General features: G+C 50.0%; 38 protein-coding genes (2 of these 38 cut by a window edge). 7 read left to right on the plus strand and 31 right to left on the minus strand.

The genetic code is table 11. From position 1 onward, the window contains the following. A protein-coding gene (gene hrpA, locus JIN82_RS11025) for an ATP-dependent RNA helicase HrpA (protein ID WP_200311703.1) crosses the window boundary here: on the plus strand, positions 1-1,895 show its 3' portion. It extends 1,882 nt beyond the left edge of the window; 1,895 of the gene's 3,777 nt are visible here — the last part of the coding sequence; its start codon lies beyond the left edge, outside the window; it ends in the stop codon at positions 1,893-1,895. An 82-nt stretch (positions 1,896-1,977) separates the two neighbouring features. On the opposite strand, the gene JIN82_RS11030 is transcribed toward hrpA, so the two are convergent. Then, positions 1,978-6,540, minus strand: a complete 4,563-nt coding sequence (locus JIN82_RS11030; protein WP_200311704.1) for an Ig-like domain-containing protein — start codon at positions 6,538-6,540, stop codon at positions 1,978-1,980. 323 nt (positions 6,541-6,863) lie between these two features. Between JIN82_RS11030 and JIN82_RS11035 the strand changes: the two genes are divergently transcribed. Both JIN82_RS11035 and rimK read left to right on the plus strand, forming a co-directional pair. Next, positions 6,864-7,274, plus strand: coding sequence for a SufE family protein (locus JIN82_RS11035; RefSeq protein ID WP_200311705.1), 411 nt, complete (start codon positions 6,864-6,866; stop codon positions 7,272-7,274). Between the two features lie 141 nt (positions 7,275-7,415). Next, positions 7,416-8,807 carry a 30S ribosomal protein S6--L-glutamate ligase gene (gene rimK / locus JIN82_RS11040; RefSeq protein WP_200311706.1) on the plus strand — a complete coding sequence of 464 codons (1,392 nt, stop codon included), beginning with the start codon at positions 7,416-7,418 and terminating at the stop codon, positions 8,805-8,807. Positions 8,808-8,863: 56 nt separating this feature from the next. On the opposite strand, the gene JIN82_RS11045 is transcribed toward rimK, so the two are convergent. Beyond that, positions 8,864-10,510, minus strand: a complete 1,647-nt coding sequence (locus JIN82_RS11045; RefSeq protein WP_200311707.1) for a glycoside hydrolase family protein — start codon at positions 10,508-10,510, stop codon at positions 8,864-8,866. 45 nt (positions 10,511-10,555) lie between these two features. Then, positions 10,556-13,099 carry a glycoside hydrolase family 31 protein gene (locus JIN82_RS11050; protein WP_200311708.1) on the minus strand — a complete coding sequence of 848 codons (2,544 nt, stop codon included), beginning with the start codon at positions 13,097-13,099 and terminating at the stop codon, positions 10,556-10,558. A gap of 394 nt (positions 13,100-13,493) precedes the next feature. On the opposite strand from JIN82_RS11050, the gene can reads away from it, so the two are divergent. Beyond that, a complete protein-coding gene (can, locus tag JIN82_RS11055) occupies positions 13,494-14,132 on the plus strand; it encodes a carbonate dehydratase (RefSeq protein ID WP_200311709.1) in 639 nt (212 codons plus the stop codon). A 533-nt stretch (positions 14,133-14,665) separates the two neighbouring features. On the opposite strand, the gene JIN82_RS11060 is transcribed toward can, so the two are convergent. Continuing rightward, complete coding sequence (locus tag JIN82_RS11060) at positions 14,666-15,298, minus strand: YceI family protein (RefSeq protein ID WP_200311710.1); 633 nt, start codon at positions 15,296-15,298, stop codon at positions 14,666-14,668. A 19-nt stretch (positions 15,299-15,317) separates the two neighbouring features. Next, the gene (locus tag JIN82_RS11065; protein WP_200311711.1) at positions 15,318-16,040 is read right to left on the minus strand and encodes a pirin family protein; all 723 of its coding nucleotides are present in this window, start codon (positions 16,038-16,040) and stop codon (positions 15,318-15,320) included. A 110-nt stretch (positions 16,041-16,150) separates the two neighbouring features. On the opposite strand from JIN82_RS11065, the gene JIN82_RS11070 reads away from it, so the two are divergent. After that, a complete protein-coding gene (locus tag JIN82_RS11070; protein ID WP_200311712.1) occupies positions 16,151-17,026 on the plus strand; it encodes a LysR family transcriptional regulator in 876 nt (291 codons plus the stop codon). 140 nt (positions 17,027-17,166) lie between these two features. Then, the gene (locus tag JIN82_RS11075) at positions 17,167-19,521 is read left to right on the plus strand and encodes an Ig-like domain-containing protein (protein ID WP_200311713.1); all 2,355 of its coding nucleotides are present in this window, start codon (positions 17,167-17,169) and stop codon (positions 19,519-19,521) included. Positions 19,522-19,599: 78 nt separating this feature from the next. On the opposite strand, the gene JIN82_RS11080 is transcribed toward JIN82_RS11075, so the two are convergent. Both JIN82_RS11080 and JIN82_RS11085 read right to left on the minus strand, forming a co-directional pair. Further along, complete coding sequence (locus JIN82_RS11080) at positions 19,600-24,846, minus strand: LamG-like jellyroll fold domain-containing protein (RefSeq protein ID WP_200311714.1); 5,247 nt, start codon at positions 24,844-24,846, stop codon at positions 19,600-19,602. A 279-nt stretch (positions 24,847-25,125) separates the two neighbouring features. Next, positions 25,126-26,133, minus strand: coding sequence for a hypothetical protein (locus JIN82_RS11085; RefSeq protein ID WP_200311715.1), 1,008 nt, complete (start codon positions 26,131-26,133; stop codon positions 25,126-25,128). A 172-nt stretch (positions 26,134-26,305) separates the two neighbouring features. Here JIN82_RS11085 and JIN82_RS11090 point away from each other — a divergent pair, with 172 nt between their 5' ends. Beyond that, positions 26,306-28,867, plus strand: a complete 2,562-nt coding sequence (locus JIN82_RS11090) for an HzsA-related protein (protein WP_200311716.1) — start codon at positions 26,306-26,308, stop codon at positions 28,865-28,867. A gap of 231 nt (positions 28,868-29,098) precedes the next feature. Here the strand turns inward: JIN82_RS11090 and JIN82_RS11095 are convergent, their stop codons facing one another. The 24 genes from JIN82_RS11095 to JIN82_RS11205 all read right to left on the minus strand — a co-directional run. Further along, the gene (locus JIN82_RS11095) at positions 29,099-30,046 is read right to left on the minus strand and encodes a hypothetical protein (protein ID WP_200311717.1); all 948 of its coding nucleotides are present in this window, start codon (positions 30,044-30,046) and stop codon (positions 29,099-29,101) included. 318 nt (positions 30,047-30,364) lie between these two features. After that, positions 30,365-31,114, minus strand: coding sequence for a hypothetical protein (locus tag JIN82_RS11100; protein ID WP_200311718.1), 750 nt, complete (start codon positions 31,112-31,114; stop codon positions 30,365-30,367). A 334-nt stretch (positions 31,115-31,448) separates the two neighbouring features. Beyond that, positions 31,449-31,763, minus strand: a complete 315-nt coding sequence (locus JIN82_RS17715; RefSeq protein WP_425511517.1) for an integrase core domain-containing protein — start codon at positions 31,761-31,763, stop codon at positions 31,449-31,451. 2,248 nt (positions 31,764-34,011) lie between these two features. Next, positions 34,012-34,536: a hypothetical protein gene (locus JIN82_RS11110; protein WP_200311720.1), complete on the minus strand. Its 525-nt coding sequence runs from the start codon at positions 34,534-34,536 to the stop codon at positions 34,012-34,014. Positions 34,537-34,696: 160 nt separating this feature from the next. Further along, positions 34,697-35,107: a hypothetical protein gene (locus JIN82_RS11115; RefSeq protein ID WP_200311721.1), complete on the minus strand. Its 411-nt coding sequence runs from the start codon at positions 35,105-35,107 to the stop codon at positions 34,697-34,699. Between the two features lie 64 nt (positions 35,108-35,171). Next, on the minus strand, positions 35,172-35,723 hold the full coding sequence (locus JIN82_RS11120) for a hypothetical protein (protein WP_200311722.1): 552 nt from the start codon (positions 35,721-35,723) through the stop codon (positions 35,172-35,174). Between the two features lie 170 nt (positions 35,724-35,893). Continuing rightward, the gene (locus JIN82_RS11125; RefSeq protein WP_200311723.1) at positions 35,894-36,340 is read right to left on the minus strand and encodes a hypothetical protein; all 447 of its coding nucleotides are present in this window, start codon (positions 36,338-36,340) and stop codon (positions 35,894-35,896) included. A 295-nt stretch (positions 36,341-36,635) separates the two neighbouring features. Further along, a complete protein-coding gene (locus JIN82_RS11130; protein ID WP_200311724.1) occupies positions 36,636-38,366 on the minus strand; it encodes an ATP-binding protein in 1,731 nt (576 codons plus the stop codon). 8 nt (positions 38,367-38,374) lie between these two features. After that, complete coding sequence (locus JIN82_RS11135) at positions 38,375-39,394, minus strand: SIR2 family protein (protein ID WP_200311725.1); 1,020 nt, start codon at positions 39,392-39,394, stop codon at positions 38,375-38,377. Between the two features lie 338 nt (positions 39,395-39,732). Continuing rightward, the gene (locus JIN82_RS11140) at positions 39,733-40,236 is read right to left on the minus strand and encodes a P-loop NTPase family protein (protein ID WP_200311726.1); all 504 of its coding nucleotides are present in this window, start codon (positions 40,234-40,236) and stop codon (positions 39,733-39,735) included. A 113-nt stretch (positions 40,237-40,349) separates the two neighbouring features. Further along, the gene (locus JIN82_RS11145; protein ID WP_234041946.1) at positions 40,350-41,651 is read right to left on the minus strand and encodes a hypothetical protein; all 1,302 of its coding nucleotides are present in this window, start codon (positions 41,649-41,651) and stop codon (positions 40,350-40,352) included. A gap of 11 nt (positions 41,652-41,662) precedes the next feature. Then, the gene (locus JIN82_RS11150) at positions 41,663-42,322 is read right to left on the minus strand and encodes a tol-pal system YbgF family protein (protein ID WP_234041947.1); all 660 of its coding nucleotides are present in this window, start codon (positions 42,320-42,322) and stop codon (positions 41,663-41,665) included. 5 nt (positions 42,323-42,327) lie between these two features. After that, a complete protein-coding gene (locus JIN82_RS11155) occupies positions 42,328-43,302 on the minus strand; it encodes a vWA domain-containing protein (RefSeq protein ID WP_200311729.1) in 975 nt (324 codons plus the stop codon). Continuing rightward, the gene (locus JIN82_RS11160; protein WP_200311730.1) at positions 43,295-44,287 is read right to left on the minus strand and encodes a vWA domain-containing protein; all 993 of its coding nucleotides are present in this window, start codon (positions 44,285-44,287) and stop codon (positions 43,295-43,297) included. Before JIN82_RS11160 ends, JIN82_RS11155 begins: the two co-directional genes overlap by 8 nt. Then, positions 44,280-44,783, minus strand: a complete 504-nt coding sequence (locus JIN82_RS11165) for a DUF4381 domain-containing protein (protein ID WP_200311731.1) — start codon at positions 44,781-44,783, stop codon at positions 44,280-44,282. Before JIN82_RS11165 ends, JIN82_RS11160 begins: the two co-directional genes overlap by 8 nt. Then, entirely contained in the window at positions 44,780-45,754 is a 975-nt protein-coding gene (locus JIN82_RS11170; protein WP_200311732.1) for a DUF58 domain-containing protein, read from the minus strand. Before JIN82_RS11170 ends, JIN82_RS11165 begins: the two co-directional genes overlap by 4 nt. Further along, on the minus strand, positions 45,751-46,725 hold the full coding sequence (locus tag JIN82_RS11175) for an AAA family ATPase (RefSeq protein WP_200311733.1): 975 nt from the start codon (positions 46,723-46,725) through the stop codon (positions 45,751-45,753). The genes JIN82_RS11170 and JIN82_RS11175 overlap by 4 nt, the downstream gene beginning before the upstream one ends. A 56-nt stretch (positions 46,726-46,781) precedes the next feature. Continuing rightward, positions 46,782-48,302 carry a DUF1254 domain-containing protein gene (locus JIN82_RS11180; RefSeq protein ID WP_200311734.1) on the minus strand — a complete coding sequence of 507 codons (1,521 nt, stop codon included), beginning with the start codon at positions 48,300-48,302 and terminating at the stop codon, positions 46,782-46,784. Positions 48,303-48,372: 70 nt separating this feature from the next. Next, entirely contained in the window at positions 48,373-49,860 is a 1,488-nt protein-coding gene (locus tag JIN82_RS11185) for a DUF1254 domain-containing protein (RefSeq protein WP_234041948.1), read from the minus strand. Positions 49,861-49,969: 109 nt separating this feature from the next. Then, positions 49,970-50,128 carry a hypothetical protein gene (locus JIN82_RS17235; RefSeq protein WP_234041949.1) on the minus strand — a complete coding sequence of 53 codons (159 nt, stop codon included), beginning with the start codon at positions 50,126-50,128 and terminating at the stop codon, positions 49,970-49,972. 1,406 nt (positions 50,129-51,534) lie between these two features. Next, positions 51,535-51,888 carry a 50S ribosomal protein L19 gene (rplS, locus tag JIN82_RS11190; RefSeq protein WP_200311736.1) on the minus strand — a complete coding sequence of 118 codons (354 nt, stop codon included), beginning with the start codon at positions 51,886-51,888 and terminating at the stop codon, positions 51,535-51,537. Positions 51,889-52,002: 114 nt separating this feature from the next. Continuing rightward, complete coding sequence (locus JIN82_RS11195) at positions 52,003-53,841, minus strand: esterase/lipase family protein (RefSeq protein ID WP_200311737.1); 1,839 nt, start codon at positions 53,839-53,841, stop codon at positions 52,003-52,005. 20 nt (positions 53,842-53,861) lie between these two features. Then, entirely contained in the window at positions 53,862-56,612 is a 2,751-nt protein-coding gene (locus JIN82_RS11200; RefSeq protein ID WP_200311738.1) for a VWA domain-containing protein, read from the minus strand. A gap of 5 nt (positions 56,613-56,617) precedes the next feature. Next, a protein-coding gene (locus JIN82_RS11205) for a BatA domain-containing protein (RefSeq protein WP_200311739.1) crosses the window boundary here: on the minus strand, positions 56,618-57,671 show its 3' portion. Its footprint extends 707 nt past the window's final position; only the last 1,054 of its 1,761 coding nucleotides appear in the window; its start codon lies beyond the right edge, outside the window; the stop codon is at positions 56,618-56,620.

Consider the following 57,671-nt stretch of genomic DNA (forward strand, 5'->3'; position numbering starts at 1 on the left):
TGTTAGCTTTCGAGCTGGTAGATACCAGCCGTGTATGGGCGCGAAAAGTAGCTGTGATGAAGCCTGAGTGGCTGGAAGATATTGCACCCCATTTGTGCCGCAGCCAGTACCACAGCGCGATGTGGGACAAAAAGCACGGTGCAGTTTATGGTAAAGAGACCGTGCTGTGTGGCGGGCTGAAGATTATCATTAACAGACGCGTTCATTATGGTCGTGTGGATGAGCAAGCTGCTCGCGAAGTCTTTATTTTAGAAGGTTTGTTAGGTGGTGGCTTGCGTTCCAAACCACCATTTCTCAAACACCTCAATAGGCTGAAGACCGAAGTGGAAAGCCTCGAGCACAAGCTGCGCCGCGGTGGTGGTCTCTGGCATGACGAAGGGGTAGTGGAGTTTTTCCAGAAGTTGATTCCAGCTGGAATGTGCACGGCAAAGGCATTTCACCGCTGGCGCACGAAGCTGGAAAATGACAATCCAAAGGCGCTTTTTGTGCCTATCGGCGATGTCGTCTACGAAGAGTTAGGCGATGACCTGACTGCTGCATTTCCAGACATTTTAGTTCACGGTGAGCAAGAATATCAGCTCTATTACCGCTACGCGCCGGGGGAAGTGGATGACGGTCTAACGATAGGCGTGCATATCGACCAGCTAGCTGGAATTCCATCTTGGCTACCGCAGTGGTTAGTGCCGGGGATGTTGGAAGAGAAGATTTATTTCCTCATCCGCTCATTGCCTAAGCAAGTGCGCATCAGCTGCAACCCTGTGGCGGAGAAGGCGGAAGAATTTACTGAGCTTTGGTGGTCGCAGCAGCCCAAGCGTGGATTGTTAGTTGAACTGGCTGATTACCTCAGTCAGAAATCTGGCCAGTGGGTGGAGCCGAAGATGTTTGATGTGAATCGCTCACCTGACTACCTACATGCCAAGCTGTGGGTTTATGATGATGACGCTAATGAACTGGCTAGCGGCAATGACCTCGACAAACTATGCCTGCAGTTGGCTGATGTGTTAGGCGAGCGGGTTGAGAAAGCGGTATCACAAGCGTGGGAGAGCACAGGCATGAAAGGCTGGGAGTGCGGAGAGTTACCTGAGCAAGTGGTGGCAGACAATGGCACGGGCGCGATTGGTTTCCCTGCCTTGTATTTTGAAAAAGAATGGTCATTTGGCGTCAAGGTGCCGGTTTATAAAATGACCTCTGATAGGCTGCATCGAGTTGGCTGCGCGAAGTTGTTTGAAAAACAATACGGTAGCCAAGTTAGACATTTGCAGAAGCAATTTCCTTTAGGCTTTGAAGGCAAGATGACCTTGCCATTGCTCGGTGCCGATGGTGGCCGCAACTTTGATGATTTGGTCAACTTAACGGTGGTTTCCACCTTGGGCTACCCGCTGGCACGGGAGGCCAATGGATTTGCGCTGGCTGCTGAAAATGCTAGAGGCGAATTGCACCACATGGCTAAGCAATGGGCCGAGGTGATAGAAGAAGTGATTTCACTGCACCGTGAGGTCAACGACTGGGTGGAGAAAAACCAGTCTGATAGACATCTTGGTGAAGTGGCTGATGATTTACGCGACGAGATGGCATTTTTGCTGCGCGCTGGGTTTATCGAGCGCGCTGGCCCACGTCTAAAAGAATACCCACGTTACTTCAAAGCGATGGTTCAACGACTGCAGCGCATCGATCAGTTTCCGCTGATCAAGGATGTGGAGAAGATGGACCAACTGCATCCGCTTTGGGATAAGTGGTTAGATGCCGTTGATGCCAATACGGATAACGAAGACCTCGATGAGGTTGGTTGGTTACTCGCTGAATATCGAGTGAAGTTATTTGCTCCGAGTTTGCCGGTTGCTGGAAAAGTCTCTGAGAAGGTCATTAGTCAGCAGCTAGATTTGCTGAGTAAATAATCCAGCTAGCTAGATAAAAAATTCCCCATGTCAGCTGGGTCAGCTGGCACGGGGAAATTTGGTTAAATATATAATCGGCTAACTACGGCGTCATGCGTAGCAGTTGGAAGTCGTCGAAGAGGATTTCAGCGGCAGGAGAGCCAGCGTCCCTGCTGCGAACTCCAGCTGTTGTTAGCGTGATGTCTAAGATCTTCTCTGTATCTTCGCGTTTGCGGAAGGTGATGTAGATATATTCATCACGAGTTTGGTTACGTACAGTCTGCCCGTATGAGGTGCGTGACGGTTTGTCGTCAGATGTCTTCTCGCGGAAGCTCGCATTGATGTAGGCATCGGCATTTTCCATTTGTAAACCAGTGACTCTAACGCGTGCACGATAGCGTGTGCTGATCGGGTCCGCTGAGACATCAAATCTCTGAGAGACGGTTGCCTCTGGTCGTTTGGCCTTTTTATTGATGCTCATCTTGAGAGCGTGATCGCCATGATAGGCTTTACTATCTTTAACGACCTTGATGGTGACTTCAGAAGCTTTGTCGGTTTTCCAGCCGGTAAGTTTGCCGGACTCAAAGCTTGGATTCTCTGCTGGGACTAGCGCACCCATGCGCACGGCTGAAACGGCAGCAAAGCTGCTGGTGCCGTTAGGGAATAGGCAAACGTGCATGTAGTTAGCTCCAGCTGGTTTGCTAGTAGCTACTTCTAGCTCGGCGATAGAGACGCCCTGGTTGATCACTTTGGATTCTGCATTGCTGATTGTTCCTGTGCCGAGTTTGTCGTCCTTATCCCAGATGACAAAGAGTTTGCCGGCACTAGGTTTACCGCGTGTGCTGCTAGTGATGGCTCTCACTTTGTACTCAGTGCCTTCAAATTGATTAGAGACATCGACGGTTTGATAGACGGCTCCGCGGTTATTGCTGGTTACCGTAGCTACTCCACCAGCTAGGCTAGCTGAGTGAGCTACTTTAGCGGTGGCATTGCGGAATGGTTTCCAATGACTGAGTTTTTCTGAGAAATCTCCGTTAGCTAGATAGAGTGGTGAGCCTTCAGCTGGAATGGTGCGGAAGTGTTTGTAGTTATTGCCAGCTGGAATGGTGAATGGCGTGAGCTGAGCGCCGTAGCTATCCCAGGCTCTACCGTCAGTACTAGCGAGCACGCGTTGTGGGCGCATGTCTGAGAAATTCAGGGTGACTGAGCCATCTGTGTTTTTGTTGATTTCCAGCTCGCGGTAGAGGTTGTTAGCAATCGCTGAGTCGATGATGCCCGGTTGGATGAGTTCGGCCAGTCCGTGTGCGCCGAAGTGAACGTCAACCATGCCCCAGCGGCTGTGAGACCAGATGAGTTTCTCATTAGAGTGACGTCCTAACATGTGAGCACCTGGTTTGTCTGAGAACGAATACATGTGATCGCGTTTGTCTTCGCGGTAGGCCATGTATGCCCCAGCTACGGCTACGGCGTCAGAGTAGATACCGCGGGCGAGCAATGACGGGAAGTGAGTTAGCGTGTTAGTTGTTTTACGCAGTGAGCTGGCTTCGAATCCATCGCCGAAGTTACCAGCTGAGAATGCGCCGAGGTAGTGTGGTGCTTGATCATCTGACCAGGCGGAGAAGCCCATGCAGAAGTTGATGAAGTCTTGGCGCCATTTTGGTGATTGGCGGTAATTTCTGAAAATGATGTGACCGTAGGTAGGGACAAACATTGGGTGACCCCAGTGGATGGTAGGTTCGCCTTTGAGGTACTCAGAACCGTGCGGAACTTTATCTACATCGTGAAGGAAGTCTACATATGGCTGGGTGCTAGTATGGTCAATGGCGGCGGCCATTTCTGCATACATGTAGCTTTCCTGATAGTTTGGGCCACTGCGGCGAGGTCTATTCCAGTCTGAGAATTTAGGACCGTGTTGATCGTTAGACATGGTGACGATGCCGTACTCACGGATTCTCTCGGCGACATTTTTGATATCGCGGTTCACCTTATCGATGCCTGCGGCGATCACCTTATTGTCTGGGTAGCGGTGTTTGGCGTAGACGGCGGCGCGCATGAATTTGATCATTTCATAGATGTCACTGAAGTCGCGTCCACCATCGCCAGTTTTGATATTGTAGTCGTAGAGCAGGTGACCTTCGATGAGTTTTGGTTTGAGGCCATCTGGGTGCAGACCCGCGTAGCGAGTGATGATTTTTTCGATGATCTCTTCGGTATCGGTAGCGCCGTTGATTTCTTCATCGAGGATGAACATGAGTGATTGCCAGCCAGCTGAGCCAGTGTGACCTTTGATGCCAAAGTACATCGTGCCGCAGGCTGAGTTGACCCAGCCTTCAGGGGTGTCGCCTGGCCACAGGTTGTTTTTAGCAAGGACGATGTATTGGTTAAACTCATCGCGCAGCCATTCTTCGAAGTCCATTTTCTGATCGTAGCGATCTGAGGTCATGGAAAGTGGTGAGTCGCTAGATGCCGTTAGGATCTTGCCTCCAGAAGTAGCTGCAATATCAATCCACGGCTGGGTAACTACGGCGTAGTAGTTGGCCACTGGCTGGCGCGCGCGCAGGCTAGTAGCTGGAAGGTGAAGGAGGGCGGCGCGGTCGCCAGCGCGTTGCAGAATGAATAGACCTTCTTTGTTGTCGTTGCCGTAGCTGCGGGTGAAGCTGATAGACTGGATGTTTTTGATGCTATAGAATTTGTATAGCTTGAGGTCTTTCTGGCATGGGGCAGCGTAGAGAGTCTCTGCGGTAGATAGATAGAGAATGCCATCAATGTCATCGACCGCCATGCTGGTGACCATTTTTGATGGTTCCTGCGCAGGCAGGGTGACTTTGCTTAGCTGTTTGCCTGTCTTATCATTGCGGTCGGCTTTGTAATTGATGATTTCGCCTTGGGCAGTGGATAGATAGAGAATACCAGCTTGGTGAGCGAGGGCTGTTTTTTGGAATGACCCTGATGTATTGAGAGCGATATTAGAAAGGAAGCGCTCGGTTTTTTTTGTATTGATGTTGAATGAGACGACCGCGCCTTTGCCGTTGTCGCCTTGCACGCTGATGAAGAGCTGGCGGCCTGAGGCGGTGAAGGCGAGCGCTGATGGTCCTGAACTGCTAGAGGACAGTGAAACACCAGCTGCCTTGGCTAACTCGTCGCGGGTGAATGATTGAATCATCTGGCCGCGAATGTCGCGGATTTCCACTGCATAGTTGCCCTGTGGGCTGGCGGCTGCGTAGGCGCCAGCAATTCTAGCAGCGGCGACGATTTCAGCTGGTTTGTCTGAGCTGAATGGCCACGATGCTGGAATGGTATCTTGCGCTGGTTTGGCGGCAATTTGTTGCGCTGTAAGCGGCTCGCGATTCGTAATTTCTTCGATCTTGATGTTATCGATGTGAATTCTGTTTGAGGCGTTAGCTTCGTAGTGCCCGAATATCAGATAAGGCTGATTACGGAAATAAATGGCTGGTGTTTGGAATTTGCTGTGGCGCTCTTCTGCTTTCTCATTGAAGAAATAGCTGTGGAAGATGGCTTTGCCAAAGTCTGGGTTAGAATCTACCAGAGTTGCATCTGGCTTGCCGTCCCAGAGGATGACGTGGGTCTTGCTAGATGCCTTTTCTGCGCCGTGGTCGAGCGAGATCTGGTAGGATTTACCTGCTTTAAGATTGACGGGCACGGCGACCCAAGTTCTACCAGCAATGCAGAGGTTATTACCAGTTGTGGCTGAGCTGAAGACTTGCTTGCTGTCATTGTAGGTAATGCAGTTTACGCTGGAAGTTCTGCTGCTGCCACCCCAGAGCCACGGAGTGATAGGCAATTCACCAGACTCTTCTCCTTGGACTAGGCGAGTGGATTTTTTCTTCGCTAATGATTTGGTCCAGTTATCGCCGTCAAAATTTTCTTCGAAAGCAGTTTTTCCGGTGATAACTGGCTGCGGAGTATTGTCGCGAACAAACACATTCACTTTGAAGTTTTCGCTAGACTGTTGGAAGTTAACGGTGACTTCGAAGTTATCGATGCCAGAAAATCCGCTCTGAGGCTGGTAGTTAATGCTCAGTTGTTGTGGATTAATCGTTAGGCTGCCGTTTTTCGGGTCGAGTTTGCTTTCGATTCCTTGGATGCCGTTAGCCTGTGGAAAGTAGGCCTGAGTGGTAGCGGCGGCGATATGTAAGACACCATCGTGGCGAAGTGAGAAATTAGCGCTTCCTGGGCCAGAAATCACAGCTGGCTGGATGATTTCGTCGCTTGGCGCGGGTGGCGTTTCGTCAAAGTCGACTGCGTCGATGGTTTTGGTATCGGCAATGCCGGTGTAATCTTTTTTCTCATTACCTAAGGTGGCTTCAGTGATCTCGCCGTCGTCTTCAGCTTGCCAGTGAGCTGCGTTAGAGAGTCTAGCGGATAGCTCGCTATCGTCGGCTTCTGGGCGCAGGCTGCGTCCCTGAATGATGGTTACTTTTTTGCCGCTCGCGTCACCAGAGGTTTCATTTTCAGCGATCTGTGTGTCTGCAGCCTGAGCGTCATCTGCGACTTCTTCTTCTGGCTGGGAATTGGTAATCGGTGGGAAGCCAAAGATTCCTGCGATAGAATCGCGTTCTACGTAGCCAACGGCGCAGAATACCAGAAAGAGGGCGGTGTAGACTATTTTGTTGGCCGTGGATGTGCGAGGCTTCTGTTGATACATATTAAAAGTTTGGGCTGCGAACTAGAGGTTACTGTGAGGATATAGGCTGAGCTTTGTGCGTTCTCAATATTGGCTTATTTGTAAGATGGCATGGATTTGCTAGCTTTCATAGCCTCAGAACTATCGAAACTGTGGCTTATTTTATCATTTTATAAACGTAATCTGATGAATTGTAAGGTAAATCGAGGTAGCTGAATGAGTTGGCCAACCCGCCAGATGAGATGAAAAAAATAAATTATAACTAACGATTTCATAGCAATTGGCTGGCGATAAAGAAATTTCGTTGCAAACTGGCGTATGCTAGCTATCTGTGCTTTGAAGTCATGAGCATTGCTGAAAAAGAATCTGAATTATTGGATGAACTGGGTCTGTTCCAAGATTGGCAGGAACGTTATGAATACGTGATCGGCTTGGGCAAGAGGCTCTCGGCGATGGATGACTCATTGAAAACTGAGGATAGAAAAATCCAAGGTTGTCAGTCGCAAGTCTGGCTAGATGCTAGCTTTGAAGATGGCAAAATGCGCTATGTTGCGGATTCTGATTCATTGATCACTAAAGGGATGATCGCGCTATTTATCCGCGTGTTAGATAATGAGACTCCGGGTGATATTTTGCAGTCCGACATGAGCTTCATTGAAAAAACTGGGCTCAAGGAGCACCTTGCCCCGACGCGCGCCAACGCGCTCAACCTAATGGCTACGCAGATGAAACAGCGTGCCCTGTCGTTTGCCTAATTGGCAGAGGACCATTTTGACAATTTTGTTACACAACTTGGATTCTTTCTAAATGAAAGAGGTCTATACGCGCCCCTATGATTGGCCAGCTCGCGATTAACGGGCTGGACTGATGCGTGAGTAATCTGATTAGATAAAAATATGAAAAAGCACATTATTGGCTCTGAAGAGTGGTGTGGGTTTCCCACTCTCGGCATTCCCGCAATTAAGGCTAGAGTGGACTCGGGGGCTAAGACCTCTTCGATTCACGCATTTAACATCACCACTTTCCGCCGAGATCATGAGCTCTGGGTGAGCTTTGAGGTGCATCCTATTCAAGACGACCGCAAGACGGTGGTGCGCTGTGAGCGTCCCGTGGTGGATAAACGTCGGATCAAAAGCTCGTCTGGTAGTACCGAGTCACGCTACGTGGTTGCGGCTACTTTGCTGATTGCTGGGGAAAATTACGAGATTGAGCTCACTCTAGCAAACCGTGATTCCATGGGCTACCGCATGCTGCTAGGGCGCGAGGCCATGAACGGGCGCATGATCGTAGATCCATCTGAGAGTTTCCTGATGCGCGATGTATCACGTGACGAGTTGGATGAATATTATGGCAAACCTGAGCTGCCGCAGGGGGGATTGAAAATTGGTATTCTAGCCAGCAACCCTAATCTCTACAGCAATAAGCGTCTGCTAGAAGCTGGGCAAGAACGAGGCCACGACATGCAATTTCTCAACATCAAACACTGCTACATGCGCGTGGATGATAAGGCGCCAGAAGTTCATTACCGCGGCGGGCGTATCCTTAACGACCTCGATGCGGTGATTACGCGCATTCGTCCTAGCATGACTTTTTACGGATGTGCGCTGGCTCGCCAGTTCGAAAGCATGGGCATTCACACAGTGAATTCATCATCCGCGATCACGCAGTCGCGCGATAAATTATTTTCTCTCCAGCTGATGTTGAAAAGCGGCATTGGCATTCCAACAACAGGTTTTGCTAATTCGCCGATGGATACTGGCGACCTCATCGATATGGTGGGCGGCGCGCCATTGATTGTGAAATTGCTAGAGGGTACCCAAGGACGAGGCGTGGTGTTAGCTGAGACTAAAAAGGCAGCGGAATCGGTGATCAATGCCTTTAAATCGCTGAAGGCAAACTTGCTAGTTCAGGAGTTCATTAAAGAAGCATCAGGAAAAGACCTGCGCTGTTTTGTGATTGGCAACAAAGTGGTGGCGGCGATTGAAAGAACCGCAGCACCAGGAGAATTCCGCGCTAACATCCATCAGGGTGGATCTGCTAGTGTGGTGAAAATCACTCCTGAAGAACGCAAGTTAGCAATCAAAGCGGCTAAGGCGCTCGGGCTTAAAGTGGCTGGCGTGGACATCATCCGCTCGAAAAAAGGGCCATTGTTGTTGGAGGTGAACTCTTCACCGGGCCTTGAGGGGATTGAGACTGCGACCGGCAAAGACATTGCTAGTATGGTCATTACATCCATCGAGCAAAAACTCCGCTGGCAGCGGCCGATTGGCTTGCAGCAGGATGCTTAAGTTGTTCGTCGAAGTTTTTCATCCAGCTGGTGATGGTGCCAGCTGGATGATGATTTTTAATGGGTTTGGTATTTTGGATAGAAGCTGGCGCTCAGCGTACCTTTGACATTGTCATCTATCTGAATATTGATTTTTTTCTCCTCATACGGCTGCATTGGATCTAGCTGGATTTCTTTCACCAGTTGGTCGCCGAGGTGTAGGCGAAGTTTGCTAGGATTGCTCGTTGTTAGGCCAAAGTTTTTCACGGTAGTGACGGCTTTGCCATCAACGATGCTGATAGGTGCAGCGACAAGCACAGCTGGGTCATCAACAAAGCCCGGAAGCCGAGGGTAGGCGAAATAGACTGATCCGTCACTGCGCTTGCCGAGGATTTTGCCAGTAAAGCTATCCTCGGTGAAACCAAAGTTAGTTCCTTTGAAAGTGACTATGAGGTCCGCGCCATCGGCTGCAGAACTTAGCGCCTGCACGGCTTTGCCGTAATCTACCAGCTTAGGATCACCAAACTGCAGCGACTTGATATCGACGTCAGTTAGTGGGTTGAATCCATCTTCGGCAATGAGTTTGATTTTCACCTCGTTAGTTTCCGGGGTGAGTCTGTCCTGATTTAGAATCTCGCATAGTCCTTCGACAACGAGAGGTAAGGTGAGGTGTTTGCTGCTGTGATTATCACTGCCAAGGTCAGCATCCTTTTTCACATCAATCATAGCAACTGATAGGTGAGTAGCGCGCCCGTGGGCATCTTGCACAATCTTTGGGCGCTCAGCTTTATACCAGTCAACTAAGGTGCCATCAGTATATCTTTCTATCTGTTGGGTGTAGGCGATGCCGGGGTCGAGCTGCCAGTTTACGCCGTCGTGACTGCGCAGCTTGATCGCTGTACGAATTTGCCAGTAGTTGAACATCAGGTGGTACTGGTGGCCAGTTTTCCAGATGGCGGGATCTTCTGGCCCGCATCCACGGAACGGGATGGTGTCGGTCACACTAATTCCTTCTATAGCCTGCAGTGGATCTCCTGAAGAGGCGATGCCTAGGTCACCAGCTCTTGAGCAGAAGAGAATGCTGCCGTCTTGGCGAATAACGATAGATGGGTTAGCTTGGATGCGGCGAACCCTGTGCCAGTTAGGTGACGACGAAATTGTGCCGAGGTCTTCCCATTTGCCATTAACGTCAGTGCCTTCGGTGACGTGGATGAGTCCTTTATTGAGCCACAGAGCATAGCGACCATCTTTCAGGCGGTGAACCTCAGGGTTGTGGCCAAGTCCATCTCGCAGATAGGGGTAGGCTGTGCCTAACACTGTCCATGGCCCAACTGGATCATCGGCGACCGCGTGAGCAACTTCTGATCGTGGCCATTGCCAGTGGCCTTTTTTACTATTTTCAGGCCAACGCGCTACAAAACAATGATATTTTCCATCATCTGCTAGAAATACATTGCCGCCCCAGTAGGACCATTCAGCATCTTCAATGCCGAGGCTTGGGTCGCGTGGTTTGCTAGTATCCGCACCCCACACATCATTGCGTAAACCATTCTTACTTGTTAGTGGAAGGATTAGGTCTTGAAACTCGGCTCCGTTAACGAGGCCTTCTGAGTTGCCAATGTGGCTAGGTAGTTGGTTACTGCTAGATGCCTTTTCTTCACTGGCTGAGAGTGGCGCTAAAAGAGCCACTGCGGCAATGGATGTGACGATGAAATGCGGGTTCATTGATGTTAGTTCATGAGGCTGGGGGTTATTTGTTGATGTGAGGAATTATTCGCCTGACAGCGATTTGATGACTACGTCGATTGCCTCACCCGTATATTGTACGGTTTTTGCGACCTTTGGCGTCACCTGATCCATGGAGTCGTTCATCAGCGCAATATTGAGTTTGCGTGAGTTTACCATTCCAGGATAACTACCCTGGCGCTCGCCAATGGATAGAGTTTGCTTTGCCTCGTCCCAGCTGATTTTCCAGGTAGAAAACTGACCCTTTTCGTAATTGTAGTTATCCCCCTCGTCTTCATAGACGGTGAACTCGCCATCGCTGCCTGGATAAACGCGGATGGTCCAGTCGGCGTCGAGGTTTTCACCAGTGTGCTGGACGACTGGGCCCTCTGGGATGATAGAGCCAGCGCGCACATATAGAGGCATGGTTTCTAGCGGAGCATCTGCGGTGATTGTTTGTCCGCCTGTAAGCTTTTTGCCAGTCCAATAATCATACCAGTCAGTGTCGTTAGGGAGATAAACTTCACGTGTCTTTGCAACATCTTTGAGCTCTGTAGATTCAGCGCCGTAGTACATTGGCGTGACAACTGGGCAAACCATGAGTGCTGGGCCATACATGAATTGAGTTTTTATATCATGAACCTTCGGGTCTTTGCGGAAATCAAACGCTAACAAGCGGGTCATGGTGTAGTTATTATGACTAGTCTGGCCAGCGATAGAATAGGTGTAGGGCATCAGCTTATAACGCAATTCTAGGTATTTGGCCAAGGTGTCATAAAATGGAGTGCCGGGCTCACCGAATTGCCAAACTTCGCGCGGGGTGTCGGTACCATGGCTGCGGAACATAGTAAGGAATGAGCCGTACTGGAACCAGCGGGTATAGAGCTCACGGAAGCCTAAATCTGCAACGCCTTCTGGGTAGATGCCGTCTCTAAACCAAGTACGCTTACTAGGTTTAACAAAAAACGCGCCGATGTCGTTAGTCCAATATGGGCTACCCGTGACGGTAAAGTTTAGACCGCAAGGGATTTGTTGTTCTAGCACTTCCCAGCGAGCAGAGATGTCGCCTGTCCAGCTGATCGTACCGTAACGCTGTTGGCCTGCATATCCAGAGCGCGTGAGGTTAACAACGCGCTTTTCTTCGCTGGTTTTGCGTTGGTTTTCGTAGATCCCTTGTGAATGATAGAGTGAGTATGAGTTGAGTTTTTCTCGCCCTAATGTTGCCCGTTGAGATGCGATATTAATGTCACGTCTTTCTTTAGGTGATAGTTTTGTCTTGCCCGTCCAATCGGCTTCTATCGGCTCAGTGCAATCACACCACCAAGCATCGATGCCGTGTTTGAAAAGGTTGTCGTTAGTGTACTTCCAGTAGAGTGAGCGAGCGACTTCATTGTAGGCATCATAGGTTTTGCCATTGTTGAGCATGAATCCCTTCTCCGCCATATCTTTGGGTTCTGGATGATCTCCTTTAATGTGTGGCCAGATAGAAAGCATGATGTGAGCTCCAAGTTCATGCACGCGCTCACACATGGCGGTAGGATCTGGATAGCTTCTTTCTCTAAATTGTTTAATGCCCCAGCCAGTCGGCCAGTATTTCCAATCTTGTACAATGATATCTAGCGGAAGCTTACGCTTACGATATTCTTCGACGATGGAAATGATCTCGTCTTGACTCTTATAGCGCTCTTTAGATTGCACATAACCAAACGCGTAACGTGGCATCATTGGTGCAGAACCAGTTAGGTCGCGGTAGCCTGCGACGATGTCGTCGAGTTCAGGCCCGTAGATGAAGTAGTAGTCGAGGTCTTGAATGGCGTCTAGATCAATGAAACTGCCTTCCTCAGTATCGTTAAATTGTATTTCGCCGCAGGCGTCATAAAGAATGCCGTAGCCATTGGTAGAAACAATGACAGGAATGGCAATTTTCATATTCTGCTGGTAGACATACTGCAGGCTGCCTCGCAGGTTGAGCACGTTTTCTTCATGTGAGCCCAGGCCGTAAATGGCCTCATCATCGGCCCAGTTGAAGTTGTGTTTGACTGACCACGCTTTGGTAGTTTTGCCGGTTTCGACGATTTCACCTTCGACACGTCCGCCATCAATGGTTGCCACTTCTTTGGTGTCTGTTAGTTTGAGTTCCGTAATTTCAATGGCCTCGAATTTTCGAGGACTATTGGGCTCGCTGAGTAGGGGGCCGTCGGTAGTGCTTAAAAAGCTGAGAGCGCTGGTTTTTTTGTCTACTTTGATCTGCAGTTCGCCAGCTGAAATAATAACGGCACCGTCTTGCTCGTTGACCTGAGCGCTAGTTTCCACATCGCGCGGCAGGACGATATTGCTGGTGCTGGCGGTAAAGCTAGGGTTCTGGGTGACACGGACACGAATGAGTGAAGGACTAACAAACGAGATGTCCATCTTGCCTTGCTCAAGAGTCATCTGTGCGCCATTAGATCTAGCATCTACCGACTTCACGCTATTTGGCGCACTCTGCGCAAGGCTAGTCATGGGCAAGATCGCTAGAGTTGCAGCCGCGATTATTTTTTGTTTAGGGTGGAATTGATGTATGGGAATGATCTTTGTTAGTGCTTTCATGGTCAGATTTTCATGCCTATTGGTTAAATGTTCGGAATATGAGGAGCCATTCACCATGGCCTTATGCATAAAATACAGTCGTTTGGGAATTATTATTTCTCCTATATGAATAAATTTTTCAACTATGTTGATTTTAATCACCTAAATGCAATGGCTTAGCTGGAGCTCATCTATGAATAGATGGTGAAATGTGAGTTTTTTGTGAGAGTTATTATTTCCCACTTATCTTGCAAAATCCATGTTTTAGCTAGGATGCGTAGCGCGGAGTGAGATTGTGGCTAGCAGTAGAGAAATACGAAATCGTTAAAGATATAGCTAAAGCTGCGCTTAAATGACGTTTTTTAACGCGAATTTTTCTTTACCCTAGTGCGCGGGTGAGAATAGCGTTCGCGGGATGAGCAAACACAATTCCCTAGAACACCTGTTGGAAAAAAATCGTGATTGGGCAGCCGGCGTTGAATCTGAACGCCCTGGTTTTTTCCAACAGCTCTCTCAGCAGCAGACTCCTGAGATCCTCTGGATTGGTTGTGCAGACAGCCGTGTGCCAGCTAACCAAATCGTCGACCTCCTACCCGGCGAAGTCTTTGTTCACCGCAACATTGCCAATGTCGTGGTGCATTCAGATTTAAACTGTCTTTCTGTGGTTCAATACGCAGTAGAAGTTCTTAAAGTAAAACACATCATTGTCTGTGGTCACTATGGCTGTGGCGGTGTGCAAGCAGCACTTACCGGCCAGAATATCGGCCTGATTAATAACTGGCTGGCCCACATCAAAGACGTCTATCGCATGCACCAGAGCGACATTGATGCGCTGGAAACAGAGAAGGAAAAAGTAGACCTATTGTGTGAGCGCAATGTTATCGAGCAAGTTGCTAACGTCAGTCAAACAGCCATCGTGCAAGATGCTTGGAACCGAGGCCAAGAGCTAACGATTCACGGATGGGTGTACGGCCTAGACAATGGCCGCGTGAAAGAGCTCGGCTGCGCCAAATCATCTACTGATGATGTGCTGCCGTCTCACCGACTTGTCTAATTAGACTGGCAATATAAAATTTCTATCCAGCTGGGTGTCTTGCCTAGCTGGATTTTTTTTGCAGCGAACTGCCTAATGATTATTTCCTATGGTGATTGATTCGCTGGATGCTTTATTTTTTTGACTCAAATACTTTCAGGCCTGAATCAACTACCAGCTAGTTCTGGCTAGCTATTTGCATAGGCAGCTCATTACTAGACACACAAAAGCCCATCCGTGGGAGTGGATGGGCTGGGTTGTGTTTGTTGTTGTTGCGTGGGAACTCAGTTGGGCTGAGTTCTATTGGGGTATGCGTTGTCACGCATGATGTTGGTGCTTTGGGGGGTGGGGTGACATCAGGTATTGCCATCATTTCAGCGTTAGATTGCAGAAGCCATGTCGAATACCCTTGTTACTGGGAAACTTCATAGCAATCCATAGTGCTTAGGGAGCACTGGGGCTGACGGGGTAGAGATGGAAATGACTAGGTGTCGGTATTATATGCTGCTAAAGATGATGAGTCTCTGAAGCTAGCAGCATAGAAAATGGTTTATTTATGATTCTGGCTGAGCCTTGAGGTCAAAGCGGATAACAACTTCCTCACGGATGAGGTCATCGGTTTCTCCTGGGTACTTCACGTTGAAGTCGAATCGGTTAATAAAAAAGTCTGCTTTGATAGTGATTTCGTCAGCTGATTGCTGAACGGTAACTGGAATGTCTAGCGACTTCGTGACGCCGTGGAATTCGAAGTTGCCCGTGAGTACGTGAGTTTCACCTTTGGATCCAGATTTCTCAGTTAGCCCAGTAGCGGTAAATGTGCTGTTCGGGTATTTTTCTACGTCAAAGAAATCAGGTGCTTTAAGGTGAGCCGTTAGGTCGTCGTCGTCAGACCAAGTCGATTTCATATCAATGACAACTTGGTGGCCTGATGTCGCAAGCGTCTCACCCTCGACGTGGAAATAGCCTGAGATGTCTTTGAATCCACCTGAGTGTGAACCCGTGACTTTAGATCCAACAAAGGTGATGTTGGAGTCTTCAGTGAAGACCCACTTCTGGCCAGTTACATCGCCTTCGGCGACTTCTTTGGCTTCAGAAACCTTAGCTGCGGTTGAATTGTCAGCTGGGTTTTCGCATGAGCTTAGGGCAAATGCTGCTGCGGGGAGTAGGATGAAAGCTATTTTTTTCATAATATTGGTGGGAGGGTGCTTATTTTAGATCAAATAATAGGGCTTCGGAGTCAGTAGTACTGGAGATTTCTAATGGGCCAGCGAGTTCAGTGAAGGCGGCATCTCCTGCTAGAAGTGATGTGCCGTTGATAGTAAGCTCGCCGCGAATGACTTGCAACCAAGCGCCGCGTCCGTCATCTAGCTGGTGGCTGATGTTTTCTAGCTTGGCTAGGTTGAGTCTGTAGATAAATGCGTCCTGCTGGATAGTGGCGGATTGCTCGCGCCCGTCCGGTGAGATGATCAGTGATTTGTTAGCTTGTTTTTGTTGTTCGTTAGGTCGCCATTCCGTGTATTGCGGTGGCTGGTCTAGCTGTTTTGGTGATATCCAGATTTGCATTAGTGAGGCGAACTCACTAGCTGATCCGTTAACTTCAGAATGTTGGATTCCTGAGCCAGCTGACATCACTTGGATATCACCTGGATGAAGTTTACCTATATTGCCGAGGCTGTCTTTGTGTTCGAGCACACCTTCTAGCATGTAGGTAAAGATCTCCATATCGCGGTGTGGGTGTTCAGCAAATCCTCGTCCCGGTGAGATGAGGTCTTGGTTGATCACTCGCAAACTGCGAAAGGCCATTAACTCTGGATTGAAGTAGTCGCCGAAGGAAAAGCTGTAGCGAGCTTTGAGCCAACCGTAATCACGGTGGCCTCGATCGTTAGAGCGTAAGACTCGTAAGCTGGGAATGGGCTCGTCCTTCGTCATGAATGGAACTTGTCATAAATTGTTTGTTTTGTCTCATGTTTAGATGTTCTACATGCCATGCCTAAAAGGTATGCTTGACAAGTTGTAGTATGCACGATAGGCATTAAAGAATGAATATTCGTCAATTGCGCTACTTTGTTGCGGTAGCAGATGCAGGAAGTATTACGGCAGCGTCAAAGGTGCTGAACATTACTCAGCCAGCACTCAGCCGGCAGATCCGCGCATTTGAAGACGATTGTGGATGGAACCTGCTAGATCGCGGGGCGAAGTCTATCAGGCTAACGAGAGCGGGCGAGGTCGTGCTGCGTGAAGGACGTGAAATTATCAAAGAAGTCGATAGGCGGAAGTTGATCATGCAGCGTCAGATTGACGGCGGGGTGATTAAAGTTGGTTATGCCCCAGTGCTGGGTGGCCCATTGATTAAGATGGCGATCGGCTGCTTTTTGCAGCGACATGCTAGAGTGCAAGTGGAGCTATTGGATCTGACATCACAGGACATGCGCGAGAAGGCGATCGCGGGGGAAATTGATTTATTTGTCGGCTCGCAGTCTAGTGAGAAAGAGCTTAATTGGCGCACCTTGGTGATCAAGCGATGTTGTCTAGCGGTTCCAGCTGGCCATGAATTTGCAGATAGAGAGATCATTCGCGGTGAAGAGTTAGATGGTCAGCGCATGTTGATTTTGTCTCGCGTGGAATACAAAGATTACCAGAAGCTTATTACTAACTATTTTTTAGACCATGGAGCCAACGCCAAGATTGCTGGTGAGTTTGATGGCATGATGAGTTTACGTGTGGCATTGGAAGCAGGGCTCGGACTAGCGATTTTGCCTTACGAAACGGAAGCTGATGATTCGGTGCGTTTGATTCCGCTAAGTCCAGAACCCAAACCTATCAAGGTAGCGGCGGCATGGAGCAGCGCGAGGCAGCCAGGGCCAGTGGTTTCGGCTTTTGTTGAGGAGCTCTATCATGCTGGCCAGCGGGTTTAATCTGGTTGAAGCGAGCCAGCTGGGAGTTGAAATAGTTAGGTGATGAATTGTACGAGCTAGCTAGGCAGCGCTGCGCTGGAGCCTATCGGTTAAGTTACTTAAAACCTTGAGTTCGTATTGGGAATAGATATTTTTCATGGATGAAATTAATTACCCTATACGCATCTTTATGGGCGATGCTTTTAGGCCAGTTAGCGCACGGCGAGGTCCTGTTACATCACAGCTACGATGATGGTGCTTGGGATTCGCGTAATGGTAACCATGGTGCATTGGTGATTACCAAATTTCCCAAGACATCGGTCTATACGGCTGACGCAAAGTTTGGCGCAGGATCATTAAAATTCACAGCTGATAGTCGAGTTGACCTCGAATCTACCATCACGCTGGCGGATAACTCAGCGTGGGCAATTTCATTTTGGTTCAAATCTAGCAACGGCAAGTCAGCTGGCATCATTGGCAAATCAGGAGACTCCAACAGCCTTGGGGTGAATTACAATGATTCGGCCAAGCGCACACTATATTTACGTGGCAATGGTGGCTCCGCACATGCAATCACTGCAACGAGTACTGTTAATCCAACAGCTGCTGATGTTAGTGTCTGGCACCATTATGTTGTTAGCTGTAATGGTCAGAGTGCTGGCGGCGCTGGAGCCGTGCTGGTTTATGAGGATGGTCAATTGATGTCGGGTAGCTGGACGGGGGAGAATACTGGGTTGAAGTTAGCACAAATTGGCCAAAGCAATTTGTTTAGCGCGGCGGCTGGCCAGCTTGATGAGCTGTGGGTTTTTGATAATGAACTCACCTCAGTGCAGGTGCAGGCGATGTATGCTATCAATAACCCGGCTGAGCCTCCAGCTAGCTCTGATGATGTCTATCAGATGCCTGAGAATGCTAAGCTGCAAGTGAGTGAGCAGCAGGGTGTTTTGCATAATGATCACAGTGCTGGCGGGAGCCTGATTGCGAGCCTTCATGTGGCGGCTGAATTTGGTACGGTTGAGCTCTCAGCCAATGGCTCATTTACCTACACGCCTAATGCGGGTTTTGATGGCATAGACGAATTTGTTTACCGCTGTGAGGATGGGGCGAGTTGGGCAAGTAGTCTGGCTAAGGTTAGGGTTGATGTTAGTGGTGGCAATGATACGCCTGTCGCCAATGCGGATAGCTATGAAGTTTGCAAAGACTGGCTCTTAAATGTTCCTGCAGCTGGGGTGTTGGCAAATGATGTGGACCCTGAAGGTGATGATTTATCCGTGGAGTTGGTTTCTGATGTTAGTAATGGTCAGCTGGATTTTAATGTCGATGGGTCCTTTGTTTATACACCAAGTTCAGGATTTGAGGGCGTTGATAGCTTCAGTTATCGAGCGATAGATGGTCAGGCAACCAGCAGTACTGTGACGGTGAATCTAGACGTGAAGCCAAAACTCAAAGTATTTTTGTTAGCTGGCCAGAGTAATATGTGGGCAAAGCAAGCTGTGCCAGGTGACTTGGCGGCTGACAGCCCTTTTTACGGTGAGCAAGACGATGTGTTATTTTACACGGGAGGCAGCAATTGGAGTGTTTATGATGCCAGCAATTCATCAGTTGTTGGTAACCGTTACGGCCCAGATGTGACCTTTGGCCATGCCATGAGCTCGTATTTTGGTGAGCAGATAGGTTTGATCAAAAGCTCTGAGGGGGGAACAAACCTCTACGTCGAGTGGCGGGCATCGGATCCTGTGGGGGAGAATTTTGCGGCATTCAAAAGTCATGTGTTAGCAGCTCAAGCATCGCGTGATATCGAAATCATTGGCATGCTGTGGATGCAGGGAGAGACGGATACCAAAACCGCTGAAACCTCCGGCGACTATGCTGAAAATCTAGCAAGCCTGATTAGAACCTGCCGTGCTGAGTTTAATGCCGGCGGCATGCTCTTTGTCGCTGGGCGGGTGAATCCACCCGTGGCTAGCTGGCCGTATGTAGATGTGGTGAGATCTGCGCAGGAGAACATTGCCGAGCCTAACTACACATGGATTGGTTTAGATCAACTTCCCAAAGTGAGTGATAATGTACATTACACCGCAGAAGGTATACAGACGATGGGCTATCTATTTGCCGATGCTATTGCTAGCTTGTTTGGTGATGGTCCGGTTGATGTTGATGGTGACGGCATGGCTGAGTCTTGGGAGCATTTGCATTTCAATACTAACATCTTAGCTGAAGATAACCCAGGCGGAGGCATTTTCAATAACGTGCAAAAGTATGTGTTAGGATTTGATCCCCTAAGCAAGCAATCTGATTTTTATTATACGAGCTTTGAAAAATCGGACGCTTCAGCTGGCGTGACGATCAGCTGGCCAGCGGTGCCGGATTGTACTTTTAATGTACTGTGGAGTGCGGACCTGAACACGCCATTTATTGATATCAGTGGTGATTTGCACGCGCCGAGATCTAGCTATACAGATGAAGTTCATCACCGTGCGTCGATGGGGTTTTATAAGGTGAAGGTGACACCGTAAATGATGGTGGCTTGGGGCAAAAAAATAGCTCAGCGGCTAGAACGGCCGCTGAGCTGATTGAGATTCTAACTAGATTTTCTAGCGAGTCATGTTTAGATTGAGGCGGAAGAATTTATGCCTGTTCTCAGCGTCCTGAATGATGCTAATTTCCACGGCTTCACGGGTATCGTCAGCTGGATCAGTAAGGGCTTGCTCGAGTGTGTAGTCGGTATCTTGCTCAGCTGGATACCAGCTGACCATATCGGTGCTCACCTCTAGCGTTTCTAGGATATCTTCATTTTTGCTACGCACATAAGTGAAGGTTGGTCCGTCTGGTGTTAGCGTCATCTTTGGTAGATGGCTGAGTTCATCGTTTGCTGTGTTAGGATCTTTAGCAAAGAAGTACTCTTCTAAGTTGGTGATGCCATCATTGTCGTCATCACCAGTTGGGTCGCTTGATGTAAGCTGGTTGGCGTAGCTCCACTCGTAGTAGTCATAGCCGTCAGCGCTGTAGTGAACCACGAGGTTGCTGAAATCAGCTGAGGCAACTTGGTTATTATTGTGAGACGTTAGGGCGACACCTAAATACGCTTGCTCTGGCATGGCGAGCTCTTTGCTTTCGCCAATTTGCGTCCAAGTCCATCCATCGGTAGAGAAATACCCGGAGAACTCATTTGCGGTGCGAGTTAGTTTGAGCATGAGCGGCATGATGTCATTGCTGACACTTTGGCTAGCAGTCTTCGCGTCCGCTAGACGGCGTATTTGGAAGCCTGTATTGCCGTCTGGGCGGACCTGGAGGTAGGCATTTATAGCGCCCGCTTCTAATGATTCTCTAATCATCAGGCCAGCTTTGGTATTTTTGTTGGTATTGCTGACGTCGTTGAGCTGGATGGTGACTTCTACGTCGCCTGTGATATCAGCACGATGATAGAAGTGAAATGCGTCAGCTGCATTCCAAATGTCTGCACCACTCGCTTGCATGCGCAGTGTGCGATCTGCTAGGTTGTCAGCCGAGCTGCCTGCAAACTGCGCATCTCCAATGTCGATGCCTACCCAGTTAGGGCCAGCTAGCTCGGCGTGTTGAGGGGCTGGGCCATTTGACCCATCTAGCTGTAACAAGTAGTCGAAGAGTTCTTGTTGGTCCGCTGCGCTGAGCTGACGGACGCGCGCGTGGGCGGTGCCGTCGGGAGCGAGTTGGCTAGAAAAGACATCATCGAGAGTAGCTGCGGCGCCGTCGTGTAAGTACGGGGCGGTGGCCCAAATACCTCGCAAAGTAGGCGTATCGATGCCGTCTAGCAAGCTATTGAGTCGTTGCCCGCTTCCCTCTCTAATTGTGCCGATATGATGGCGGATGTTTTTTGCACTATCAGTATAATCGTCACCGCTGTGGCACTGGGCACAGTTGAGATCCATAAAGTGATTTTCGCCAGTTTGGGCGGTGCTAGTCATGCCGCCGTTATTTTTTCGGTGTGGGCTACGCGGCACCTGATCGAGTGAGGCGACATAAGCAGCGAGCGCATCGAGATCCTCCGATAGGCCAGCTTTGGCATTACCTAATGTGGTATTGTGTGAGCCGCTTTCAAAATCGGCATCGTCGATGAAACCTGTGCCGGCTTGTGGCCCGCGGATGTCGTGTTCGAAGTCTTGGATTTCGTCAAAGTTAGCACTCCAGTGGGCGCGACCGTGGCCTACGCCACGCTTGCCTAGCAGTGTGGTGGTATTGCGCAATCCTTCGCCACGCTCGGTGAAATCGAATGTGCGGCCGTCAGTGGCTCCATCATCATGGCATGACGCGCAGCTGATGTAGCCGTCTAGGGACATACGCAGGTCGCCGGCGTTGTAGAAAATTTGTTTACCTAGCAGGACCTCTGAATCTAATGATTCGTTAGCTACGGTGGGAATTGTAGCTAGATGTTCTTCTGGCGCTAGCAGGTTGAGGAATGCCTCGATATCAAAGATTTGTACGCTGCGGCTCATGAAGTTTTTGACGATGAGCTGTTTGCTCTCGGCATGGTAGGCGAGGCCGTCGGGAGCGAGCTCAGTGGCAATGGATTTTCTTTTCACCATGTTGCCGCCGTAGATATCGTAGATGTTGACGACGTTGTTGCCGCGGATGGCGACAAATGCATAATCTCCCAGTGGGCTGAAAACGATGGCTGATGGGAAGGAATGGTTGTCGTGGTCAAATCTGAGCGCTTCATTTTCCTGGCTAGATCCGTTGTCAATCACACAGTTAGCTGGGCGCACGGTATTTTGGAATGCCTCGGAGTCTGGCTGGATGTTTTCGCCTTCGAGGAAATCACCGCGGTCCACATTCACCTTACTAGCTGAAATCCAGGTGGATTCTTGGTCGGGTGTAATGGCAATGTTAGACAAGTAGTTGAATACCCCGCGACCGTCCACAGAGGTGTCGAGCGCTTCGTGTTTGCTCAGGCCTATCGTATTTTGGATCTTGAACTTGTTTAAGTTGACCTCCCAAACAGTGGCGGTTTCTCCTTCGGTAATGAATTTACTAACGTAGGCTCGTGTGGCGCTGCCGTTGATGGCGATGGCGCGGCAGTTAGGGCCCAAGTAGAGTGAGCTGTTACCAGACACACTGGCGACATCGTAGCGGCGGATTTTACCACTGCCTCCAGCGGTGACAAACATCTTGTTAATCTCAGGTGCGTAGACGATGTCGTGTGGCTGGGCACCATAGTTTAGATTAAAGTTTTTGATATTTACGCCATTGTCTATCACCTCGATGCGGTCATCGTCGCGGCAGACAACCCACACGCGCCCTAGGTTATCGACGGCTAGCGAGCTAGGTCGTTTGCTCACGGCGATCTCGGAAACTTTCTGATGGGTGATGAGATCGATGCTGGTGATGGTATCGTTATCTGGGTTGACCGTCCAGATGAGCTGGTTTTGGCTATCGACAGCTACAGTGCTGCTGGAAGTAGCTGATGGGCTTTCTGGTAGGGTGCCACTGGTGAGTTGGTAAATCTTGTTGGTTAGGTTGCCCACGGCGTCGCGCACGCTGACTTGCATGCTGGCGCGGCCAGCTTCTTCAAAGCTGTAGCTGAAAACGTTAGATTCACCCCAGCCGCTGTCGCCGCCGTCGATTTGCACGCGGTATTCTAAGGTCTCAAAATCGGCATCGCTGGCATCTACGGTGATGGTGAATAATTCTCCAACAGGCAAAGGAGTAGCCGTAGAGAGCTGAATATCGTCGATGACTGGTGGGCTATTATTCGGGTCGATAATGATGGTGGTACCGGTAGAGAAGCTAAAACGCAGCTCAGATTCGAGGCCATTGCCAACGACGTCTTTGATGCCGCCTTTGGTTAGGATGACTTCGTAAGTGGTATTTTCTGCCAGCAGATTGCGAGGTGTGATGTTGAGAATGCCCTTATCACACCAGGTCATGGTGGCGTCGAGCTGCTCACCGCCGAGCTCACGCATGATGACGGTATCTTTAGTGATAGATGAGGTATCAATGCTTTCGGGAATGAAGATGCCAACGCGGCTAGTGGTCGCTTGATTGATCGCGCCGTCAGCTGGGCTGTGGTAGCTGGACGCCGTTGGGCCAGTTGTATCAGCCTCTAGCTCGTGGACAAATAGGGCTGAGGCACCTTTGCCGCTGATAATGAGCAGGGCATTGCCGATGGGCATCAGGTACTGGTTTCCTTTTCTGAAATTGAACACCGTGCTGTAATCGTTCATGTCGATTTTGCTGTTGCTCACAAACATGTAATTGTCCTGGAAGTGCGCGTATTGGTCGTTGCCTGAAACGCTCAGCTCGGCTTCCAGCACGAGATTGGTCGGGTCTGTGAAATCGACAATCGAAGTCCTTCCTTCGCCGGCTGCATTTTTTCCGGGCAGGACGATTTTATTATGGTAAATGGCGGGTTCGTACGCGCTGCCGACGCCGTAGAGCAGGTCTAGCATGATCGGGTTGGCAGGGTCACTGATATCATAGGTGGCCACAGCATCGCCCCAGCCGTTACTGGAGGTGATGATCATCAAGTTGCCCATTACCATTGGCACACCGCGGAAGCCAAAGTCGTTTTCAAAGTCCAAGCTAGCTATCTGGGTATCGGTGCGCATGTCCCAGATTTCCATTGGCTTGTGGCTACGTGGGTAGCCGTATTGACCGTAATAGGCGTATGGTGGAACCATGTATGCCTGCACATCGGGTGAGCGGCGGACCGTGTAGTCCAGCCCTGCTTGTTCTTTGATCGCTGGCAACTGGTTGAAATCCCAAGTGGTCGGCGACTTGGTAAAAGTATTGTTTTGGTAATAATGGCCCAGCTGAGGGTCGATAGTCTCGTGCATCAGGTGCTCGGGACGTTCGCAGTTATAGAAATGGCTCACACGTTTTGGATCAGTGAGGTCAGAGAAATCATAAATGGCCAAGCCGCCACTAAAAGCAATGTTACGTGAGTCGACCGCAATCCAGCCGTCGAGGTAGCTGACGGTCACCGAACGACCTTCTTCACCATTTAAGCCCAGTGTATTGAGGTCAAATGTAGCCAAACGATCACCTACTTTGATTGTCTCACCATCGTAGCTTTGCTGGCCAATGCCTGGGCCGATATGACCGTGTGATTTGCCTTCAATTTCACCGGCAATAGTTTCGATTGATTTGCTTTCTAGCCCGCCGAGGTAGAGGTGGCGAATTTCACCAGCATTGAGCACGCGGCTCCACACGGCAAATTCATCGAGATAGGCAGTCAGGCCATCTAGGCCATTGCTGGCACCAATGACGTCGAATGGTAAGTCGATGGACTGAAATGGATGCGAGTTGGTAAAGGCTCCGTAGGCAAAGCCGTCTACGTAGACAGACATGGTTCCGTTGTTGGCAACCATGGCGAGGTGGACCCATTTGTCGTTGGGAAATTCTACATCCAGCACACCATCAGCCACCCCGTATTTGGTTGCGCCAACTTGAGTAGATTCGTATTGAACCAGCCTTACCGAGTTGGTCGCTGAGTCGAGTAATGTTTCAATGTCTCTGCCGGTGGCTTGTTTTTTCACCCAGAGGGAAATCGTCCAGGCGCGAGGAATATCGCCGAGGTTCAGGTTGATTTGCGAGCTGGCTTGTTCGAGATTAACCGCCTTGCTGACAATTCCATTGACGTAGCTTACGGTGCCAGTAGCGGTTCCGTTGATACCATTAGCTGAGGTATCAGTGAGGTTGTTGTTGAATTTCCAATACGCCTCAAGGTCTTTGCCGAGTTCGGTGGAATCAAATGCTTGCAGCTTGGCCGAGCTGGCCATGATGATGCCCGTGATCAGGGCGCAAGCGGTGTGTGCAGCTAGACGAGCGCGCCTAGCAAGCGTGTTTGTGTGGAAGCCTTGCATGTGAGAGAGGTGAAGTTGTGTTCTGGGCCAGAGGCTCTCAAATGGCATTGGGGGAGATGGGACAGGGGTTTACTCACTTAGGGTGAATCATCAGGGGGCTGTCCATCTGAGTGTTTGGCGGGTAAAACATAGGTATGATGGTTAAGTCGCGCAATCACAAAAAATGGCATCAGATGAGGCCTTGATAAGTTAACGCTTTTAGCTAGCCAGAAGTTGGTAACTAGAGGCAATTTTCCAGCTAGGTGGCGCGGGTTTCTGAGGCATTGAGCTGGAATTCGACTACTCGTCGTCTTCCTCGTCATCTTCTTCCACCACCATGACTTTAGGGATTTCTCGCCCTTGCAGGCTGGTCCCTAGCTCGAGCCATAGCGCGCGAGTCATCTGGTCAAATGGCGCCTGTCCCGCAGGCAATTGCTCACGTTTGGCTGGCACAATGAAGTTGGCATTGGTGCTCAGCTGGCGCTGGCTGCTGTCGTAAACAGCATCTTTGATGATCTGCTTGAGCAGCTCTGGCTGGTCGCGCGGCATCATCATGGCGACGGGTGGTGTTTCTGCATCAAAGCGATCGTCGCGTGACAGCCATAGCGCCATAGCTATCGGCGGAGGTGGCAATGGTTCCCCAGTCTCCGGGTGAGTAAGCACTGCTGGCGGCGGCGCTGGTGAGACGATGATGTCGCTTTTGAAAGATAAAGTCTGCCCTGAGCGCAGTGAAATTTCCTGGCCGAGATGCTCGATCTCGCGCTTCAGGTCCTTGCTATTTTCCATCGGAGTGCCCACGTGGATAGTCAGCCCGATTGGTTTGCTTCCTTGCGGGTTGATGTATTTCACCTCACCAGAAATGGCCTCGATGGCATCAATCGCCTTGGCGCGTTGTTTTTTGTCGGAGTCGCAGCTATCGAGAATGCGCTCGTATGCGAGCAAGGCTTGCTGCTGGTAACCGAGTTTTTCCAGTCGCTTGGCCAGCTGGCGCATCGCTACTGGACCAAAGTTTTTCTGATTGGCGTAAAAATTCAATGGCGGCGGCGTGCTCAGGTCGCCCAGCAGGATTTGATTCTGCTTTTTCTTCGACTTGTCATTCTGCAGCGTGATTGGTGCGAGCGCCGCAGGATTGTAGACCACCGCAGGCAGTTGCTTGCTTAGATGTTCGCCTTTCCATTCCTCGGCTGCTTGAGCTAGCTGGCGCGGTGTGGGTTTGGCGAGGAAGTCGTACTGCATGGTGCCAAGTGTCCAGCTCATGGCAGCCACAGCGGTACAGCTGATGGCGACAATATAGCGTGGAACTTTCATGGCGGTAATTTGCGGATAAGCCGGCCAAGATGCAAGTACTGAGGTGGGAAATGAGCTGGATAATCTGGCATCTATACATATCAGTGGGTTTTGTAACCAAGCCGATCATTTTTCAGGGCAAATTTCGAAAAATTCCCTTGTGAAATCTATTTTCATCATAACTATATGACTCATGTTATTATTTCTGAGCAAAAGGAAATGGCAGGCGATCACGGCAATGCTAGTTTCGGCGTGTCCTGTAGCGCTTTCGGCTAATGACCAAATTGGCCCTGATGCCGCTCATGTGGCAGCCGAATGGCAAACGCTATCGAGCCAAATTGCAGAGAGTAATAACTGGGGACTCGACCGTTTACGTAATGAAACCTACCGCCAGGAAGCATTGATCCTACCTAGCGATGTGGACCCTAATGCTGTGGTAAATCGCCAGCTCAGCGGCTTGATCGACCACCTCGAGAAATCTGGCGTCGATCTGGCAGCGGAAAAACTCGAACTGCAAGCGATCAACAAAAATGCCAGCCAGCTGGATAGTCAGGGGCAATTTGCCAAGCTGACAAACTTGCGCCGTCGCGTAGCGTTCAAAAACCCACTTCTGGATTTTGACAAACTGCTCTTCTTGAAACACGACAAAATGGTGCGAGGCGAACGCCACATGGTCGACCAATACCTCGGGTTTAACCAATCCAAGCGCGGGGGTGTTTTTGTTTTGCACAACCCATTCTCAGATGATGCCAAGACCGTCAGCCTATCTGCTAATGCCAGCGTGGAAAATGGTCGCCTCAAGGGAAAAGAGCTAGAAAATAACGGCTCATTCATCTCGCTAGAACTCGATTACGAGGGTGAGTACATCTACTTTGCTTTCACCGAGGCTGAGCACCAGCCACGTGACAAAGAGTACTCGTTCGATGAGGACCCACTGCGTCACCTGAAAAACATCAACGGTGAAAAAGCACATTTCAAGAGCTACTACAACTTCACCCCTAGCGGAAATTTTCAAATCATGCGCATGAAGGCAGATGGCACCGAGCTCACCGCTCTCACCGACGCCAGCCACAATGATTTTGACCCATGCATCCTGCCGAGTGGCCGCATCGTCTTCATCTCTGATCGCATCGAAGGAAACCAACGCTGTGGCGGACGCTACAACTCGACCTTCACGCTGCACAGCATGATGCCAGACGGCTCAGACATTATCCCGCTCAGCCACCACGATACCAACGAATGGCACCCAAGCGTAGATAATAATGGCATGATCATCTACACGCGCTGGGATTACGTCGACCGCGACTCGGACGTCGCTCATCACATCTGGCATTGTTTCCCTGATGGTCGCAACCCACGTGCCTATCACGGAAATTACCCGAAAGTACGTGAACATCGCCCGTGGATGGAGCTTTCTCATCGCGCGATTCCTGGCTCAGACAAATACCTCTCCGTCTCCGTTCCTCACCACGGTGAAAATTACGGCTCATTGATCATGCTCGACCTCAAAAAAGAAGACGACGGCGGCATGTCACAAGTCAAGCGCATCACCCCAGAAGTCCTATTCCCAGAAGCTGAAAAAGCACCCGGCGTTCCTCATGCCAAAGGCAAACATAAACCCAATGGCGAAATCTACGGACAGCCGTGGCCGCTCAGTGAAGACTTCTACATCTGCACCTACTCTCCTGATGGCGACAAACACGGCATCTACCTCGTCGATAGCTTCGGCAACAAAGAGCTGCTCTACCGCGATAGCGAAATCGGCTGCCTCGACCCAATGCCACTGCGCGCACGCAAAAAACCTCGTGAAATCCCCGTGCAAACCACCCAAGCACTCGCGGATAAAGGCGCTACCGGCCAGCCAGTAGATCGCCAACACATGGAGCCCGGCTGGGGCACCGTATCTATCATGAACGTCTACGCGTCCAAACACGAATGGCCAAAAGACACCGTGATCAAAGAACTGCGTGTGGTAAACCCGTACCCAAAACCAAACTACCACCAGCATAAACCAAAAATTGGCCACGCCAACCAGTCCATCGCCAGAGGCATCCTCGGCACCGCACCCGTGGAAAAAGACGGCAGCGCGTATTTCAAAGTGCCAGTAGGCATGCCCATTTACTTCCAAGCCGTAGACGAAAATGGCTTCATGGTGCAAAACATGCGCTCCATCACTTACCTGCACGAAGGCGAAAACCTCAGCTGCGTAGGCTGCCACGAGAGCAAGCAATCAACACCAATCAATAGCTCATCAGCACCGCTCGCCATGACGCGCCCGCCATCACCGCTCGTCAACGATCTCGAAGGCTCATACCCACTCACATTCCCAAGAATGGTTCAGCCAATCCTCGACCAACACTGCGTCAGCTGTCACGACAGCGAGGAGAGCGCCGGCAGCCTGCGCGGTGATAAATTTGATCCCAAACTCGGCTGGTCCGAAGCCTTCACCACCCTCAACCAATACGCCTGGGGCAAACACGGCGGCAACGGTGGCATTAACAAAAATAAACGCTCCTACTCGCTCCCTGGCCAAGAAGGGTTCCGCGTCTCCAAGCTCTACAAAATCCTCGTGGAAAATGACCACCACGGCGTCCAGCTCAGCGATGACGAAATGCGTCGCATCGCCGCATGGGTCGACTGTAACTCCAACTTCTACGGCGCCTACGTCGGGCTAGAAGAACAAGCACGCGGCGAAGTCGTACCTCCACTCCTTGGCCTGCCACCACAAATCCCATTCGACCAACTGCAACGCTAACCCAGCGGGCAGAGGAATGGGGAAGTTTAAGAGGTCAGAGTTTCCGATGTTTTCAACTGGATATTCAATTGAACTTCCCCAAAACACTAGCCAGCAGGTCACCTTACTTCTGCAACTGTTCACGATCGACCTTCTTCAGCCCCTTCACCTCCAGCCGATACGCCAATATTCGTCCTCGGCGCAACACAATCTTACGATTCCACTCGTTCAGTTAGCGCCCGCGGTATCACATCATTCTTGATCCGCACTGAGACCAACCCTTAATGTATAGAAGGCTAAGGCTTTGCCGGTACCCTTGTTGCGGATAATAATCTGCCCAAGGTCAGTCTTCCACGAAACGCTATCTTTATTCTCTATAGCCACCCTAACTTTACCGGCTTGGATATCTACGGTCCCGCTAGAGTATTTACCTGAATAGCTAGCTTCATGTAAATCAGCAGAAAGACCTTCCACTGAAAACTCGGTCACAGACACTTGTCCATCTACACAACGTCCAGTCAACAAATAGTCATCACAGGCAAAGGCGTCTTGGTTTGTGTACTCAAGCGGGTAAAGCCCATGTATGGTTTTGTCTCCGTCATTGATGACGATATCTAATGTCCCTATATATCTACCGTACACCACATCTGTATCGACCGTGACTACACCCTTTACAGCTCCGTCTTCTATTACGGTATCGACTTTAAACATTCCGTCTTCATTGGTCACCTTACAGGCCTCTATGGAATGGTCTGATGATGTTAATTCTATTTCAAAACTACCAATATTCCCTGAACTGACGCATTCAGTATAATTTAGCTTATAGAAATTAGATACATGTATCATGAAAGGCATAACTTTCTTGCTACTACCGTTTTTTCCGTACCTGCATGTTAATTCATAAACAAACCTCGCTGATTCATCAGCCGGACCAAAAACGATCGGCAAACGAAGAGAACTCTTCGCTGGTATCTCGATTGTAGCTGGCTGTACTAAAGTAGCTCCACAACAAGAAAGAGCCTCCAAGACACGAACTTCTTTGGACCCGGTATTTTCAAGTACCAAGGCGTTACTCTTACGAGGACCGATCTGAGCAAAATCAATACGCTCTTCCAGTGTCATGACAAGATCCGCCAGAGCTAAATGAGTCGAGAAAAGAAAAGATAACAACGCTATATTACCAATAACTAATCGCTTCATAATTATTCTTCTAAGTAGAGTGGGTAAGTATAGATCTTTTGTTTAGTATGACTATCGCTGATTTTTCAGACATCGAATTGTCTGTACTCTTGATAGCTAATTTGAGTCTAGTTCCAACTCTCTCAGTATGATCAACAATCAACGAGTCCCGCCCACCGATTTGCAGCTCTACTTCACTTGGAACAGCTCGATCAAATGTAGTTTGGGCACTCCCTGATCTTCAACTCTATCTAGACCCTGCAGATATTGGGACACTGAGATTAGGGTGATCAGAGCTAGCCCCCCAGAGAAGCCATTCAATTACTCTAGTTTTCACAATTAAAGCAGATCAACAGATATCTTCGACTCAATATCATACAGTTTCTTCATACCTTTGGTATTAATTTTCAAAGGCTTATTCTCACCATCAAGAATGTTAACTGAATGAATAACATAACGCTTACTGCCTGAACAATTCAACTTCGTATTGGCTCGGTCCCAATAACCTTTGTAGTCGAACACCTTGAACAGCCCCAGATTACCAATCATCACCTTCTCAGTAGACAAATCAAAATAGTAGTCTGCCAAATTCTGATCTTTACTAATAAGATGGTATCTCGTTTCGCTTTTCTTGTTGATGTCATACCTCCCCTCAGTTTGGTAACGCTTCATCAAGAAATAGGGACTCTGTTTTAGCATGAAACCGTAGGTGCTTTCGACCTTTTCACGGTCTTTAGTTTTTATAAGAGAGGATCGATCGTATCGCTTGATATAATAATTAATCCCATCATAACATAGTGAACTAATAGGTTTCTCCATTAACTTTGAGTGGTAGAGATCAACGCTATATGTATTCCCAATTTTTTTGAGAACTCCATATCGATTTATGGAGCCTCTAGTCTCAGCTACATCGACCTCACCCCTATCGAGCATACCCTGAACCTCTGGATGATTAGAGATCTCGTAGTGGGATTCAAAATCAACCGGCATTGCTAATAGGCTGCGGTGTATCACCGCATTAAAATCTTCGGCCTGAAGCGAGATAAAAGAAGAGATAGTAACTATAGCACTAATTATATAGATTTTCATAATAGAAGGTAGCCCCTGACACATTTGAGCCAAGGCCTGATAGTTCAAATTATTCTCCGTGGGTGTGGTCTGGACATTTATCAACTAACTAGAAAACCTAGTATTTCGTAGGATTTTGACATAATTAGTTAGCACGCGTAAGCACACAAACACCGTTGAGGTTAATCAATACTCAGTGTTAGTTAATGTCGTGAACATTTATTTAGATAGTTTAAAATTAGAATGATAGCAACAACTAACTTAACATAACATGAGTTAGCTGGCGGGTAAGGATATAAATTGATCTTCCCCTCAAATTTCGTACAGCAAGTCTCCTTTAATTTTTTTAGTTGAATTAGGCTGCTAGAGTAACCTGATTTTGTTTTTTGAGGTGCTCAAATGGCGAGATATAGCCCAGTGATGAGTGGCGTCTGTAGGTGTTATAAAAGCCCTCAATGTACTCAAAAATAGCTTTGCGAGCTAGTTCTCTGCTTGCGAAATAGCCACAGCTAGGAAGTAGTTCTGCTTTTAGTGAGCCGAAAAAGCTCTCACATGTCGCATTGTCGTAGCAGTTTCCTTTGGCTGACATCGACTGCTTGAACTTATGATCTCCGAGTAACTTACGTAGTTTACAGCTTGTGTACTGGCTACCTCTATCAGAATGAAAGATGGATTTGCCTCATGGTAAATCCCATTGAGTCACAGCTGCTTCTAGGGCGCCGGTCACGATTTCAGCGGGCATGGCTCCAGCGCATTGATGCCCAACAACTAGGCTAGAATGGAGGTCGATAACCACTGATAGATAGAGCCATCCTGACTGGATTCTCGCTGCAACTGAAAAAACGCTGGCTGAAAAATATCTGAAAGGGGACACGCTCCAGCGGAAATCAATGCCGAAGGCATCACTAAAAGCCAACCCCGTGTGATGACGCAGCCACCCCGCGGGAGAAACGCCCCGCAAACCCCGTGCCCTGAAAGGGCTCCTGATAGGCTGACATCCGGTGAATTTTCGCAAGCCAGCTAGCTAATCCACCCAGCTAGTTTTGTAAAGTACCTGTGTTATACAGGTACTTTTAGCCATCCTGTATAGCTGGCTAGCTTGACTCAGAGCTAACTAAGTCGGAATATGTCTTCCCGCCGAACCAACACCAGTTGGAAAACCAATGCCGAAGGCATCGTTAAATGCCAGCCCCGTGCGATGGCGCAGCCATCCCGCGGGGGAAAACGCCCCGCAAAACCCGTGCCCTGAAAGGGCACCCGATAGGTAAACAATCGGTGAGTTTTCACAAGCTAGCTAATCCACCCAGCTAGCTACACGAAGTACCTGTATTATACAGATACTTTATGACACCCTGTATAGCTGGCTAGCTTAGATCTGACGAAGTCGAAATTTGTCGTCCTGCCGCAAATATGATAGGTGAGAAGAACGAGCAGGAAAAGGTCCAACGGACCGGGACACTACAGCCCAGTGCAAGGCTGAACTGAAAGTTCAACGCAGCTCTGGGTAATAGTCCCCCAAAAAGCCAGAAGCCCCAAAGGGGCGAGAGAAAGCTCAGCAGAAAAGAAATCCAGCTAGAGCTCAGAGAGGTGAGATGGAAATTCCAGCCGACCCTACAACAGCTGGAAAACCCATGCCGAAGGCATTACTGAATGCCAGCCCCGTGCGATGGCGCATCCATTCCGCGGGGAGAAACGCCCCGCAAAACCCGTGCCCTGAAAGGGCTCCTGATAGGTATACAATCGGTGAATTTTCACAAGCGGTCTAGCTAATCCACCCAGCTAGTTTTATAAAGTACCTGTATTGTACAGGTACTTTGTGCCTCCCTGCATGGCTGGCTAGCTTGACCTGACGAAGTCGAAATTTGTCGTCCAATCACAAATATGTTAGGCGGGGAGGACGAGCTGGAAAACTATTAGCTGGAAAAGGTCCAACGGACCGGGACACTACAGCCCAGTGCAAGGCTGAACTGAAAGTTCAACGCAGCTCTGGGTAATAGTCCCCAAAAAAGCCAGAAGCCCCAAAGGGGCGAGAGAAAGCTCAGCAGCAAGAAAGATCCAGCTAGAGGGTAGGGAGGTAAGATGAAAATTTTAGCCGCGCTCGTTCCAGTTGGAAAACCAATGCCGAAGGCATCGTTAAATGCCAGCCCCGTGCGATGGCGCAGCCATCCCGCGGGGGAAAACGCCCCGCAAAACCCGTGCCCTGAAAGGGCTCTCGATAGTTAAACCTCCGGTGAATTTTCACAAGCTAGCTAATCCACCCAGCTAGTTTCATAAAGTACCTGTATTATACAGATACTTTATGACACCCTGTATAGCTGGCTAGCTTAGATCTGACGAAGTCGAAATTTGTCGTCCAATCACAAATGTGTTAGGCGGGGAGGACGAGCTGGAAAACTATTAGCTGGAAAAGGTCCAACGGACCGAAACACTACAGCCCAGTGCAAGGCTGAACTGAAAGTTCAACGCAGCTCTGGGTAATAGTCCCCCAAAAAGCCAGAAGCCCCAAAGGGGCGAGAGAAAGCTCAGCAGCAAGAAAGATCCAGCTAGAGGTCAGGGAGGTAAGATGAAAATTTTAGCCGCGCTCGTTCCAGTTGGAAAACCAATGCCGAAGGCATCGTTAAATGCCAGCCCCGTGCGATGGCGCAGCCATCCCGCGGGGGAAAACGCCCCGCAAAACCCGTGCCCTGAAAGGGCTGCCAATAGGTAAACAATCGGTGAATTTTCACAAGCGGTCTAACTAATCTACCCAACTAGCTACATGAAGTACCTGTATTATACAGATACTTTTCACCAACCTGCATAGCTGGCTGGCTTAGATCTAGCGAAGTCGAAATTTGTCCTCCCGTCGCAAACATGTTAGCTAAGCTAGCCTGCGTGCTGATAAGCAAAATCTACCTCTGCGGGATCGTTATCAATGCTTAGTTTTTGTCTCTATCATCAGAGAGAGATTCGTCTTCAAAGTTGTAGCGCCTAGCAAATGAAATGCTACACCTCAATCTAGCGACGCGCTCGATGTTTTCAATCCCGCTGGCAACATCCCTCATGCGTAACGCACAACAAAGCCGGCCCGCCCGATCCCTAATCTCAGCCAACTCACCATCACTAGAGGCCTGAGCCACATAGCGATTTTCTGCTAGCTGAAAAAACTCGTGTTCACCCGCTCTAGCGAGCTCTTGATCTTGCAGAGCATCTTCAGGCCACAGCCCATTGATAATGTCGCCTCCAATTTCCTGGAGTTCGTAGAGCACAAAGCCCATATGATAGAATGACAATGCCGAAATCTGTAAGCGCATGCCAGCGTACTTCGACATGTTCTCAGTCATTATCGTATCTAGGCTGAGCGGAGAATGGCTGGTGTAGCGGTGGCGAATTGCCTGCAATGAAGCCACATCCTTAAGCTGTATAATCTCGCTGGCCAGAAACGCTGAGTGATAATTTTGCATCTTTTTGATTTAGCGTATGCTTGATGGGGGGCTAGCTGCAATAAGTTACGAGAGACCTGTTATTGGCTTTGAGTATTTAACAAGAAATCAGTTGGCTGAAACAATGTTTTTGTTAGTCTGAGGTCAAAACCATGCTGACGAGATCTCACCGAGAATATTATTAGCGGCTTAGACGGTCCATGATGAGCCAACTAATGGGGATTAAACAAGCAGGAATGGCTAATAGCCAGTATGGAAGTGAGAGGTAAGTTAAGTTTGGGAAGGCAGAGAACTTGAACCCGCCAGCTAAGACCTGACTGAGTTTGGGTGGATCTCTAAAAAGAGCCATACCTCTATTGTCGACAAACGCTCTTTCGTAGTGGCTAAAACCCTGTTTGTAATATGGTACTGTTGGGAATAAGGTTCCAGATGGTTCTGGAGTCGTTACAGCTAGAGATAAACTGCCGCTAGATGAGCCAATGTTGATCCAGGCTCTATCAGCAATTGAGCTGTTCACCTCGAATGCAAAAACAAAAGTCAACGCCCATAAAAGGATCAATGCAGTTAGCGGTAAGAGCAAGATAGATTTCATCGTTGGAAACGTTTAGTGTTAGGTTGTCGAGGCCAGCAAACGGCTCGTCGCTGGTTTTGCTCAGCTAGTATTTTTGATGGCGTTCAAAATATCTTTGATAGAACAGGCTGTAGTTAGAATCGTAAGTAATAGAAGTGATGGATTCAATGTCTAGCACACTCTTCTCGTCATCAATTTGTCCAATACCAGTGATGAAATCTACAGAGACGTTATGCTGCGTTACCTCGTCGATGAACCCGATAACAAATAGATCATTTTGTATTTCGTCCTCTAGAATGATGACGGCACGTCGGTCAAAGTTATCTAATAAATGCCTGACGCCTCCCTCGGGGATTTTTGCCGCAAAGTCGACTCGATCTAGCAGACCTTCTTCCTCTAGCAAAGCTTTCTGAAATTCATTTGTCGGCGTGCTCTTAAGAGCGCTAATATCGGCGATCCTCAACAGAAGCCATCCATCGATATGGAAATCATACTCGCGCTTGAGCAAGATCCATTGATCATCGTAATCCACTATAAATCCATGAATGTCATTAGAGTCGATGCGCTCACGAGTGATTGTTACCAATGATCTGGACTGGCTGAAATGTTTAACAAGAGACTTGGGAATCGAGGTCATTGTTTTTGTTGCGGTTAGTCTGGCGATTCAAACGAAATTCAATCAGTGAGTTGTATTATTTAGTTAGCGTTGGAATTGTAATAAAATTAGGGCAGTCTTGGACTGCCCCACGGTTGGGGGGATGCGCCTTGTTTGTTTGAGGCTGTTTTATGGTAAGAGAAAGGTTAGTTCTACTTGATAGGAAGACATAGAAAGTGCCACTTCTTCTCGACATCCCAATTAATTTTGTAGCTTCCTTTAAGCTCTAACTTTACGTTTTCTCTACCTGCACACTTTAGACCTCTAGTGTTGTATTCTCCGGGAGTGATACTAGCACCTTCGTGCAGTTGAAATCTTGTTCCAACTCCTGATCTAGAAGGTTTTATGTACTCAGAGGCATCGGTAATCATGAAGAAATAACCTAATGAGAATTCTTTCTTCTCAGTTGCTAGTTCAACTGCCTCAATGTCAATATATGCATCTATTCTACCTAAATTCTGCGCTGCTTGTTTCTTTGTCTTAAACTTGAGCTCAATGGCGCAATAAGTATTAGAGTTTTCATAGCCGCAAACGATGTCAATGAACTTTCTCTTACCTTTGATGTCTTCGAGGCGTTCTTCTAGGTCGACGATAAACATGTCATCTCTACTGATGCAGTAACAGTCTCCTATAACAGATAGGATATGGCCAAAGTAGTGTTGAAATGGAGCTTCAGTAGGGATTTTATGACGACCATGTAGGAATCTAGATTTGAAGATCCGCCATGAGATCTCTACGACTTCACGGATTCGCTCTTCATGTGACTTGGGAATAGAATTCATTATATATAGGGTAACGCCAAGCTAATGTGACATAAAACGGTGGTATAGAACTTTTGTTAAGCAAAAAGCGGCATGCGTTAAGGGCCCTGCTGTGATGTTTGTTAGAGTCTTATTACTGAATGCTTTGTTTTCTCCAATTGTCTACAGCTTTATTCAGCCGCCCAACTGTTACATCACCTTGCCACTCCTTCCAGAATTCGATAGTGCCACTATCTGGTTTATTATTGGGCTCATCTATGCGTATACGACTTGGCAATAAACTAGCGTCTCCAACAACAAGCGCTTCACCAGTATCTAAAGTAGGTAAGATATCACTAAAACCACCTAAGCTATCTGGGAGCAATTTTTTAATGACAGACTGATCATCAGAATTGGTAAGCCTCATAGCCACAAAGTTACTACACTGACTAAGTATGGTCTTATTCACTTCCGATGGTCTTTGTGTGACAACCACCAAACTAACCCCGTACTTTCTACCTTCTTTAGCTATGCGTTCGAAAATTTGGATGGAAATATCATCTGATACACCAGAGACATTTTTATTAGGAATATATAAATGAGCTTCATCACATAAGATTGCTACTGGGTGGCGTTCTTCAGATGGTGTCCACTGTTGAACAGAAAAAGCAAGGCGAGCGACTAATGAAACGATTAGAGGTAGGACATCTGACGGCACTTCAGAAAAGTTAATTATCTTTACTCCTCCATTCCCATTTTCATCGTTACTTCCCAAAAGAGCATCAGCCAACCTATTTAACCAGTCAAATTCTAAAACATCTGCTCCACCTTGGAACAAAAATCCTAAACGACGATCTGATATTTTATTTTCTAAGCGAGAAATCATTCTGCTCAGTTTACCGTTAAACTCACCAGCCTTGTTAGTCCCTGCTCGAGCACCTGGTACCCGCTCAATGTTGATAGCATTTAACGCATGAATCAATGATGACAAATCAAAAGGAACTGGGCTATCAACTGTAAAGTTATCTAAAATATCTTGGTAACCACCGCTTTCTAAGTATAGGGTTTTTGCTGAGTTGACTTCTCTCGCCATTAGCATTGCTTGGTTTGGCGCATTTTGATCACTGCGATCAACGAATAATGAAACTAATGCTTCATATGATAGCAGCCAATAAGGTAGGTAAATTGCACCGTCTGCCAAGGTTCGACTTGACTCTATGTCACTAGGCCCGGCAACTTTGAAGTGACTAATTCCTTCTCCCTCTACAGGAGAGTACTCACCGTGTAAGTCGAAAACTATTGCATTTGCATTTTTCAGCTCAGAAACTTGCTCAATTATTCGAGCTGTCGTCCAAGATTTACCAGCCCCTGTGCTTCCTCCGATAAAAGCATGTCGCTGAAAAAATTTATTACCATTTAAGTAAGCTACCGCATTTTCATCTAAGGTGTATTTACCTAAAGTTAGAGAATTACCATCAGCTTCTGCGTGGGAAATAACTCTCATGAAAGAAGTTAGTCTTTCTCCCTCCAATGCAAAGCAATTTGCATCGATTTCAGGAACGCTTTCTAGTGTGCGACGAAAAATGTTTCTATTAATTCCTTCAGCGTCAATCAATGAGCCTATCAATGCTACTTTGCATAAGTTTTGTTCATCAGAAGGTTCTTCTTGTTCTTCGGTAGCGGAAGAGGTTAGCTTTTTTCTGGTAACTTGATTGATAATTCCAATTAAATGCTGACCCGGTTTACTACTTTGTAATACTGCTAACCTATTGACCTGCAACCTTTTTAGGAGTTCGGTGTCATTTATTTCTACAACAACTGTTGCAGTATCTACGGAAGCTACTTTCCCTAAAGCTTCATCGTCATTAAAATTTAAAATAGTCATATCTTTCCTTACATTATTAAACTCATGAAGCCTTGTAGTGACCAGAAATCGCCATCTACTTCTACTGGACCATCTAATAGGGAGCTATAAATTCTAGATTTGTTGTTATGAGCCGCTTCAATGGCCAAGTATTTATTTGTACCTTCATGGGCGATGAACTTTTTCGTGGCATCAGTTAATTCATAAGTAATGATAATCACCGAGGCTCCATTGTTAGCACATCGATTTACCAGTTTCGTTTGGATATGTTCATCATTGAAGCCAAACCCTACGCACAAGTAAGCAGAGGCTTCATCCATTACGTCGTCAGATTCATGGATGATTGTTTTGTAGGGTTCTTTATGAGTACTTCGGTACTTTTCAATACCCGGTGTTACTATTAGCGGTGTTAAGCCATCCGGGATTTCATTAATGTTACTTAAAAACGTAATAACACCATTAGAATTAGTGAACCAACCAAGAGAGCCATGAACTTTCCAGATATTCACCTGTCTAGAGCATGATAAGTAGTTCTTCCTAGCGCTATGGCCTCTATAGCCATGAGAGAATCCAGTGTAATGATGAATACTTTCTTGTTCACATGCATATTCTGCTAAGCGATCATAATTAGGTGTAATTATGTTTAGCTCTCTAGCGGTGCTTCTAAACATATGTTTCAACAACTTGCCTAATGGAAATAAAGTGGAGTTATTTAATGAATCTTTAAATACTTTAAAGTCTTCTGGAGCTAGAAGGGTCCATGTTTCGTAAACTATTCTACAAGTCAGCTCAGTTGATAAGGGTACATCATGTAATGCTGTTTCTAAATCTATGCCTGCATTCAGTTTCTCGCAAAAATTACACCAAGAAGCTTTATCGTTACCGGGTAAATCGGCCAAATGGACATGGGCCATAAGATGCTTTGCTAAGTTCCCCATTCCAGACATGCCAAAAGCAGCAGAAGCCCCACTCCCTAATATAATAACAGGAGTATTTCTGTAATAATCTTGAGCTTGTTTTGATATTATTTCTAGGGTTTCTTTAGACATAACATTCCTTAAGTTGGTTATGATTCGGTATTGTGATTCTAACGAATATTGATTCGTAACAATGGATGCGTGATTTAATCTCTCTGCATTGTATCAGCCGAGACTACGATCATGATTGATCATGATCTGGTGTTGATGTAGTTTAGTTAGGTTGATAGTTTTCATGATGGTGGCGGGCCTCGACCTTAGTTAGCAGTGGAAAGTTTTAAGTGACCAAAGCAACTAATGCAGCTTGCTAGAAATCTCTAATGAGTCAATGAGATAGTTAGAATATGGAGCCGCTCCATGGCCCTGCGCTAGGGATGGGCTCTCTGGGCTAGCTAGCCTATCTATGTTTGTTAGGATATTTGTTTTATATGCGCCTCGAGTTCACGAGGATGTTTGAAGCTGTGCACTGTGAGGTGAGGGTGCTCAGCGAGTAAGTGCATCGTTCTCTGACGAAATTTTTTACGGTATCTAATAATGTAGAGGATGAACTCTAGATTGAGTCTTTCTGGGCAGCCTGCGGCACAATCCGGTCGGACTTTGCCGAAGCCCGTGAAGGTCCTGCTTAAGGCACGTAATAGGCAAATGTGAGTTGGGTAGTCTAGGTGATAAACCGTGTCTGATCGCTTCAGTCGATTATCGAGTGTTGAGAAATAATGCCCGTCGATAATCCAGCGGTCTGCCTGATAGAGAGATGTCGTTCGTTCTCTGAACTCAGCAAGGTCAGGGAGTGTCCAACCTTCACCCCAGAATTCTGTGTCCAAGTGAACGATGGGCAAACCACTGATAGCACTCAGCGTGTGAGACAAAGTGGATTTACCAGCGCCACAGCAGCCGATGATAGAAACGCGTTGCATATGCTTTGTTAGTATTCAGCTAAGGGAAGAGCACGGCAAGCGTGAGTTTACTGAAGTTGATAGAAATCTCTAATCAGTCAACGAGCTAGCGCAGTTGTTTGCTAGTTTTGGGATTATTGCTTTGGTCCGGGGTTTAGTCGAAGTGCGTTTGCAGCTGCTTGTGGTTTGCTTGGCTCACGGCATTCCTGCCACAGGCGCTGGAGTTCACTCACTTTTGGTGGTGGCCCGTCACCGTAGGCGTGGGCCATCAGCGCGGCGGAGATGGTGCTCAGTTGGGCATCGTGTGAGCAGGCGCTGCTGAGTTGCCACTCGGCATGTTCTGATACTCGTTGGTAGAGCAGTTCGAGGCAGCGGCGGCTGTCTTGTTGTCCAGCTGCATTCATGAAATCCGCTCTGGCGCGACGTTTGCGACGTGTGGTCTCGATACGATCCCGCAGGATGCGGAGCCAGCTAGCTCGGCGTGTCCAACGGATCAGCCAGTAGCCGAGGGCGAGGCCCAATATTGCCAGCGCCCAATACCACAGCTTGTTGGTCTTTTCCTGTGGCTGGGTGGCGGCTGGCGTAGCGTCTAGAGCTGGGGCATCTGGAACCTTGAAGGTGCGGCCTGCTAGGTCGATTTGCTCCACTTTCCCGGTCTCTACATTAAACCAATGAATGCGGTGATCTGGAATCGTGTGGCTGCGGCCAGCCTTGAAGGTGAAGACCACGCGTTCTTCGCGCAGGCCTTCGAGTTTGCCGCCCACCTCTTTGTCGTCGACTAGCGGTGGCGCTTGGTAGACTTGCACGCCGTTGAGTTCGATTTCAGGTGACGCTGGAATGGCCATCGCCGGTGAGCCATTGATGGTAAATTTCCGGATTCTGGTGACCGCGTCACCGACCTGGTAGGTATCGAGAATTCCCTCCCAAGACTCTTCGACTTTGAATTCGTTTGCCGCCACCCATGAGGTCAATCCTTCAGTTCCCGGAGGCGCCACGATTTCTAATGGCGGTACGGTGAGTTTGACCTCGCCCGTTACGTCACCATGCGTCTCGGTTTCGACAGAGATGAAGGTGGTCAATTCTGGTATGCTCACGGGGCCGGTGCGCTCTGCATGCAGCTCAAATCGCCAAGTCTGAAAATTCCAACGATCGCCACCTCGGCGGCGGCTTTCGTTGAAAGCCGTCTTGGTCATGCGCCTAACTAAGGCGGCGGGCACAGTGAAGTCGCGCACACGGACGCCCTTAGCAAAGCGGTCCGGGGTACCCACTTCCACGATGATCTCGATGGGTGCCTTTTGGTAGTGCGGAGCGGGAGTCTTGACCACGGCGCGGGCTTCGAGCTCACCCGAGGTGAGGAGAGCGTCGATGGTCTCGGCTGGCGCGACTTGCACCATCGCCAGCATGAGCATCAGGCCGAATATATTTGCGAGCTTCATCAAGGTTCTTGTTATTCGTTATTGTCGTTTTTTTCGTCCTGCTCGATTTGAAGATAGAACTTCGTGGTAAGAAACTCCGAGGGGTCACGTTGGATTTGCCGCAACCACATTTCCGTGAGCTCAGGGTCCTGCAGCAGTTGCTCGGCGCTTAGTTGTTCGAGCTCTCCTGAAGCTTGTTCACCGTCGCCCTCGGTGGACTTTTGGCCGTCACCCGGCTTGCGCTTGCCGTCGCCAGGTTTGTCGTTCTGGTCGCTGCCCTTGGTGGCCTTGATGATGGCCTCCATGACCGAGATATTTACCGCTGGAGCTGGATGCTCTGGGTATCGGTTCGCCATTTCTTGATAGGCTATTTTTGCGCCCTTGTAATTCGTTTGGTGGGCGAGGGCGTTAGCGTGGGCCAGCAAGGAATTGGCATCCTGATATTGTGAGAAATACTGCTCAGCGGTATCGAATTCCTCAGCTGCGTATGAGCTAAACCCGCGCCATCGTGGATCCTCAAATGCACGCGATGCGCGTTCATAATCTCCGAGCTGGAACCATAGCCTGCCCTGTTGGTCTGGGGTCAGCCATAAATTCAAAAATGCAGCGGGAAATACGACCGCCCAGACGATAGCGGCGAGAGCCAGTAGCAATAGCAAGCGTCGCTTCGGAACTTGCGCGAGTTTTGACATGATTTCTACCATCGCAGTGCCCATCCCTTTCTAAACCAAAGTAAAAACAAAAGCACGATCGGCCAGACCAGATAATAGCCGCCATCCTCCCATGGTTGGGAGCTGTTGCCGCTGAGTTCGTAGTGTCGGTCAATCTGCTGAAGAATTTGCGCGACATCCTGATCGCCAGCGGAGACTTTTTGGTAAACGCCACCACCGGCACCAGCCAGTGCCTTGAGCTCTGATTCATTGAGCGGTTGCGCCTCGTTTTTCAGGCCGCGTTTGGCGTCTTCATTCAGTTCCGCCTGCGTCTTGCCCATGCCCCAGACAATGAGTTGAATGCCAGCGTCATCGTGGAGCGCGCGGAAGGCTTCTGTGGAATTTTCCGTCGCGCCATCACCGATGAGTAAAAGCGTTCCTCCACCCGCAGCAAGCAGATCACGAGCCATGGGCAGGATGGATTCTGGCGCCTTGCCTTGCTTTGGCATCATGCCGACCTGTAAGGCCTCCAAATAATGCAGTAGGACATTGGTATCATTGGTCAATGGCAAGACCGTGTGACCCGAACCAGCATAAGCTAATAGCGCGGTGCTAGCATCTCCACGAGCTTGGGAAAGTTCGAGAATTTTGCTGCGAGCTCGCTGCAGTCGATCAGGTTGCAGATCCTTGCCTGCCATTGAATCGCCAAGGTCCACCGCAATCACCAGCGAGGCCGAGTCCACCGCAAAGGGAGATTCGCCGCGGGTCCAGCTAGGGCCAGCCAAAGCCACCACCAGCATCGGCAGTACCACTACCGATACCCACAAGGGCGAGATCAGCTGGCGCTGGCTACCCGACACCACCATGCGCGGGAGCAGGTGAGGGGCGATGACGCCCTGCCACTGGCGGGCGAGGTCAGCGGAGCGCCACTGTAGGTAGCTAATCAAAGCAAAGGGAATCAACAGCCAGAACCACTCTGGCCGCAGGAAATGTAGATCTTGGATGAAGGCAAGTTTAGTCATGAGCAACCCTCCGTTTGCGACGCGCTGCCATGACAAAGAACGGCATCGAGATGATGTAAAGAAAAGCAAAAGCAGCCAAGGGGACATGGAACATGGCTTTGCGTGGTCGATAGGACTGGCTGTCGTAGTTAGCCGGCTCCAGCTCATCGATCAGTCGATAGGTTTCACTCAGCGCCTCGCGGTTGTTAGCCACAAAGCTGCCGCCGCCGGTGGTACGGGCGACTGCTTCTAAGGTTGTCATGTCCAGCGCGTCCTCGCCCACGGTTGTTGGGTCACCCACAGCTACGGTGTAAATGGTCACGCCTTCGACCTTGGCCACCTTGGCTGCATCCAATGGCGGAACTCTGCTGCCAGTGTCATTGCCATCGGTCAAAACAATCAACACTCGGTTCTCTGTTTTGGATTGGCGGAAATGTGAAATGGATAGGCCAATGGCATCACCAAGCGCCGTGCTCGGTCCCGCCATGTTGACAATGCTTTCGTCGAGCAGCTTCAGCCAAGTCTCGTGGTCATCGGTGAAAGGTGCCTGCAAATAAGCGGCGCTGCCAAAAACAATCAGACCTAATCGATCACCTTCACGACCAGCTACAAATTCTTCCAGCACTCCCTTGGCCACACTCAGGCGGTCGGTTTTCTGCCCTTCAGCATCGCTGAAATCAGTAGCTTCCATTGAACCTGATAGATCGACTGCCAGCATCAGGTCGCGGGCGGTTTTTTCTAGTTTGACTGGCTCGCCGACCCATTCAGGGCGGGCTAGGGCACAAACCAGAAGACACCAGCCAAGGAGGCCAGCGACAGCCTGAATGATCAAACGCCTGCGGATGCTCGATCCGGTGCGGGGCGTTTCGCCACTCAGGGCGACCAATCGTTGAAAGTAAGGCACCTGAAGTGAATCACGGCTTTCTCGATGAGCTGGTACCAGCCAGTAGATTAAGACCGGCGCGAGCAGCATTAGAAATGCCCATGGATGTGCAAATTCAAGCATAGTCCCTCCTGTGTTTAAGAATCCATCCCTCCAGAGCCGCTATCAACGACTCGGTATCAATTTCCCCAAGCTCATCCAGCGGTGCATAAGCAAGGCGCTGCAGATCAGCTACTGGCAGCCGGTCTTGTTGTGGGGAAATTTTTGCCAATGCATTGGCATAGTCATCGCCCTGCAATCCGGAGACCGATTCGCGGCCAAGTGCTGCGATTGCAGTTGCTCGAAGTAAAGGCGCTAGTTCACGCACTGGCTCATGGTTTCCAGTGTCCAATTGATCTTTAATCGTCGCCAGCTGGGCCAATGCCTCGCGCCGGTAGCTATCCCGCAAATACGCTTGTCGGCGCCGCCAGATGACTCGCATTAGCAAAGCAATCAGGGCGATGAGCAATAGCCACCATCCCGGCGCGACGGGCACCAGTGAGACCGGTTCGGGAAACTCCGCTTCGACGATCGTGCGTAGTGACGGGTTGCCCCATTCTGGTTCGAAGACTTTTTTCATGGCTGGGCTCCTAGGGCTCGTTGCAGCTGCTGCAACGGCTTGTCCACGGTGTTGATTTCGATCAATGGCAGGCCAAAACGCTGCAATGCTTCACGCATGTGCTCGACATGTTTGAGGTAGCTTTGCTCAAAACGTGTTTGTAATTCCTCATGGGTTCCCGAGACGACAATTTGCATTTCACCGTCCGAAACCACGAGCTCCTTGAGCGGTGGTAAATCGCGCTCGGCGGGGTCGAAGAGGTTCATCGCAATCACATCATTGTGCAGCGACAAAAGTTTCACCATCTCGTCGCTAGCCTTATCCCAGCCAAAGCCGTCGCCGATGTAGATCACCAGCGCATCGTTGGTGACGTGTCGCCGCAGGGCGTCGAAGGCGATGTTGAGCTGTTTGGGATTGGCTTGGCAACCCGCAGTGAGGGCCGCATTAGCGCTCTCTAATCGCTTGAGAATATCGATGACTCCCTCACGGCTGCGACGCGGGGTAAAATGGTAGCATTCCTGATCATCAAAGATTAAGGCGCCGATGCGATCGCCTTCGCCTAATATGCGCCATGAGATCAATGCCGCCAGCTCCGCCGCGACGGCTGATTTCATCGCCCGCTGGCTACCAAAAAACATGCTGATACGCTGATCCACCAACAGGTAGATCCGGCGCTCTCGCTCCTCGGTGTAGACGCGGACGTGAGGTTTGCCAGTGCGGTTAGTCACCTTCCAGTCCATGGTGCGGATGTCGTCACCGGGGCGGTAATGGCGCAGTTCTTCGAAGTTGAGGCCACGGCCTCGCAGCCGTGACGCGTTGCGTCCGCTGAGGATGCTCTGCGCTGGCTGGCGCGGTAGGAATGAAAACCCACGCGCCGAGTATTCCTGCGCGCGCAGGTGAGCTAGACTCACCGCGATGCGGTCGTCCTGCTCGCTCAACTCAGGGCGGTTTTGTCCTGAGTCATCTCCTAACCATTTGGACTGCTTCTTCATGCAGCGGTGACCAATTTCAAAATTTCGTCGATCACATCATCGGCGGAAACCGACTCAGCCAGTGCGTCGTAACTCAGAATCAAACGGTGCCTGAGCACGGAATGGGCCACGCCGCGCACATCATCTGGCGTCACATAATCCCGCCCGTCTAGCCATGCAGAAGCCCGCGCGCACTTGTCCAAGGCGAGACTGGCCCGTGGGCTAGATCCTACTCGGATCCAATCTTTGAGGCGTGAATTTTTGTGGCGAGCTGGATCCCGAGTCGCCATGATGAGCGCGACAATGTATTGGTCGATATTTTTAGACACTGTGGTGGCGGCTACTTCCTTGCGGGCAGCAAATACAATGTCCTGTGAGAAGCGCGGCTCTTCTGGTACCTCGCCAGCTTCCTCGCCGCGAACCAGACGGATGATCGCTTCCTCAGCGGCGTCGTCTGGATAGTCGACATTGGTTTTCATGATGAAGCGGTCCATCTGCGCTTCCGGCAGCGGGTAGGTGCCTTCCTGCTCGATAGGGTTCTGGGTGGCGAGCACCATAAACAATGGCGGTAGCTTATAACTCTGGCCAGCTACGGTCACTGTGCGCTCTTCCATGGCTTCCAACAATGCTGCCTGCACTTTCGCAGGTGAGCGGTTGATTTCATCCGCTAGGACGACGTTGTTAAATATCGGTCCCTCCTGAAACTGCAACATCTGCTTCCCTTCAAGCTCTTGGTAGACCTCGTTGCCGGTCACATCCGAGGGCAGCAGGTCAGGGGTAAACTGGATGCGGCCCAAGCTGGCATCTAGGCAGCGGCTCAGTGATTTGACCGAACGTGTCTTTGCCGTGCCGGGTAATCCTTCCAGCAATACATTGCCGTTAGTCAGCAAGGCGAGAAGCAAGGTTCTTACCACTTCCTGCTGACCGATAACCGCTCGGTTGATGGCGTCGTTAAGATCCTGAAATGCTTCTTGATGGCTATTTTTTTGCATGATGATTTTTTTATAAGAGGGAGCATTTCGGCTCCCTCTTATATCATGATGAAGATTTAGTTAGTCTTGATGATTTCGCTAGGACGCCATGACTGGTCAATCCAGGCTTTCAGCGGGCTGTACATCCGTAGGATGGTGAACCAGCTTTTGCCGGGAACCGTCTGCACCCAGTTGTTCTGATAGCCTGGAGGTGGCTTAGGGCCGAAGTAGATATCAATCGATCCGTCTTTGTTGTAGCGCAAGCCCTCTTGCAGGCTGTCGATGCCAGCATTCTTCTGGTCGGTTTGCAGCATCGAGCGGGTCTGAGGGTCGTAGATGGTCACCGCCCAGAAGTTGGCGACTGGAGCATCAGCTGGAAGCGAGATCTTATAGGTCTTGCTACCATCGAATGGCTCCTTGTCTCCGTCGAGGAAGGCAATGCCGTAGTCGGAGCCCTTACCCTCCCGTGGTGCTGCCATTACCGGCGTCACAGCTGTGTAGGGGTAGTGGAACATCACACGAGCATCGGTGTTCATGGTTCCGCCATCCTCGCCGTTGAAGTGCACATTTCGGCCCATGTAGGCCATATTCCAAGCACTTCCAGTATCCGGGTAGATTTGCGCATCAGGCATATTCATGTTGGTACGTGGGTACCATACGATAGAGCGAGCTTGGGCGTTACCAATCGCCACACCGTCGTCTAGGATCGCTTTCATCCTGTCGTCTGGCTTGAACTCTTTGCCTTTCTCCATGCCGAGTGAGGCAAACAAACCACGCACCTCTGGGGTGAATAGGCCAGGTGCTTCATATTGAATCACCTCGTCCACGTGATGATAGAACTCGGCGTTGTTGTAGTGGACCGTATTGAAGTCCTTGTCAGTGCCGCTGAACCATTCCATTTTTGGCGGATTGGCAGCATCGGCCAGCTTATAGACCTTAAGGTTGTCTTTTACATCCTTAACCGCAGCGCTCACATCAGCTTCAGCCTTGCTCTTGGGAGTTTTGCGCAGGAAGACCCACACGCGGTATGTCTCGGGGCGGTAAACATTGTACCCCTCAGGCACTTCACCTTCGTAGCCGGGTGGTAGGAAGAGGTATTTTCCTCCGGTGATGTTTTCGATGAAACGGAAGTTAGCATCGTTGGCAGCGCCGAGTAATCCTTCGGGCGCATCAACTACGGTGGGTCCATCACGTTTCAGGTCAAGATCCGGAATAACGTAGACCGTGGCACTGTTGCCAGTTAGGAAGAGCGATTTGGCATTCATCAGCCCATCGAAAATCATGACTTGATTGACCTCAACGGCACCCAGAGAGTGGGCACCTTCGATCAATGCGGCAACTGATGCCGCTGGCATGCCCTTGAGGAAGGCATCAGCCGCGCGTGAGGTGTCCATGAAGTCGTAGACTTTGTCTGCGGTCTCGCGGGAAGGGACGCCGTCGGTGAAACTCAGTTCACCAATGGAGGTTTCCACTTTGTCGGGAGTGAGAATCCCCTCGGGGATCTCCGTGGTGTACTCGAATTTTTCCTGAGCTGTGGCCGTGGCGCACAGGGCACCGATTGCCAATAAGCCAATCGATTGGATAGTTTTTGTTTTCATAGTTATTGTTTGTTTCGTAGGGCTATTATGATTTTTAAAGGTCGCGGCTTGGAGGAAGCCGTTTGCGACCTTAGTTCGTTTTAATGATTTCGCTAGGGCGCCATGATTGATCGATCCATTTTTCTAATGGGCTATACATGCGCAGGATGCTGAACCAGCTCTTGCCGGGGATAGTCTGTACCCAGTTGCTCTTGTAGCCGGGAGGAGGTGTGGGAGCGAAATAGATGTCAATCGATCCGTCTTTGTTGTAGCGCAGTCCCTCTTTGAAGCTGTCAACACCTGCAGCACCCTGATCAGTTTGCAGCATCGAGCGGGTCTGGGTATCGTAGATGGTCACGGCCCAGAAGTTGGCAACTGGAGCATCAGCTGGCAGGCTGACCTTATAGGTCTTGCTGCCGTCGAATGGCTGCTTATCGCCATCGAGGTAGATGCAACCGTAGTCCGAGCCTTTACCCAGTCGTGGTGTTGCCATTGCTGGGGTCACACCCGTGTAGGGGTAATGAAAACTCACGCGGGCGTCGGTATTCATGGTAGCGCCGTCTTTTCCACTAAAGTTCACGTTGCGCTCAGGATAGCCCATATTCCAGGCACTGTCGGTGTCGGGGTAAATCTGAACACCGCTCATGTTCATATCGATGCGGGGATACCAGACGATAGAGCGGGCCTGAGCATTGCCGATGGCCACACCGTCAGCCAAGATGGCTTTCATGCGGTCGTCGGGGGTGAATTCCTTGCCCTTTTCGATGCCGAGCGAGGCAAAGAGTCCGCGGGTTTCCGGCGACAATAGGCCAGCGGCTTCGTATTGGATCACCTCGTTCATGTGATCGTAAAACTCGGCGTTGTTGTAGTGAATGGTATTGTATTCTGCTCCTGTTGTACTGATAAACTCCATTTTTGGCGGATTTGCCGCATCGGCCAAGCTATAGACCTTGAGGCCCTCCTTGAGTATTTTGGCACCCGCCGCCACATCCTCGGGCGACTTGCTCTTTGGAGTGACACGCATAAATGCCCACATGCGGTAGGTTTCGGGACGATAGACCTTATAACCTTCAGGGACATCACCTTCGTAGCCAGGCGGCAGGAACAGGTATTTCCCTGGCAGGAGGTTTTCTACAAAGCGGAAGTAACCGTCGTTGATGGCTCCCAGCACACCTTCAGGTGCTTCAATCACTGTGGGTCCGTCGCGTTTGAGATCGAGATCCGGAAATGCGTAAATGGTTGATGTATTGGCCGTCAGGAAGAGTGATTTTGGGTCCATCAGCTGATCAAAGATGGTCACTTGATGCGCTTCCACCGCTCCGCGAGAATGGGCGCCTTTGATCAAGCCGTCCAGAGAGGCTGCGGGCATGCCCTTGAGGAAGGCATCGGCTGCGCGCGAGGTGTCCATGAAGTCGTAGACTTTGTCCGCGGTTTCGCGGGAAGGAACTCCGTCGGTGAAGTTCAATGTGCCAATAGAAGTTTCCACTTTGTCAGGAGTAAGAATCCCCTCGGGGATCTCCGTGGTGTACTCGAATTTTTCCTCGGCCAAGGTCGTGGCGCAAAGGGCTCCAATTGCCAAGAGGCAGATTGATCTGGTAGATTGTCGTTTCATCGTAGTTGTTTGTTATGTAGGAGTGTTATGGTTTCAAAAGATAGCTCCCGATCCACAAGAAATCTGATTCGAGTGCTTAGAGGGGAAGGGCTTTGTAAACAAATAAACGATCAGAGATCTTGATCGTATCTCGCCATTTACTCGTGGCATTTGGTGTTGGGCGACCTGTCTCACTACCTGATCTGGAAGTGGCGAGCATCATCGGAAGCCTGAGTATTGGTATAAGGGGATTCATTTTTTTGCTAACATAATTGGCTAGTGGTCGTAGTTGAGAGATTTAGCCTATCTATAGCTTAGTTAGCCGAGCTTGCAAGCTGGGTGGGTGGCTGGGAGCCTGTTTGCTAGGATGATAGTTTTTATGATGACGGGCTGGGCCGCTCAGTTTGTTGGTGGGCAGGTTTCGGTTTTTCAGAGAAAGAAGCCTGCCAAAAAAGAGCTCGTGGAACAGACGATTGAATTAATCGAGGTTTGATAGAAATCTCTAATGAGTCAATGGAAAAAAGGTTAGGTGTCCAGCCGGGAGGGAAGGGTGAAGGGTGAAGGGTGAAGGGTGAAGGGTGAAGGGTGAAGGGTGAAGGGTGAAGGGTGAAGGGTGAAGGGTGAAGGGTGAAGGGTGAAGAGGGCTAATATGTAAACCATGTCCTGAACCCGTAGCCCAAACGGATGTAAGCTTGCTAGCTGGAATCGCTGGTGGCGAGATGGTTTCTGGCGTCCTTTCAGGACACGGTGCTTAGGAGGAGTGATCTCGGGGCTAAAGCCCCGAGCTTTGTGCTTATGCGCCTTCAGCGCAATGGCTAGCCGCAAGTGGTGTATCCCGCACCAGCGGGAGGACCTTGATCGCAGCGAACCTTAGGCCGCTGGCCGTACCTGCAGCGTAGCGAACCTTCATCCCGCGTCAGCGGGAGACCTTAAGCGCAGCGAACCTTAGGCCGCTGGCCGTACTTGCAACGAAGTGAACCTGCATCCGCGCTAGCGGGAGAACCTTAAGCGCAGCGAGCTGTGGCGCTCTTTCAGAGCTTTTCCTGCTGGCTGGCGATTTACCTTGGGTTGCGTTGCCCCTATGGGGCGGCCTTACCCAAGGCTAGGCTGTTTCACGCCCTTGGCGTTTATCGGAAAGATAGCGAACCTTAGGCCGCAGGCCGTACTTGCAACGAAGTGGACCTGCACCCCGCGGCTAGCGGGAGACCTTAAGCGCGGCGAGTTGTGGCGCTCTTTCAGAGCTTTTCCTGCTGGCTGGCGATTTACCTTGGGTTGCGTTGCCCCTATGGGGCGGCCTTACCCAAGGCTAGGCTGTTTCACGCCCTTGGCGTTTATCGGAAAGATGGCGAACCTTAGGGCGCGGGCCGTACCTGCAACGAAGTGGACCTTAGGCCGTACCTGCAGCGTAGCGAACCTTCATCCCGCGCCAGCGGGAGAACCTTAAGCGCAGCGGACCTTAGGCCGCAGGCCGTACCTGCAACGAAGTGGACCTGCATCCAGCGCCAGCGGGAGACCTTAAGCGCAGCGAACCATAGGTTGCAGGTCGAACCTTTTTCTGCGTCGTACTGGTCTGAAAACTGAAAACTTGTATCTGAAAACTAAAAAAAAGCCCCACCGGGATGAACCGGTGAGGCTTTTAGAAAATCAGATGGTCTGGAAGGATTACTTGTTACCTTCAGCTGCCTTAACGAGAAGCGCACGCTTACCAACACGGTCACGAAGGTAGTTGAGCTTAGCACGACGTACTTTGCCCTGACGAGTTACTTCGATCTTGCTGATACGTGGTGTGTGAACTGGGAATGAACGCTCAACGCCTTCGCCAGATGCGATCTTACGAACGGTGAATGCAGCGTTTACGCCAGACCCGCGCTTAGCGATGCAGAGACCTGCGAAAATCTGAGTACGCTCTTTGCCGCCTTCGACAACGCGTGTGTGCACCTTAAGAGAATCTCCTACGTTGAAATTAGCAACGTCTTCCTTAAGTTGCTCCTTTTCGATTTTATCAATGATATTCATATCGGCCTTCTGTTTAAAAATTTCTACAAAATGCACGTAGTGCATTGTGCGGGGCGGAGAGCTAATAGATAATGGCAGATGATGCAACAGTTTTTTTGCTTTTTAGCCAATTTTTCACTCTCTTCCCAGTGATTTTAGATGTTTGTGCAAGATACGCTGGATTTCCTCACTGGTTTCCAGCTTGTCATGCACTTGGTGGTCAAAGGGTAGTATCAGCTCAGATTCCGCGCCGTCAAGACGAGATGAGCGATATGTCACCACACCGTCTGAGGCTTTAGCTAGCGGGCCTTTGCGACCGCGGTTGCCGATGATGCTGTGGTATTTCACCTCTGGGTTGAGCGGCTGTTGTAGTAGAGTTTTTAGGTAGGGGTTATTGGGTTTGAGCTTGGTGATGCTGGTTGGTTTTTCGTCAGCGGCGGTGATGGCTTGGCCAATTTCATTCAAATCCTCGCGCAGTGAGTCCATCTGCAGGGTGAGCACATCCTTAGGCACAGCAATGATCTGTGAGGCGGTGCGGCCTAGCCAGTCGCTCGCCAGCTTGCTGCCACGGTGGGGAGTGGCGATGAAGATCACGCGTGAGGCGGCATCGATGCTTGGTGGATTAAAGAACGCTTGAACTTTTTCCATCGCCTCAGCATCGCTATGGCTGCGGAATTCCTCCAGTGAGATATCGGAAAGCTTTTGCCATAGCTTTTTGTCAAAGCGGCGAATCTGCGCGTTGGCTACTAGCCCGCCCATGCTGTGGCCAATCAGCACCATGTTCTGGCTAGCTTCGTGGTCACCACGGCTGCGGCAGTACGCCTGTAGCCGCTGCAGCTCCATACGCAGGTGGCCAGATGGCAGCGCCGGTGGCTGGCCAGTGGGGTAGAAAAAATAATACGCTTGGAAGTTTTTGCGCAAGAGTGGGTCTGCCATCACCTCATTGACGGTATTGGCCCAAGCCGCAGGGCTGGAGATGAGCCCGTGAATGAAGACAATGGGGATTTTCCCTTCACTATAAGGAGTGCCTGAGTAGAGGCCTTCGCGCTCGAGGTATTTTTCACCATTGATCGCCGCATCTAGCCCGGTGCTCAGGTTGCCTACATGGGAAAATGATGCCGCCAGCGCAGTCGTATAATCTGCCGTCAGCGGGTAGGTTTTGCCGCGCCAGCTGATTTCTTCTTCATCGCGCAAGTTGGTGATGGCGATGGATGCCTTGCCGCCAGCTTTAAATTCTATCAGCGCGTTGATAGGCACGTGCAGGCCGATGTCTGGCATGAATGGATCTTCCGCTAGCCGATCTTCGGCGTAAAAGCGCTGACCCACCATAGGCGCGCCGTAGCCGTCAAAGTGTACGTCCGAGCGCATGAACAGGTGGCTGGTTTTTTGCGATGGGATGTAGTTGTCAAAATAATCTGGCCGCAGCGTAGGGCGATGACCGCTGTATTCGTTTAGCGTGTAGCTGCCCACGGTGACGGATTTACCATCAGTGGGGAGTTGTTTCTGGTGGGCGAGCCGGTCGACAGTTTGGCTCACTGCTTCGCGGTACAAATTTTTCGCTAGCTGGAATTGTTTATCGTCCGCCGCTAACGACTGGTCGAGGATGGGCCACAGAGATTCGCCTGCTTTGAGGTAAAATTCTACCACCTTATCGTTAGTGTACAGGTAGTCGTGCTGGGCTGAGCGGATTCTATATTCCGCCACCGCAATGCGTTCCTCAGGCGTGTGAGCTAATGTCTGCCCACTGCGCCTCATCTTCGCCATGCTCAGCTGTGACTGGCGTGATGGTTTGTCGCTATTGAGCACGCAGCGTGGCAAGCTGCGGTAGTATTGTTTGCTCAGCTGCTCGTTTTCTTTAAATACTGGCGCGCAGCTAGATAGAGATGCCATGCTCAGGGGAAGCAAGCCTAACTTCGCCAGCTGCAGTAGTTGGCGGTTTTTGCTGTGTTTGCTAGCTTCCTTAGTTTCCCTCATGATGAAGCTCTATCTATAGATCATTTTCGTTTTTTTGCACGCGCATAACGCGACTGCCTAGAGCTAGCTGTTACGGGTGTTTCTTCTTTGGCCACGGGGGATTCCTTTGGTTTTTCTGCTGCGCGTGGTTTTTTGCTAGTTTTGGCAATCGTAGGCCGCTGGGTGATTCTAGCAAGCCAGCTGGATTTTTTCTCCTCAGCTGGCGCAGCTGCTAGTGCTGGCTTTTTACGCCATGATTTCATCCAGCTAGCTAGCTCGTTCCACTGCCAGCCAATCCTTGTTAGCAAGGCGTCTAGCAATAAAATCAAGAGCACGGCAATCGCCAAGGGGAGTCTGAGATTATCTAGCTGGCTGGTTTCTGGTCGTAGCCAGGCGTCTGATAGATCGAGTAGATCGCGCCCGCCGCTGAGCTCGCTGGCCGCTACCAGCTCGTCGCGCGCTTGTTTGTCAAATGCCCACTCGCTGCTAGTTCCCATAGTCACTGGGCCGAAGCTCAGTGCCCGCTGGCCTAGCTGGATGGCGCCGCGCAGCGTGCTACCTTCGCTCGCCTGGTGGCGGATCTGATAGTGACCGGGAGCCATGCGCTGCCAGATGATCTCAGCTGGTGGCTGGTCGTCTTCTATCACCATGATGCGCGGTGGGTTGTTAGCCAGTTCGCGTTCCCAGCTTTCTTGATCGTAAAGTAGGTCTAACTGTAGATCCGTTCCTTGTGCTTGTTGGCGCACCGCTATTCCCGGTGGCAGCTCGTCACCCATCAGCCAGCGTGTTAGCGTTTGGGTGAAATCACCATATTCATTCCAGCCTAAGGCGCTCGCTGAAAATTCTCCAGCTAGCGGGAAGCTTGTGGCCACACAGCGGCCCATGCCTCGTCTAACGTAGCTAACTAATGGCGCCGCGTATTCATCCTGGCTGATCAACATGGCCGACGCCTCGGGACGCAGGTAGGATAAATTGTAGCCGTCCACTTGCTCCAGCCAGCTCAGCTGAGATCCTGTGAGCTCGAACCATTTGCCGGTTGATAGAGTGGCCACTGGATCTTCTAGAAAGGTAGATCTAGCTACCGACACCGTCTCCTGAGCAAATAGCTGCGGGATGGTTTTGGCGTCTTCGGTGAAGAAAATCCTGCCGTCGCCACGCTTGGCAATGTCTTTGAGCAGCCAGGCGTCGCTGTCTTTATCCGTGCCTAAGCCGATGACTGAAATGGTCACGTCAGCGGCGCGCATTTCCTCGATGAGTTGTTTGTATTTGCTCGGCTGCTCGCTGTCGGCTGCATCTGAAAATAGAATCAAATGACGTGTTCCCGCTTTGGATTTTTTCAACTCTAACCAGCCAGCGTAAAGTCCGTTGTAGGTGTAGATGCCGCCACCCTCCGAGCGGATTCTGCGAATGCGTTTGGTGATGTCATCGCGGTTGCCTGCCATTCTGGTGAGAGGCACCATGCGGTGTGCCTCACTGTCCACGGCAAATACACAGATTTGATCGCGGTCGCCTAGCAGCTCGACGGCGGTAGTAGCGCCGCGGTTAGCTAGATCCATCTTCGTACCTCCAGCTACACGCATAGCCATCGAGCCAGAGCGGTCCATCACCACAGCCATGGCAACCTCTAACTTGTGGTGGTCAGATTTTAGCTCCATCGATACTGGCAATAACGCGTCGATGTCGGATTGGTAATAGCCGCCCGAGCCAAATGCGTGTTTGCCGCCCACCATCATCAGCCCGCCACCTTGCTCGCGCACGTAGAAATCTAGCGCTGCTAGAAATGGGGTGGCTATCTTGTTAGCTGGAACGTTGTTGATGATCACTGCCTTGGCGCCGCTCAAGGTACCAGCATTCAGCGTGGTGGCATTGGTTATCAGCTCGACGTCGTAGGCGAGCTTTTCTAGCGACTGAACCAGTGGGTCGTTAGTGTATTGGGAAATTAATAAAACGCGCGGGCCTCCAGCGATCTCAATCCACTTATCCTTCTGGTTGTTGCCAGTTTGTTGGTCGTTAGGTGGATAGATGCCGGCGCTGTATTGGTACGAGCCAGCAGTGGCAATGCGGTCGGTGAACTCGACTACCGCAAATCCATCTTTTACTTCGACATCAGATTTGGCAATCGTCTGGCCATTGCGCTTCAGTTCCAATGGCACCGCTAAGTTTTGTTCACCTCTAACGATGATTTCTATAACGTAGGGTTCATTTACCTGCACTTTGTCGGGCAGGCTCAGTTTTGCCAGCTGGAAGTCGTTGGGGAATTCTTTTCCTAGCATTCTGTAGTCTAGCGGAATTTCCGCCAGCTGAAGTTTGCTCGCCACGTTGGTGATAGATTCGGTGGCATAACCATCGGTCATCAACAAGACGCGGTTGGCTCGCTCTGGATCTGCCAAAGCCAGCACATTTTCCAGCGCTAGAGCTGTTTTGGTGAGGTTTTTTTTGCCGGTATACGATTGTCTATCAGATCCAGCTAGATGCAGTTCTACTTCCTCGCCGTATTGGATAAGGTGAAGTTTATCGTGGCGTGATGGTTTTTTCTGCTCGAGAATTTTCACCCATTCTTGGACGCTCGGCCCGCTCAGTTGGTCGGCTGATTCTGAGCGATCGACCACTAACCAAAGGTCTAGCGATTTTTGCCCTTGCTGCACCATTGGGTCGGTTAACCACAGGACTCCTAGCAGCAGAATGACCACTCGCAGTGGCTGCCACAAGCGCATGGATTTCCACATCCATGCGATTACCACGAGCGCGGGGATAAGGATGAGCCATTCTGGTGATGTAAAGGTGATAGGCATCTCTGTTAGCTAGGGTTGGTTTTGGCATCGAGTTTCCAGCTGAGCAATAATAAGCCCATGGCAAGGATCAGCCACAGCTGCCACCACGGATCGTCGTAGTGGTGTTGGCTGCTCAGCTGGCTGTGGCGTGTGCTTTGCTGGTAGCGTGTGGTGGAGCGGGAAAAATCAGCCTCGCGAGTATCGGCAAAGTTAGCTGCAGAGCGCAGCCAAACTTCATCGCCGCGGTGGATTTGATACCACCCCGCTTCAGCTGGCGCGTGTGCATTGCTGGTCGATACCGGCTGGCTTGAGACAATAGATCTGTCTAACTTTAGCTGGCTGAGTGTCAGCTGGTCGCTACTCGGTGGATAGATATCGAGCGCCTGCAGCAGCTCGCTTTGGTATTGTTCGAGCCCGCGTTTGTTCTGGCGGATCTGATCGCAGTAGCGCATCAGCATGATGGCAAAGGCGGGTTGCTGTAGCGCGTTTGACTGCGTGAGGTTGAAGTGGATTGTTAGCTGGCTGGATTGTTCTAGCTGGCGCAGGGAGATTAACGGTCTATCAGCTTGCCAGAGGAGTACTTTGTCGTCGGCATGCAGTGCTGGGTGTGGCACGTCCATGACGAGTAGTGATTGCCAATTTAGCCTATCAGTGAGCGGGTTCGGTTCGGCAACGATAGAGCCAACTAACCAGCTGGAATCGTCTAGGCCAACTGGTGCGCTGAGCATGCGGTGGGAATGTGGTGGTAGCTCATCTGCCTCGGTGTGGTGAGCGAGGATTAAGTCGGCTGATTCGTGCTGCCCCGTCAGTGATGTATGGGCAAAGCTGGTGCCTAACTTGCTAGCTAGTTGGTCTAGCCCGGCTGCTGTCTTGTCGCTGGCAATGGTGAGTTCTTTGGCAACTGGCCTTACTAGATAGAAAACATCATCGGCGGCAAAATGGTCGGGGCTGAGCTCAAGCACGGCAAATTCCTCTCCAGCTGGAAATAGACCAGTTAGGTTAGCTGTGGATAAGGGCGCTAGCTCGATCACTTGCGGCTGGCTAGCTCCCTGAGAGGTGATGATTCGCCACTGCCGTTGA

This window comes from Persicirhabdus sediminis, assembly GCF_016595495.1.
GTDB classification, from domain to species: Bacteria; Verrucomicrobiota; Verrucomicrobiia; order Verrucomicrobiales; family Akkermansiaceae; genus Persicirhabdus; species Persicirhabdus sediminis.

Coding starts and splice junctions, on each gene's coding strand:
- JIN82_RS11030 (WP_200311704.1), bottom strand. CDS start 6,540: ATGTATCAACAGAAGCCTCGCACATCCACGGCCAACAAAATAGTCTAC.
- JIN82_RS11035 (WP_200311705.1), top strand. CDS start 6,864: ATGAGCATTGCTGAAAAAGAATCTGAATTATTGGATGAACTGGGTCTG.
- rimK (WP_200311706.1), top strand. CDS start 7,416: ATGAAAAAGCACATTATTGGCTCTGAAGAGTGGTGTGGGTTTCCCACT.
- JIN82_RS11045 (WP_200311707.1), bottom strand. CDS start 10,510: ATGAACCCGCATTTCATCGTCACATCCATTGCCGCAGTGGCTCTTTTA.
- JIN82_RS11050 (WP_200311708.1), bottom strand. CDS start 13,099: ATGAAAGCACTAACAAAGATCATTCCCATACATCAATTCCACCCTAAA.
- can (WP_200311709.1), top strand. CDS start 13,494: ATGAGCAAACACAATTCCCTAGAACACCTGTTGGAAAAAAATCGTGAT.
- JIN82_RS11060 (WP_200311710.1), bottom strand. CDS start 15,298: ATGAAAAAAATAGCTTTCATCCTACTCCCCGCAGCAGCATTTGCCCTA.
- JIN82_RS11065 (WP_200311711.1), bottom strand. CDS start 16,040: ATGACGAAGGACGAGCCCATTCCCAGCTTACGAGTCTTACGCTCTAAC.
- JIN82_RS11070 (WP_200311712.1), top strand. CDS start 16,151: ATGAATATTCGTCAATTGCGCTACTTTGTTGCGGTAGCAGATGCAGGA.
- JIN82_RS11075 (WP_200311713.1), top strand. CDS start 17,167: ATGAAATTAATTACCCTATACGCATCTTTATGGGCGATGCTTTTAGGC.
- JIN82_RS11080 (WP_200311714.1), bottom strand. CDS start 24,846: ATGCAAGGCTTCCACACAAACACGCTTGCTAGGCGCGCTCGTCTAGCT.
- JIN82_RS11085 (WP_200311715.1), bottom strand. CDS start 26,133: ATGAAAGTTCCACGCTATATTGTCGCCATCAGCTGTACCGCTGTGGCT.
- JIN82_RS11090 (WP_200311716.1), top strand. CDS start 26,306: ATGTTATTATTTCTGAGCAAAAGGAAATGGCAGGCGATCACGGCAATG.
- JIN82_RS11095 (WP_200311717.1), bottom strand. CDS start 30,046: ATGAAGCGATTAGTTATTGGTAATATAGCGTTGTTATCTTTTCTTTTC.
- JIN82_RS11100 (WP_200311718.1), bottom strand. CDS start 31,114: ATGAAAATCTATATAATTAGTGCTATAGTTACTATCTCTTCTTTTATC.
- JIN82_RS11110 (WP_200311720.1), bottom strand. CDS start 34,536: ATGCAAAATTATCACTCAGCGTTTCTGGCCAGCGAGATTATACAGCTT.
- JIN82_RS11115 (WP_200311721.1), bottom strand. CDS start 35,107: ATGAAATCTATCTTGCTCTTACCGCTAACTGCATTGATCCTTTTATGG.
- JIN82_RS11120 (WP_200311722.1), bottom strand. CDS start 35,723: ATGACCTCGATTCCCAAGTCTCTTGTTAAACATTTCAGCCAGTCCAGA.
- JIN82_RS11125 (WP_200311723.1), bottom strand. CDS start 36,340: ATGTTTATCGTCGACCTAGAAGAACGCCTCGAAGACATCAAAGGTAAG.
- JIN82_RS11130 (WP_200311724.1), bottom strand. CDS start 38,366: ATGACTATTTTAAATTTTAATGACGATGAAGCTTTAGGGAAAGTAGCT.
- JIN82_RS11135 (WP_200311725.1), bottom strand. CDS start 39,394: ATGTCTAAAGAAACCCTAGAAATAATATCAAAACAAGCTCAAGATTAT.
- JIN82_RS11140 (WP_200311726.1), bottom strand. CDS start 40,236: ATGCAACGCGTTTCTATCATCGGCTGCTGTGGCGCTGGTAAATCCACT.
- JIN82_RS11145 (WP_234041946.1), bottom strand. CDS start 41,651: ATGAAGCTCGCAAATATATTCGGCCTGATGCTCATGCTGGCGATGGTG.
- JIN82_RS11150 (WP_234041947.1), bottom strand. CDS start 42,322: ATGTCAAAACTCGCGCAAGTTCCGAAGCGACGCTTGCTATTGCTACTG.
- JIN82_RS11155 (WP_200311729.1), bottom strand. CDS start 43,302: ATGACTAAACTTGCCTTCATCCAAGATCTACATTTCCTGCGGCCAGAG.
- JIN82_RS11160 (WP_200311730.1), bottom strand. CDS start 44,287: ATGCTTGAATTTGCACATCCATGGGCATTTCTAATGCTGCTCGCGCCG.
- JIN82_RS11165 (WP_200311731.1), bottom strand. CDS start 44,783: ATGAAAAAAGTCTTCGAACCAGAATGGGGCAACCCGTCACTACGCACG.
- JIN82_RS11170 (WP_200311732.1), bottom strand. CDS start 45,754: ATGAAGAAGCAGTCCAAATGGTTAGGAGATGACTCAGGACAAAACCGC.
- JIN82_RS11175 (WP_200311733.1), bottom strand. CDS start 46,725: ATGCAAAAAAATAGCCATCAAGAAGCATTTCAGGATCTTAACGACGCC.
- JIN82_RS11180 (WP_200311734.1), bottom strand. CDS start 48,302: ATGAAAACAAAAACTATCCAATCGATTGGCTTATTGGCAATCGGTGCC.
- JIN82_RS17235 (WP_234041949.1), bottom strand. CDS start 50,128: ATGAATCCCCTTATACCAATACTCAGGCTTCCGATGATGCTCGCCACT.
- rplS (WP_200311736.1), bottom strand. CDS start 51,888: ATGAATATCATTGATAAAATCGAAAAGGAGCAACTTAAGGAAGACGTT.
- JIN82_RS11195 (WP_200311737.1), bottom strand. CDS start 53,841: ATGAGGGAAACTAAGGAAGCTAGCAAACACAGCAAAAACCGCCAACTA.
- JIN82_RS11200 (WP_200311738.1), bottom strand. CDS start 56,612: ATGCCTATCACCTTTACATCACCAGAATGGCTCATCCTTATCCCCGCG.